This is a genomic window from Bradyrhizobium sp. JR4.1 (assembly GCF_040548605.1).
In the GTDB taxonomy this organism is placed as follows: Bacteria; Pseudomonadota; Alphaproteobacteria; order Rhizobiales; family Xanthobacteraceae; genus Bradyrhizobium; species Bradyrhizobium canariense.
Genome location: NZ_JBEPRY010000001.1, coordinates 350,762 through 407,437, shown reverse-complemented (window position 1 = coordinate 407,437; position 56,676 = coordinate 350,762). Strand labels below are relative to the sequence as shown.

The window sequence follows — 56,676 nt, the reverse complement described above, 5'->3', positions numbered from 1 at the left end:
TGGTATGGACTTCCGGCACGCTTACCGTGGCGTGCAAAACGTCAGACCGCTTGCCTACTCAGTCGCTCATGCTCGGCAATGAGAAAAGTGAGATAGCTGCGGATGAGGTTGCAGTAGAGGCGGGCCTCGTCGATTTGAAGCGCGAGGCCTTCGCGAAGGTCGAGGCCATGGCGAACGCCACCGCCTGTCGGCGAAGACAGGTAGCCGTGCAGGATCATCATCCATTGAAGGATTTGATCCTGATGCCCGCGCCCGCGTTGCCGCAGTTCACCAATGATCTTGTTGAAGTACCGTCCCTGGATGCTGCCATCGTGGATATCGGCGCCGCGGAACGCCGTGGAGATCGTCTCCAAGAGCCACAACACCTCCTGAACGGCTTGCCGGCCGTGCCTTCGCTGAGCGCCCGCTCCGAGCTTTGGAGTGCCTGCTCGATCAAGCCCTGGGCTTGGGCGTCGAGCGAAGGCGCCTGCTCAGGGACGGCAATCGGGATATGAACGCGGGTGGCAATCAGGCTCGGGGGATCGAGCTGATAGCCGGCTCCCGCATCGGCGAGGATGCGATTGATCCGAGCGGCGTCGAGCATCACCATTTCGGGATTCCCGCGTTGCAATTGTTCGCAAGCGGTCCAAAAGGCTTCGATGAACAGTGGTGCGTTCGTTGCCGCTTTGCCCATCGCCGTAGTAAGGTCCTCAACGGCGAAGCGCTCGTTGGAGCTGGGATAGTATTGGACGTTCGCAGCGGCAGCAAACCGCGCTTTGAAATGCTCGAGGATCGCTTTGCGCTGACCCTGGCCGCTGATGCGATTGATGAGATCGAGGAATCCCGCCTCAACATCGCCTTCAATTGGGCCAGGGCTATCAAATCGCCAGCGGTTGTCGAACGTCAACATTGGCGAACCTTGTCGTGCAATTAGCGCTTCGCGGTCAGCGCTCAATTTCCTTTTGAGGCGCCCGCGACGTTCGCCGGGCTTTCGGCCGGATAATCGACCCCGGAGACGTAAAGCGTCACGGCGTCGCCCTCGATGAAGATGCAGTCGGCGTCATTGGAGATGAACCCGGCGAGAGCGTTTCGTCCTCCTCTCATGCGACCATGCGCGGTGTTGAACGCTACGTTTTCGCCAATGACATAGCCGTATCGGACATAGTCCGAGCCGTAGAGCCCGTCTGCACCCTTCGGATAATTGGCGAACTTCACGATGTTGTATTGCGGTTTCAGAAGGCTGACGAACGCCTTCTCGGCGTCGGCGACGATCCGTTTCTGATCGTAGGCGCCGCTGAAATCTTCGCCCTCAAAGTCGTGGTCCAGCTCGAACGTCGTCATGATCAAAGGCTGTACATTGAACATGAACAGGTAGATTTCGTCGGTGACGCGTGCCCCGGGATATCGTTGTGGTTCGTTGGAGAGTATCTCCATGCGAGCTTTGTGGCCGTGGCGGATCAGACGATCGAAGCTGTCGCCCACCTTGGCGATGCCGACATAAAGAAGGTCATACGTCGCCGCTTCGCGATAGCGTTCGAAGCCCTCAATTCCAGCTCTGCCTCTGGAGCGGTCCCAAAGAAGCTTCTCGGTCGTGAACCATTCGAGAAGGTTAGATCCCTCTTCGCCAATCGGACCATCCCAGACCCGTATCATTTTTTCGCCCGCCTCAACCAGATAAGAGTCGATTTGGGCAGCGGACACGCCCGGCAAGTCTTTGAGGCGCAGCTTCACATCATCAGCGAAGCTATCGCCGACGACGAACGTGAACGTGATCTCGTGGGTGTCCGGGTCGATAACAATGTCCTGATACCGCGCCTCAGCACGTGCCGCGATCATGTAGAAGTCGCTCTGCCGCAGAAGCGCCTCGACCGCGGGGTCGCTCTGCATCCAAACCGCCTCCTGATTGGAGATCGGAGGGTACACAGTCTCGATCACCGTCAGCTTGGACTTAATACTGGTTGCCGTGCCGCTCATGTTTCAGGCCTTGCGCCTGGTCCGAGGAGCATCGTCCGGCGAAGCCCCGACATCGCCGAGATGTTGTAGACGGAGTGCGCGGCGGCTCGGCAGCTTGACGACAAGTTCCAATTTTCCGCCGACTGCCTCGACATAGCTGCGCAACGTAGAGAGATACATGTCGGCTTGTTTCTCGATCTTGGACACCGAGGGCTGTTTGATGTTAAGCGCCGTGGCGATGTCGGCCTGGGCCTTCCCTGCAAGCTGGCGGAGCTCACGCAGACCTTCGACCTCCTGCTTTACCTCCTGATAGCGAGCTTCGATCCCCTTCTGCCGTTCGGTGGGCAAGTCGGCGATAATCTGGTTTAGGCTACGGCCCATTCTATCTTCCCTTCCTTCCGGCATTCAGGCTCTCCAGATGTGCGGAAAACCGTGAATCCGCTTTTGCGAGAAGCCGCTTGTAGAAGCGTTTCTGACCGCCTCCAGATTTGTCTCCGGCTACAAGCACGATCGCCTTCCTCTCGGGGTCGAACGCGAAAGCGGCGCGCCACCCGCCATTCGACGCCTCGAAACAAAGCTCCTTCATGTTGGTGTGCTTCGAGCCTTTGAGCGTATCTGCATATGGCCGGCCGAGCTGCGGGCCGTAGTCGGCAAGCAGCTTGGCGAGGCCAGCAAGGAGTCCTGCTTGGACGGCTCAAAGGCAAGAAACTCCGCCTCAAAGGCATCGTGAAATACGACGTCCCAAGTCATCTATATAGCTTCTAAGCTATGTCCGGTCAACGGGAAGGATGCGCCGCGGCTCCGGCGAGGCCGTCGTCACGCTGCGGCAACTTCCGCCAAGGCGTCGACGTCATTGACGGCGTAGCGCACCCATTTCCCGAACTTTAGGAAGACGGGCCACCACCGAGTGGGCGGTAGGACTCCCCCAAAGCAGGAAAGCTCCTGCATTGCGGGCATCATGCCGTGAGGGCATGGAATAGGGATTAGGAGCGGCCTCGCCACCAAACGACTGGCTCGCCGTTCAGTCCCGCTTGGCACGAGGGATCACCATGGTGCACGCTGGAGCACCTCTGGGCTTTGAGGGCGCAAAGCCGCACCACTTAGGTACTTTGTCGGTCATGGGACCTCCAACGTCTACGCTGCGCCGGCCGAGGCGTGCTTGCTCGGCGACCGTGGGCTGCGGCATCAGTTACTTGTCGGTTTCATTTCCGACCCAGACAATCTCTCCGCTGGTGAGGTAGACAACCGCGCCCCGATTGGCATGGGCCGCCGACAGATAGTCGAGCAGCTGTTGCGCGTGTGCCTTGCGAACGGCGAGTGTCGGTTTGACATCCGATTTCCAGTCAATTGCGGCGTCGACACCCTGGTCGCTGATGGCCAAAGCATCGGCGCGCCCCGCGACAAGAACGTGCCCATCAATCGCCCAGACCGGAATCTCAGGTACGAGATGAGGCCGCAGTTTAGAAATTTCGGGCAAAGCAAACGCACGAAGCGCAGCCGCCGCCATTTCGTTAGGATCTGGCCGCGTTCGATCATCCTCTGCGCTAGGCGTTAGCTGATCGAGCAGGAAGCGGGCGCGCGCGACGCTCGCCGCCAGTTCATCCGCGAGCTCGCCCGTCAGGAGTTCCTCCATAAGCTTATGCAGGATCACGCCGCGGCGAGCGCCAGCGCCTGCAATTTCGAAACGCTCCGCCTGGCTCTCTAAGGCGATTACTCCGTCGAGAGAATCGCCAAGACGATCACCGTCATGTTCGCTCGGTCGACGCCAGACTAGAGGCGGCGAACTGTCCTCGACGGAACGCTGTTCCGTTGCAAAAATTTCAGCCGACTGTTCATTCGGTTGAGAGGCGCCCGAACGGTTTGCCAATAGCATGAATGAAGAAAGATCCAGCTCTGGGACTTCAAGCTGACGAAGATTCACGGAGCTGAACCACGAATCCTTTGACGCCTGGGGGATATGAGGAAGGATGAGAAGGTTTCGCGCCCGTGTGCTCGCCACGTACCAGATTCTCTCGCGCTGATTTGCATCCTCGAGGCTTTCTGCCGCGCGCGCCGCAGCCAGCCCCGGGGGCGCGACGCCACCGATCATCCAATGCAGGCTGTTGTCGGATTGCCTATGAACGAACTGTTCCGGCCGATAGAGCTCGGTCGTCGAATTGATCGGAATGACCACTGGCCATTCCAACCCTTTTGCACTGTGGATTGTGACAATCTCGACCGCATGCTCCGCGGCGTCGATGCGTCCCTCCGGTGCTCTGGCCTTGCGCTCCCAGTCAGATTGGAGATCGCGGACGAATGCGCGCAGGCCGGCAACTCCGTAGCTGCGCGCTTTCTCGATCAGCGCATCTAGGTTGGCGAGGGCCCGCGCGTTCCGGTTGCCATGCCGCGCCGCGATGATGACGCGGGCGTTCAGGCGCTCGATGGCCTCAGCGAGGATCAGGCTCGGGGTGACAAGGGTCGCTTTGCGCCGCAGGCTCTGCAGCAGTATGAGAATTTCCTTGGCCAGCGGATGCTGCACCAAGTCGGGATCTGTGCGCACAGTAAAGAAGGTCTGAGCCGTCCCATCTGCGGAGAGGGCTGTAGTAATGTCGAGCAGCTCCTGCTCGCTCAGCCCAACCAGCGGACCGCGCATGAAAGCGCCGAAGGCGAACGTATCCGACGAATCTGCCAGCACCCTCACAAGTGCCAGGACATCCTGCGTTTCCTGCCGTCGCATTAAGGTCTGGCCAGCTTGCGATGAAACCGCGAGGCCCCGCTGTTCGAGGGCTCGTTCATAACGCCAGAGCTCCGTATGACCGGGTGATAGAAGCGCGATGTCACCGGCCTTCAGGGGCGTGTGCGTGTTGTCGGCCCGCAGAATTGGTAGGTTTCCGATCAACGCTGCGCAGATATCCGCGACCCTTTCGGCTTCGGCTTCCCGAAACATCTCCGCGTAAATGCGCTCGGCGGTCGGGATCTCGATCGTGGAACGTGCTACGCAGGGCAGGGGCTGCGACACGTCAGAAAGTGTTGGAGCAAGAGCGACATATCGGGGCTGCGAAGGCTTCGCAAAAACCGGTTCGAAGCATGCATTGACGTGATGGATGATCGGGCTAAGCGATCGGAAGTTGGCAGTGACTTCGATGACTGCTCCGCCATCCTGGCCTTGGATCAGCCTGCTGCAAAGCTCGTAGGCTTCGATATCGGCACCGCGAAAGCGATAGATCGCCTGCTTCGGATCGCCGACGAGGAAAAGCGCTCCAGCGCGTAGCCGCGCGGCCTCCCAATGCGTTGGGCGTTCGGCGATTGCAGCAATCGAGAACAGAATCTCACTTTGAATGCGGTCCGTATCCTGAAATTCGTCGACTAGAATATACCGATAGCGCCGCCCGATTGCCTGCCGAACCTCTTCGTGTGAGCGCACAAGGGACTGAACGTGAACTATCAGATCGTCGAAATCCAAAATTGCCGCCGCGCGTTTGCGGGCGCGATAGCTCTCCAGAAGTTGGTCAAGCGAGCTTGATAGCGAACAGACGAGCGTGCTCGCGATGTGGCCAATGAGCTGGCTCCACGCGTCGTTGACCGCTTCGAACAGCGCCCGCCCTGAATCGTTGCCAACATCATTCTTGTGAGCGCCAAAACCGCGGGCGGCCTCGTCATAAGTCTTGAGCTGCAATCCCTTCCGTCCAAACAACCGGCCCGATCGCGGATCGCAGAGTTGCCACAGCGAGCGAAAATCCGGATCGCCGGTGAAGCAGCCTTGATAGCGCGTCGCCAGCCTCCCGAGTTCCTGTGCGATTTCTCGCGCCCATGCCTCGTCCCCGACGCTTGCTCTCCATCGCTCGAAGTCGTCGACAGCCTGGACGAAGTCGATGTCGGGTCGCAGATCTCTGGGCGGAGCGATCGGCTCAGCATCGGGGTGCTTGTGCCTCAGGAATGCAAGTTCACGGACGAGGTCGACCACCTGCAGCGGAATTTGCTCCGCCAAGACAACGATCGGATCGTCTTCTGAGGCGTCAGTTGCGAGCCGGCGTGAGAACCACGCTGATAATTCTGCCATGAACAGATTGTCGGCGACGATCGCGTCGGCGACGCGAGCGCCAGGATCAAGGCCTGCCTGGACGCCATGGCTGCGAATGATCGCCTGACAAAACCCATGGATGGTTGTCGCAGTCAACTCGTCGAGTTGCGCGGATGCGGCAATGAGCGCGTTTCGCTGCTGGCCGGACAGCCCCTGCGGAATGACCGCCTTTAGGAAGGCCGGAACCACGCCCATCAGCAGGAGGTCGACGGTCTCTCTAATTCGCGCGGCAAGTTGGCTTGCCGCTAACTCGGTAAAGGTGATTGCGGCGATCTCTTCGGGGCGGTGCCCCGCGGCGAGCATCATCGCCACGCGCCCGGCCATGAGCGACGTCTTCCCGGTTCCCGCAGCCGCTTCCACCAGCAGGATCGACGAGAAGTCTGTCATTGCCCGGCAACGGTTATCCTGATCGACGAGCGTCATGTCGCGGCGCTCCAGAGCTTGTTGAGTTGCTGATTGGCTGCGCGGAATTCCGAGGCCTTTCGACGAAGATAGCTTTCGCGATCCGCTGGGAGCGCAAGATGCATGTCGTCGTAAAAGGCGTCTTTTTCCCAGCGTGGCGCAAGCCGTCCGCTGCGCAAGATTGTCGTTCCCGCCGACAGGTAGCCGATGGCGTGCGTGATTGCGTCGTCGAGTTCGTCTCCCTTGAGCTCGAACGTTGCCGGGTCATCCGCCAGATAGACCAGACGTGCGACCACTGTTCTCACGTCAGGCAGTAGGGTCCGCACGGCAATTGCGTAAAGCACGCGTTGCAGCTCGCGCCCTTGTCCAAGGGTGATGCGTTGAGTTTTCGGAGGCGGCTTGATGCTCTTGTAATCTGTGATCCTTGCGGCGTCGCCAGTCGCCCGAATATCTAATCGGTCCATCCGACCACCGAAGATCAAGCCGGTCGGCTCGATCGGAACGGCCGACGTTGCGTCCCAGGGCACTTGTTCCGACACCAAATTGATTTGGCCGAATGGCACCTCGGTCCAGCTTCGCGTGTCGGATCGTACCAGATCGTCGGAGGCAAGGCCTTTCGCCGTCCTGCGCGCCGCTTCCTTCACCGTGTGACGCCAAAGGATCGGCGGCGGGACCGACCGTTGCAATGGCCATGAGGTAAGGACAGCCGCTGAAGCGCCTTCGATTGCTGCCTCGATTTCGTTGGCGCTTGCGCGCGCAAATCCCGGCGCGGGCTCAAGCGCTGAGATCGCACCGCTGATCAACTCGTGTACCAGTTCGCCAAACGACGTCGGATCGAGCTCCAACGGTTCGGGCTCCTGGCGAGCCGAGCGCCAGCCCAACGCATATCGCCAAACGAATCCGAGCGGGTCACGCAGCAAGCGCTGCAATGAGGTCGTCGACTGGACCCGCACAAGGGCGGCCTCGATCGCTGGATGATTGGCGTCCGACAATCCGTCATGCGCGGTCAGATCCGCACGCCACTGCCAGTTTCGCCAGCAGAGCTGAGCCTGCCGCACATGGGCGAGCTGTCCGGCGTCGCGGGCGCGCGCCAACAACCGGTCGGCTTCGCTGAAGGCGTGTTCTGGCACGCGGTCGCGTTTGTGGACGACCGTGTCGCCGGGCCATAAGGTGCTTGGCGATAGCTGGCTGCCTCTGGTGTTTCGCTGAGCGCGCGACAAGACCAGTTGCTCGCGCGTTTGCGCCCTTATGATCTCGAAATGAAGACGGTCTCGCTCAGCGGTGCTGACCGGATGCAGCTTGCGGCGCTCGAGCAGATGATGCGGGATGAGGGGATCGTCATGGTCGGATCGTGGCCAGGATCGGCTGGTGAAGCCAAGCAGACGTGTGAACGGTCGCGGACACGACACCAACTGCGATGCCGGACACCAGACAACGCTGTTGGCAGGTTCGCGTTGATCCGCGACCCGCAATGATTGGAGTGACAGCACAATTGCATGCGGCGGGGCGCTTCGCAGTGCCTCTTCCCACATCGTCAGGCTGGCGCCGCTCAACAGCCGCGTGCCGGCTTCGCTTCCAGCGTCTGGTCCGCGGGCGAGGAGATCGAGGATCGGTAGAAGAGTTTGCTCGGCAAGCTCGGCCGTGGCCCGCCGTGGCCTGGCCGCGGTGAACGCTTCGCTCCATTGATCAAGTGTCCGTAGCGCAGCCCCTCTCGGAATGCCGGCGAACCAATCTTCGGGAAGTGAGCTGGCGAACGGCCGCGACGGAAGGCGCCGGAGCAGCCGCCAGACGCGTTCCTGGCTGAGACCGTTGCCTAGAATATCCGCGAGGGCAGCGCAGGTCTGACCGTCCGCGGTGCTCAACGCCGGCACGCCATGAGAAAAATGGACCGGCAGTGCCGCACTTCTCGGGTAGGCAAGAAAGTGATCGTCCCAATCTTGCGTCGAGGTCGCGGCGATTGCGATGTCCTGTGCCTTGACCTGGCCCGTCGATAGCAGTTGCCTAGCCCATCTCAGCGCTTCCACGACCTCTGATTTCGGATCTGCGCTCGCTTCGGCGGAAATATGTGTAGGTCCAGGGGATGCGCTCTTGCGGATCGCGCCACCGAACCAAGGCTGCTCAACACCGTCCGGCATATCCCAGGATAGGTCGGTCACGCGTGTGATTGCATTGAGAAGGGGACGCCAAACCGGATCAACCTCGACGATGCCGGCAAGTGTGACGGTGCCCACAAGGGTGCGGGTGTAATCAGCGCGTTTGACGGCGGCGTCGCGAAGGTCGCGGGGCAGCAGATGGGTAGCTGGTAGGCTCTCGCGGATTCGCGCCTCAATCAGAGCAAGGTCGTGGAACCGCACGGCTTCGTGGGCGAGTGAGGCTAAATCCAAGTCCGAGCGCCAGACGGAATCGAGCGATTGAAGGACCGCCCGTGGCATGCCTGGCAAGCCCGCAATGCCGGCAATATCTCGAAAACCGCCAGCAGCAAGTGCTGCCTGAATCGCCGGGTAAAGAACATCGGTTCCCGCGGGCGTTGTAAACCCGCCGGCAAGGCGACCGGCGAGAAGGGGGAGCGTCAGGATTTCGCGACCGATGGCACCGCTCATGGCTGCTGTAGCGCGAGCACTGCGTAAAGCGAGCAAACCGTCGACGATGTGGGCGGAGCGAGTGATCATTTGCCTACGTTACGCTATTGTCGGTCGAGTCTTGCTTGTTGCTCAGACTAGCGGTCTACCGAAATGTTGGGCTAATAAAGACATATAATCCTGGGGGGTGTAATGCGTCTAAGCAAGTTGAGCATAAGAAACTTCAGAAACTTTCAATCTATCGATATTCCGCTAGCTGGCAATGTCGTGTTGCTTGGGCAGAATAGAGTCGGAAAAAGCAATCTGCTGTTTGCAATCCAGCTCATACTCGATCCGACCCTCCCTGACTCGGCCAGGCAGCTGAAGCTGACCGACTTCTGGGATGGAGGGCCGGCTGATTTCAGTGCGCCGATCGAGGTACATCTGGAGCTTTCAGATTTCGCGACGGATATGGCTCTAACCGCGATTCTGACTGATTTCCGCGCGTCACATGATCCAACGATCGCGCAACTCAGCTACGTCTTCCGCAAGAAGCCCGAGGTTACCGGTGCTCCACAATCCAGTGCCGATTGTGAGTTCTTCGTTTTCGGAGGCGGCGACGAAACCCGCTCGCTTCCCAGTAGGGTCCGACGCCGCATCGCGATCGAATTGCTGGACGCTTTGCGAGATGCTGAAGGGCAGTTGGGGAACTGGCGTAGTTCGCCATTGCGCCCTCTGCTCGAGGATGCCGTTTCCGGGATCAGCCGCACGGACATCGACGCCGTAGCTGCCGAGCTCGACAAGGCGACCAAGACGCTCGAAACGTTTCCGACGATCAAGACGCTGGAAGACGAGTTGCGGTCGGGCATCCTCCATCTTTCCGGAAAAGCGCATGACATCGATGCTCGCCTGAGATTTGCGCCAACCGACCCGCTGCGCCTGTTTAGGGCGATTGCGATGTTCATCGACAACGGAAAGCGTGGCATTGGGGATGCCAGTCTGGGATCGGCCAACGTGGCGTTGCTCGCTCTGAAGCTCGCGGAATTTTCATGGCGCCGCAAGAAGAACGAACGAAACTTCTCGCTCCTGTGCATCGAGGAGCCCGAGGCGCATCTTCACCCGCAACTCCAGCGATCTGTCTTCAAGAAGCTGCTGGGCAGTGTCGACGCCTCGCAGGCCATGATCGTCACCAGCCATTCGCCGACTTTGGCCGCCGTCACCCCGTTGCGATCAATCGTGCAGTTGAAGAGGCAGGCAGGCTCGACCCAGGCGTTCTCGCTGGCGAACCTGCCGGTAACTTCGGACGAGATCGACGATCTTGAAACCTACCTCAATGCGACACGCGCCGAGTTGCTGTTCGCCCGAGGCGTCATTTTTATCGAAGGCGACGCAGAGGAGGCGCTCTTGCCCATCTTCGCCTCATCACTCGGCCATTCGTTGGACGAGCTCGGGATCTCGGTCTGCAACGTCGGCGGGGTCAACTTCCGCCCCTATGTGAAGCTCGCTGAAGCACTGAAGCTTCCTTACAGTGTGATCACCGACTGGGACCCTCCCGATGGAACGAAGCCTCCTCTGGGAAAGAAGCGGACCCTCGATCTCTGGCAGGACATGCTTGCGGTTCGTGGCCAGCCTCTCCTGACGACCGCGCAACTGGCGCCGTGGGAAGCAATGGACCATGCCGCGTTCAGCGCGGGCGCTGCAAAATCCAGCATTTTTCTCAACGAACAGACCTTCGAGGTCTCTATTGCGAACACGCCCACATTGCTGAACCCGCTGCTCGATATCCTGAGTGAGCAGGACTTCGGCTCCGTGCGCAGTCGGCGCATCGCTGCTTGGCGAGCTGGTACGGCAGTCGATGCCGCACAATTGCTTGCAATGATCGCTGATATTGGCAAGGGCAGGCTCGGCGCGCGCCTTTCGAAGAAAGCCGTTGGTCTCAAGCCACCTACTTATATCGAAGGCGCAATCAACACGGTCGTTGGACTGGTTGCGCATGTCTAGTGATCGCGCGCTTCGTCAGGCCCTGGCTGAGCTCCAGGCGAACCCGGAACAGTCGGCCGCTGTCATTGAAACCGGGCATTGTATCGTGCTGGCCGGGCCCGGAAGTGGGAAGACCAAAACCCTGACGACGGCTATGGCGCGGGTTTTGGCGCAAGACGTGGTCGAACCGCGAGGCGTCGCCTGTATCACCTACAATAACGAGTGTGCGATCGAACTCGAAACTCGTCTTGCCCGCCTCGGCGTCACTCCTGGAGAGCGCGCCTTCATCGGGACGGTGCATGGCTTTGCGCTGAGCCAGGTGATCGGTCCTTATGTCCGCTGCGTGCCCACGGGCCTTCCTCCTAACTTCAGGCTCGCGACGCGATTGGAAGCGAGAGCTGCCGTGGAGGTGGCGTACCGGAACGCCATCAACGGCACCGACGACCCCCACCGGCGGTGGGAGTTCGCGTCCGAGAAGCGCAAGCGCGATGTTGATCGCTCGCGGCCCGAGTGGCGTGGGCGCAATCCCGAACTGGCGGCTTTCATCGAGGCCTATGAGGTGGAACTGCGCCGACAGGGCTTGCTTGATTTCGACGATATGCCGCTTCTCGCCTACCGCATGATCAGGGAACATGTCTGGATCCGTGAGGCTCTCCGCGCACGGTTCCCAGTGCTGTTTGTGGACGAATATCAGGATCTCGGCCACGCATTGCATGAACTCGTTCTGCTCTTGTGTTTTGAGGGGGGAATCCGGCTTTTCGCCGTTGGCGATGCCGACCAGTCAATCTATGCCTTTGCCGGTGCCAATCCTGAACTGCTCGAAAGCCTGACGTGGCGCGCCGGTGTGCGGACCATCAGGCTGCGCTTCAATTATCGGTCGGGCGGAAAGATCATTCGCGCTTCTTTGGGCGCGCTTGGCGAAGAGCGCGATTACCGCGGTGTCGACGGGGCCCCCGAAGGGGATCTGAACTTTTGGCACGTCCCGTATGGTCATGACTCGCAGGCCCAAGCCATTGCCGTCACGATCATCCCAAAGCTCATCGAACAAGGGTTTGAGCTCGGGCAAATCGCGGTTCTCTATCGAGCGGCGTGGCTCGGCGACAAGGTCGCGCATGCGCTGAAAGAAGCCAATATTCCCTTCGTCCGAACAGACACCAACGCCCTCGTCAGAAGAAACTCGCGCCTCGCGCGCTTCATTGAGGATTGTGCTCGTTGGGTGACCGGGGGATGGAGAGACGCTGATCCACCTTATGCGCGGGTTCTGTCGCAGGCTATTGCGCTCGTATTCGGGCGGCATGCCAGCGAACGCGAGCATCAGGATTTGTCCGCGCAGCTTATGACATTCCTCAATGCCTCGATCGGGAGGCAGGAGACAACGCATGCGTGGCTGGAGCGCTTTCATCGAGAAATCGTCACGCCTTGGCGCGACGTTGCCCGAAATTCGGAAGTAGAATGGCACATCTGCGACGAAATGATCACCAACACAGATCCGACGCGAGATCTCGATCTTTCACTCGCTCACTTCGCGGGGCGTGTCGAAGGAGCGGGACGCGTAAATCTCAGCACCCTACATAGCGCCAAGGGCAGGGAGTTCGACGCCGTCATCATGTATGGTGTCAACGCCAGCGACATCCCGAGCGAACGCGACAGCCGCACCCCGGCAGGGCTTCGCGAAGCAAGGCGGCTGTTCTACGTCGGTGTGACGCGGCCGAAGAAGCACCTCAGCCTAGTGTATCAGGAGCACCACCACTCGCCGTGGGTCCTCGAACTCTACCAGAGAAGCCAGCGGGACTAGGAACGCCTCACAGGATGGGCCACGCGCCAAAAAAGAGAGGAAAAGTGAAGAAATATCATATTGATCTCAGCGAGAGCGAAGCTGAGCTTCTTCAAAGGATCGATCTTCGCGTTTCGCACCACGATCATGCTGATGGGCATGTGGCTTACAACGCCAACAAAGAGCCCATTCTGGCGCTCTTGGGTTCGTTGAGCGAGCGCAAGGCGGTGCCGTTACAAAGACTGAACTATTGGAGTGATCCTCGGTACAATTTTGGTCGGGTCAAGGCTTCTCGAAAAGGACTATTCGAGCGCAACGGGTGCACGGGATCCGAGATTTACACGCACCCTCATTTTATTCCGTATCTGAGATATTTCTTGTTCGGTCCTGAACTTCCCGATGACGTAATCGCGAAATTCGAGGCAAAGGTCGGTAATCCAGAATGGGTGACATCGAGCGATGTCGTGCCAATCGGGAAATTTGCTAGGGATCTGACAAGGGAGCATCACCTCGATGTTTCCGACGCGCCGGAGGAGTTCTTCAAGCTATGCCTTGATATGGGCTTGAGCCTTAGCACCGCAGAGAGCGTCATGCGGTCGGTACGACAGGTTCGCTAAAGAGTTACGCACTGCGCGTTGGGGGCTTGCCTCTTACGTTCGGTACCTGATCGCTCAGCGTGTCAGTCACCGGCTCCTATCTCCCTAAGCTCGGCCAAGAAGACTGTGCCGATGTCAACGGCCTGCTTTGCAGCGTCTGCGTTGACGTCGACCCCGTGCGAGGCTTCGTTCATGACCCGCAGGGCCCTGAGCAGTTCCTGGGTGCTGGCCGGTGCGATCCCGTGCCGTTGTAGGTCCCGTAGCATATTCATGATGCCGACCGGCCGGTTCGCCGCGACGCCCTTTGCCACGGCGAGGTCGCGGAGCGCTCGTTCGATCTCAATGCGAAGCTTCACCACTGACATCAGCGGGAACTCGCGTGCAAACTCCTCCACCGTCGGAAGGTCCCCTGCAAGCTGAGGCGGAAGCGCATGGGAGAGCTGATATTGAGCCACGCCCATCGGCTTGGTGGAATCCCGGAGCGCATATTCCACGATGACCTCGTTGCGCCCCTTACACAGGATGATGCCGATGGTTGGCTTGTCATCGGGGTGGCGCAATTGATCGTCCACGGCCGAGAGGTAGAAGTTCATCTTCCCGGCAAATTCCGGTTTGAAGTCCTCGATCTTCAATTCGATCACCACGAAACAACGCAGGCGTAGGTGATAGAAGAGGAGGTCGAGATAGTAGTCTTGGTCGCCGACCTCGAGGTGGTATTGGCTGCCGACGAAGGCGAAGCCCTTGCCGAGTTCGAGGATGAGCGAGCGCAGATGCGCGATGAGACCACGTTCGAGATCGCGCTCCAGCATTTCGGGGCCAAGCGAGAGGAAGTCGAACGTATAGGGGTCCTTGAGGATTTGCTGAGCGAGCTCGGATTGCTCGGCCGGAAGGGTTCGCGAGAAGTTGGTCAGCGCACTGCCTTGACGAGCGAAAAGATTGCTGTCGATCTGGTGGGCGAGGACGTTACGGCTCCAGCCGTGCCCGATCGCTTGCCGGGCGTACCAGGTGCGTTCCTCGGACGCTTTGACGGCGTCAAGAAGGCGGACGTTATGGCCCCAGGGCAATAGTGCAACAACCTGTTGCACAAATTCGCTGTCGGGCCAGGCCTCGGCGAAGGCGCGCATATATTTCAGGTTTCGGGCCGAGAGTCCGGTCATCTCTGGGAAGGCTCGGCCGAGATCCTCCGCCAACCGATCGATGACCTTGGCGCCCCAACCCTCTCGCTCCTGTCGGCCGAGAATGTCCCGACCGATGGTCCAGTACAGGAGGACGAGCTCCCGATTGACCGAAAGGCCGGCCCGGTGCCGTGCCGCTGCGATTTTCTGTTTCAGATCGCCGACAAAGGCAGAGTAGCTCTGCAGGTCGATCTCGACGGTCGCCTTACCAGTCTTAACGCGGCGATGGGGCTTGGATGGTGTAGAACTCATGCGGCCATCTTCTCGTGCTTCTTGGCAAGCATGGCACGGACGAACTTGTCCCATTTCATCATGCCGGCGCGTTTCTCGGCCATGTAGTTCCAGCGGTCGTAGTGCTTCGAGCTGACGTCCTGCAGGGCATGGTTTTGCAGGCGGTCGCGGACTTCCTTCGGGATGCCGGCCTTGCCCGTCAAAGTCTTGAAGGTCCGGCGCAGGTCGCGGTTCGTCACATAGGGGATCACGCCGCGGTCCCGCTGGCGCCACATGAACGAATAAAGCGTGCCGTGGCTGACGGGCTTCGACGGATCCTTGGCCGAAGGGAAGAACCAGCCGTATTCGTTGACGTTGATGGATGAGATCAACTCTGCGGCCAGATTCGGCACCGGAACGGCATGGGGCTGGTCGTTCTTGGTCGTGGACCAGTCGATGATCTTCTCCTGAGCGTCCCATTGGTCGATGTGGAGGCTCGCGATCTCCTCGACTCGCTGGCCGGTCAGCATGAGGATTCGGACCGCACGGGTATACGGCGGATGGACAGGCGTATCGGGGCACTCTAGCCAGCGATAGAGCTGGACGAACTCGTCCTCATCGAGCCAGCGCGTGCCCTTGACCTTCGGTTCGGTCGGAATGCCGGTCGCCGGATTGAAGGGGATGCGGAAGCGCCGAGCGGATTGCTGCCGATAGTCGTTGTCTGACTTCATGCCCCAGCTAAAGGCCGCGTGCATGTACGACCGCACATGGTCGGCCATCGACTTGGCGCCGCGTTCGTAGATCGGTCGGATCAGTTCGATGATTTCCTCTGACTCGATATCGCGGGCGAGGCGGTTGCGCCCGAGCGTGTCCGCAATCTTGTTCAGGCCCTTTTCGGTTTCTTTCCAGGAGGGTTTGTCCGCAGCCTTGAGCGAAGCGACATAGCCCTCGAAAAGATCGGCCACAGTGCCAGGGCGCGTGTCGGTCGCGATTTTGATGCTTCGGCCCTTCTGGATCACGTCAGCGAAGTCGCGCTTGAAGATTTCTCGCGCCTGCGCGAGCGACATTGACGGGTAGGCGCCGAGCTTCTTCTTGGTACGCTTCCCGTCGCGCCACTGCTGCGCCATCCAGTCGGCCGTGACGCGCTTCGGCATGGGCTTGAGGACCAGGACGAGACGACCGGTGCCGCGCCCTTCGCCGTCGGCGAGGTTTTCTTGCTTCTGGCTCATCTCGACGCGCTTTAGCGCATGTCGGATTGCTGTGTCGGTCAGGCTTGGCATGGCGTTCCTCCTGGTCCCGCAACTGGGATCGGTCGAGGAGAAACGGGGATCGTTTGCTGGGATCGGAAAGCCGTTTTCAACCCCTCTAACCGCCCCCAATTTTGCCATAGCCGCCCCCTGTACGCAATGCACAAAAAGCGGCTATTTCATTGATGTTTCGCCGGTATTGAGCGTGATCCAGCGTGATCGAATGGGGGTAGTGGGATGGTTGTGCACCAGGATCAGCGCGGTCGCGGATAATTCCAGCGCGCGCTTGATCACCTCGCGCGGATAGACCGGGGTGTGATCGACGGTGCCGGTCTGCTGCACCTCGTCGGCGATGAGCTGGTTGCGCTTGTCGAGGAACAGCAGGCGAAACTGCTCCTTCTCGGCAAACGCCATGCTGGTGCGGCAATAGTCGATCACCTCGTTCCAGGACGACAGCGCGTTGCGGCTGTTGACCCCGCCCTTGGCGACGCGGTGCGCCGCCGCCGCGAGCAGCTTGAGCTGGTGGATCGCGGATTCGCCGACGCCGTCCACCTCGCGCAGGCGCGACACCGGCGCGTGCACGACCTCGGCAAACGAGCCAAAGGTCTTGATCAGCGACTTCGCCAGCGGCTTGGTGTCACGCCGCGGCAGTGCCGGAAACAGCGCCATCTCCAGCAGCTCGTAGTCGCTGAGCGCGTCCGCACCCGCGCTGTAGAAGCGCTCGCGCAGCCGTTCGCGATGGCCGAGATAGTGCGGCGGCGCGTGCTCCGGCTTGCTCTTGTCATGGTCGGTCTTGGCGGGCATCGGCCGCCAGCATTGCTGCGGGTAATCGTTTTTGCAACCGTCAATTGCGCCTGCGGCGCGCTGGTCCCGACAGCTGGCCCAGAAGATGGTGGCTCAGCCTATCGGCTTCTTGGCGCTGTGCGCCGGCGGGGACACCGTAATCGCCACGACGCCGACGAGAATGAGCGCCATGCCGGCAAGGCTGGACCAGCTGAAGTGCTCGCCGAGCCATACGGTGCCGAGCGCCACGGCAAAGCCCGCACGCAGGTAGCTCCCACTGGTCGTGCCAAGCGGGCCGAGCGTGCGGATCAAGCGGAAGTAGATCACCATCGCAAGGGCCGTACAGACAATCGCGAGCGTGATGACCGCTGCGATCGCGCTCGCGGGCGGTGGCGGGAGGGTCCAGGGCCGTTCGATGGCGGTGGCCGCGGGCAGCATCAGCGCTGCGGCGCAACTCATGGCGCCGGCCGCGGTGACGATTGCGGGCAGGCCCGAGAAGCGTTGTCCCCATATCGGTGCCAGCGCGTAGCAGAGGCTCGCGCACAGCACGGCCGCCTGCGCCAGCGGTGCCGTCGTGCCGATCCCTGAGAGCGCGTCGGCACCCATGGTCACCGCGACGCCCGCAAGGCCGAGGGCGACGCCGATGATCTTCCGGCTACTCATGGTCTGCCGCCCGAGCCGGGTCATCAGCGCGATCGCGAGCACGAACATCGGCGGGGTCGCATTGAGCACGCCGGCAAGACCGCTTGCGATATGCATCTCGCCCCAACTGATCAGGGTGAACGGCAAGGCGCTTTGCAGCAGCCCTTGCACGAAGAAAGCCGCCCATACCGATCCACGGCCGGGAAGGGCGTGTCCCTGCGTGCGAGCGACCGCAATCAGGAGAATGGCCGCGATCGTCACACGCGCGGCAACCATCGTGAAGGGCGGGATCGTCGGGACCGCGACCTTGATCAGCGTGAACGAGCTGCCCCAGATCAGCGAGAGCAGCAGCAGAAGCCCGATATCGAGCGCGAGAGTGGTTTGTTCTGTCGTGTGTTGCGCCTGCGGGCTCATGCGAATCTGCTCCGGGATGGACCGGGACCATGATCCGGCGCGGCGGCGCAGGCTGGCTGGATTCGGACCTCATCGCCCGACCGAGTCCGATTTCGGCTACTCGGCGTGCAGCGCGGGCATTATTGTCGCGCAATGGCGACAGGTTCGGAACATCGGCAGACGCTGCCACCGCATCTCGACTGGGACACTTGCGATCGCGCGCGCCTCGCGCGTGCGCGCGCATTCGACGGCCTGTTCTTTTCGGGTGTCCGCTCGACGCGGATCTACTGCCGGCCGGTCTGCCCGGTTCGCCCCGCGCGCTCCGAAAACGTCACCTTCTATCCGACCGCCGCCGCCGCCGAACGTGCCGGCTTTCGCCCGTGTCTGCGCTGCCGGCCGGAAACCGCGCCGGGGTCGCCGGCCTGGATGGGAACGGCGAGCACCGTTGCGCGCGGCGTGCGCCTGATCAATGAAGGTTTCCTGGATCGTGCATCCATGGCGGAGCTTGCAGAAGCCCTTGGCGTCGGGCCGCGCCATCTGCTCCGCCTGTTCATGCGCCATGCCGGGGCGAGCCCGAGCGAGATCGCGGCGACGCGGCGCGTGCAGGAAGCCAAGCGCCTGATCGACCAGACCAGCATCACATTGGCGGAGATCGCCTTCGCCGCAGGCTTCGGCAGCGTTCGCAGATTCAACGATGCCTTTGCCGCGACCTACAAGCGGCGACCGTCGTCGTTCCGACGGCCGCGATAGGCGCGCGGTGGGATCACCCGATCTGCTTCTCGCCGTGCCGCTCCGACAGCGTGAAAATCTCGACGCCGGTGGCGGTGACGCCGACGGAGTGCTCGAACTGCGCCGACAGCGAGCGGTCGCGGGTCACGGCGGTCCAGCCGTCGGAGAGGATCTTTACGTGCGGCTTGCCGAGATTGATCATCGGCTCGATGGTGAAGAACATGCCGGGCTTGAGCTGCACGCCTTCGCCGGGCCGGCCGATATGAATGATGTTCGGCTCGTCGTGGAACATGCGCCCGAGGCCATGGCCGCAGAAATCGCGCACCACGCTCATGGCCTGCGGTTCGACGAAACTCTGGATGGCGTGGCCGATGTCGCCGGTGGTGGCGCCGGGCTTCACCGCCGCGATGCCGCGCATCATCGCCTCATAGGTCACCTCGATCAGCCGCTCCGCCTTGCGCGCGATCGGGCCGACCGCATACATCCGGCTGGAATCGCCGTACCAGCCGTCGACGATGAAGGTGACGTCGATGTTGACGATGTCGCCCTCTTTCAGCGGACGGTCGCCGGGCATGCCGTGGCAGACCACGTGGTTGAGCGAGGTGCAGGTCGAATAGCGGTAGCCGCGATACATCAGCGTCGCCGGATAGGCATTGTTGCTGAAGGCGAAGTCGCGGACGAACTGGTCGATGCGCTCGGTCGGAACGCCGGGCCCGACGATGTCCGTGAGCTCGTCGAGACACTTCGCCACCAGCGCGCCCGCCTTGCGCATGCCGGCAAAGGCGCTTGGCCCGTGCAGCTTGATCTGTCCGGTCTTGCGCAGGGAGGTATCGGAGGCTTCGACGTAGCTCATGCGGGCGCAATCTTCTGAGGTGGGCTCGATATCGGCGGAAAGGCTTGATTTCGCGCCCCAATTTAATGATTGCGCGCCTTCATGCAAGTCAGGCCTGCCTGCCTTGCGCCCTTAAGCTGGCCTAATTCGGGACTTCCATGATGGTTTCCACCGGCAGGGCACCGCCGCGGACGCGGATTTCGCGGACCGGGTAGGGAACCCGGATACCCTCGCGCTTGAAGGCGTCCCACAGCGCCAGCATCACGTCGCTCTTGACGTTGTCCATGCCGTCGGGGTCGGCGATCCAGAAGGTCAGCGAGAACTTCATCCCGGCTTCGGCGAACTCGGTCAGGATGCAATTCGGCGGCTTGCCCTTCTGTGCGCGCGGATGCGCGGCCGCGGTCTCGGCGGCGAGCTTGCAGACCAGCCGTGGGTCCGCGTCGTAATTGGTGCCGAAGGCGATCTTCACCAGCGTGTTCTTGTCGGTGTAGGTCCAGTTGACGACCTTCTGCGTCACCAGATCCTCGTTCGGCACCAGGAATTCGCGGCCATCGCCGGCGGCGACGGAAATATAGCGCGTCTTCATCGCGCTGATCCGCCCGGTGTTGTCGCCGATGGTGACGAGATCGCCGGGCTTCACCGATTTGTCAGCGAGCAGGATGATCCCCGAGATGAAATTGGCGACGATCTTCTGCAGGCCGATGCCGATGCCGACGCCGACCGCGCCGGAGAACACCGCGAGCGCCGAGAGATCGATGCCGACCGTGCCGAGCGCGATCACGATCGCGACCGCAAGCAGGCCGATGCGGATGATCTTGACCAGCAGCACCTGTACCGACGGGGTCAGATCGGTGGTCGAGTTGATCCGGCTCTCGGCGAAATTGCTGGCGATGTTGGTGAGCCAGAGCGCGATGAGCAGCAGCGCGCCGGCCTTGATCACCAGCAGCGGTGTCAGCCGCAGCCCGCCGAGCACGATGGCGAAGGAATCGAGCAGGTCGACCGTCGCATCGAGCTGGCCGAGGATCGAGAGCGCCGCGACGAACCAGGCCGTGATCGACACCAGCTTGACGATGAAGGCGTTGCGCAGCACCGAGGTCACCAGCCGGACCGCGAGCCAGGCCAGGCCGAGCTTGGCGGCGACCATCAGCAGATAGGAGCGGCTCGGCCAGGTGGCGTGGTACATGACCACGCGCGAGATGATCACGAGCAGGGTGAACACCGCCGTCGAGGCGCTGGAGACCATCACCCGGGCGAAGTGCCGGAGCGGCAGCGGCCAGCGCATCGCCAGCGAGGTCATGTCGACCCGGCTGCGAACGGCGGCTTCGGCGGCATAGGCGATGCCGGCCGCGGCCAGAATGAGCCCGAACTGCAGGTAGAACCAGGGCGAGGAGATTTCGGCCCCGACGCTGCGCGCAGTGGTCTGCACGAACTCCATGAAGTCTTTGAGGTCCATGTCTATCGGTCTCGTCGGGGAGCGGGCGGGAGGCATTGATTCGAGCGCGCCGGAGAATCCCACAAAGGGCCCGGCCGGGCCACCGATACACCGCTAAGTAAAGCGCGTTAAGGCCGCAAAATGCGGGCAGATTGCCGCGAGCGGGAGAAAATGGGTTGGCGTGGGAGTCCGCCGACGATAAGGATGCAATTCCAGCGATTTCGTACCCGGAAGGTGGATGGCTTCCCTCGACACTGTCAGCCTCGCCATATTGCTCGGCGCCGTCCTGGTGTTGGCCGGGATCCTGTCAAGCCTGCTTGCGCTGCGCTTCGGCGCGCCCCTTCTGCTCGTCTTCCTCGCGATCGGCATGCTCGCGGGCGATTCCGGTCCCGGACAGCTGCAGTTCGACGACGTCCGAACCACCTATCTGGTCGGCTCGGTCGCGCTCGCACTGATCCTGTTCGATGGTGGCTTGCGGACCCGATTTGCCAGCATTCGCACCGTGCTCGCGCCTTCCATGGTGCTCGCGACCGTCGGCGTGCTGCTGACCGCGCTGATCACGGCGCCGTTCGCTAAATACGCGCTCGACCTCAACTGGACGGAGTCGCTGCTGGTCGGCGCGGTGGTGGCCTCGACTGACGCGGCCGCAGTGTTCCTGCTGGTGCATACCCAGGGCCTGCGCCTGCGCCCGCGCGTCGGGGCGACGCTGGAGGTGGAATCCGGCACCAATGATCCCTTCGCGATCTTCCTGACCCTGATGCTGGTCGAATACATCTCGCTCGGAACGGGCACGGCCGTGCATGTGCTGATGGAGTTCGCCCAGGAGGCCGTGCTGGGCGCCGTCGTCGGGGTGATCGGCGGGCGTCTGGTGGTCATCGCGCTCAACAAGGTCGCGCTGCCGCAGGGCCTCCATGCGCCGTTTGTCACCACCGCCGCGCTCGTCATCTTCGGCGGCTCGCAGATCATGCACGCCTCGGGCTTCCTCGCGGTCTATCTCGCCGGTATTATCATCGGCAACCGGCCGACGCGTGCGCATAATTCGGTGGTGGCCTTCCTGGACGCCGCGACCTGGCTCGCGCAGATCGTGATGTTCGTGCTGCTCGGCCTGCTGGTCTCGCCGAGCCGGCTTGGCGGCAGCGTGCTGCCGGCGGTCGGGATCGCATTCGTCCTGATGCTGGTGGCGCGGCCGATCGCGGTGTTCGTGTGCCTGGCGCCGTTCCGCTTCAACTGGCGCGAAAAGATCTTCATCGCCTGGACCGGTCTGCGCGGCGCGGTCGCGATCTTCCTGGCCTCGATCCCGATGCTGGTCGGGCTGTCGAAGGCCTATCTCTATTTCGACGTCGCCTTCGTCGTCGTCATCATCTCGCTCCTGCTGCAAGGCTGGACGCTGGCACCGGCCGCGCGCAAGCTGCACGTGGCGCTGCCGCGCGCCGAGCGTGGCCCGCGCCGTGTCGAATTGGATCTGCCCGGCCAGCTCGAGCAGCAGCTCGTCGGCTATCCGGTGCGGTCCAAGAGCCTGTATTTTCGCCGCGGCCTGATCCCGTCCTGGTCGAAGCCGACGCTGGTGATCCGCAACGAGAACATCTTGACGCCGATTGAAGCCGAGCCGATCGCGCCCGGCGATTACATCTATCTGCTGGCGCCCCCGGAAAAGGCCGAATCGCTCGACCGCTTCTTCGTCGACATGCAGCCGAGCTCGGCGCCGGACCCGCATCTGCTGGGCGACTTCATGGTCTCCGGCGAGCACACGCTCGCCGAGCTCGCGGAGATCTACGGCGTGAAGGTCGGCGAGGACGAGAGCGGGCACACGCTCGCTGATTATTTCGACGTCCATCTCGACCGCGCGCCGAAAGAGGGGGCGGAGCTCGTGCTGGATCCGATCGTGCTTGTGGCGCGCTCGATCTCCGGTGGCCGAGTCAACGTCGTCGGCCTGCGCCTGCCGGAAGATGAGGAAACCCCCGCGCCGCTGACGCGCATGCAGGTCCTGCGGCGCAAGCTCGCGGATTTGTGGAGCTCGGTGGCGGGGGTCTAGCGGCGTTTCGCGCCTCATGGCCGTGAGAGTCGTTGAAACGATATGCCTCCCCGATGTCATCCTGGCGAAAGCCAGGACGACGGCGGAGACCGGTGGCGACAGCACGGGAACCGCCACCAAATCGCCGCAACCGCCAAAGATTTGCGCGTCTTCGTGACCGCCGCTCCCGGAACGCTCCGCGATGCCGCTCGTTCTTAGCGGCGTAAACGCAGCTGACAGGAGTAATCCATGCGAAAGCTCATCTTGCCGGCGATCGTTGCGATCGGCCTCGGATCGGCCGCGCCCGCGATGGCCTATGACACCGGCGATCAGATCTCGATGCAGGTCGCGCTCGATGTCGCCACCGATATCGGCGTCACAACCGTCTCGCACACGGAGTTCCTCGGCGATGAATGGCAGATCGAAGGCCGTGATCGCGCCGGCCGCTGGATGGAGGTCGACGTGGACGCCCGAACGGGCGAGGTGCGCAACGTCGATCGCGGCTGGTAATGGCGGTTCTCGGTAGCAGAGCGCGCCGCCGCAACACGCGGCGACCGCGCCGCCTCGGTGCGGCTGTCGGGCGCCTTCCACGTTCATCTGGTGGAAGCGCTCGGCAATGCGGAGCTGTCGCACTTCCTCGCCGATCTGCTCAGCCGGTCCTCGGTGATGGTCTCGGTCTACGAGCCCGCCCTAACGTCGTCCTGGCGAAAGCCAGGGCCCATTACCTCGGGGAGTAGTTTTGCGAACACCGGCAGTTACGTTTTCTTCGCTGGTACGCACACCACCTGCCGCTGATAGATCACGCGGTATGGGTCCTGGCTTTCGCCAGGACGACGGCGGAGGGTGGGCCGGCGGCTTGCCTCATCCGTTGCCTGCTCAACCGCCCCTCACGCCAGCACCTTCACCCCGCCGAACGACGTCACGCGGCCCTGCTTCAGCATCACGATCTGCGTCGCAAGCTGGCGCAGCTCGGCGACGTCGTGGCTGACATAGACCATGGGGACGTTGGCCTCGTCGCGCAGCCGCACCAGATAGGGCAGGATCTCCAGCTTGCGGCCCTCGTCGAGCGCGCCGAGCGGTTCGTCGAGCAGCAGCAGGCGCGGCCGCGACAGCAGCGCGCGGCCGAGCGCGACCCGCTGCCGCTCGCCGCCGGAGAGCTTTCCGGGACGGCGACCCTGCAGTGCGCCGATGTCGAGCAGCTCGATGACGCGCTTGTGCTGCGCCGGATCGGGCGCGAGGCCGTTCATCCGCCTGCCATAGTCGAGATTTTGCGCGACGTTGAGATGCGGAAACAACCGCGCATCCTGGAACACATAGCCGATGCGGCGGCGCCAGGCCGGGACATGAATGCCGGCCGTGCTGTCGTCGACGGTCTCGCCGTCGATCACGATGGTGCCGCGGTCGGGCCGCAGCAGCCCCGCGATCATGTTGACCAGCGAGGTCTTGCCGGCGCCCGACGCTCCGAACAGGCCGATGACGCGACCTTCGCTTGCGAAGGCGGCGGACAGCGAGAATTCGCCGAGCTGCTTTTCGATGTCGACACGCAGCATGGTCAATTCCCGTGCAGGCGCGCGGTGGCGCGGCGGGCGAACCATTCGGCGGCAATCAGCGCACCGAGCGCCAGCACGATCGAGACGATCACGAGCCGTCCCGCGGCGGCGTCGCCATCGGGGGTCTGGATCAGCGAATAGATCGCGGACGAAATCGTCTGGGTCTCTCCGGGAATGTTGGAGACGAAGGTGATGGTGGCGCCGAATTCGCCGATCGCCTTGGCAAAGCCAAGCACCATGCCGGCGAGCACGCCAGGCAGCGCCAAGGGCAGCGTCACCGTGAAGAACACTTTGAAAGGAGTGGCGCCGAGCGTCTCGGCGGCCTGCTCGAGCCGGCGGTCGATCGCCTCGATCGACAATCGCATCGGACGCACCAGCAGCGGAAACGCCATCAGGCCGCAGGCAAGCGCGGCACCGGTCCAGCGGAAGGCGAAGACGATGCCGAGATGGTCCGCCAGGAAGCCGCCGACGAGTCCGCGGCGGCCGAAGGTCAGCAGCAGCAGATATCCGGTGACGACGGGCGGCAGCACCAGCGGCAGATGCACCAGCGCATCGAGCACCGACTTGCCCCAGAACTCACGCCGCGCGAGCAGCCACGCCAGCGCAATGCCGAACGGCGTTGCCACCAGCGTTGCGATCACGGCGACCCTGAGCGAGAGCAGGATCGCCGTCCATTCGGCGGGAGAGATGTCGAGCATCAAATCGCAAATTAAGTGGAGGGGCTGATCAGGAACTTGAAACCGTATTTTTCCAGAATGGTCTTGGCGGCGGTCGAGCGCAGGAAGGCGAGATAGTCGCTGGTCTCGCCCTTTGCCGTCGCGGTCGCAGCGACGGAATAGATGATCGCGGGATGCGAATCCGCCGGGAAGGTGCCGACGATCTTCACGCCGGGCTCGACCTTGGCATCGGTGGAATAGACGATGCCGAGATTGGCCTCGCCACGCGCGACCAGCGTCAGCGCGGCACGCACGCTCTCGGCCATGGCGAATTTCGGCTCCGCCGCCTGCCAGGCGCCGAGCTTTTCCAGCGCCGCCTTGGCATATTTCCCGACCGGCACCGACTTGACGTCGCCGGTCGCGATCCTGCCATCGCCGGCGAGTTTTGCGAGGTCGAAGCCCTGCGCGATGGCGACGTTGTCGAGTCTGGAATCCTTCGGCGCAATCAGCACGATGCTGTTGCCGAGCAGATTGACCCGGGTCGGCTCGTTGATGGTCTTCTTGGAGATCGCGTAGTCCATCCAGTCGGTGTCGGCGGAGACGAACACATCGGCCGGCGCGCCCTGCTCGATCTGCCTGGCGAGCACGGAGCTTGCGGCATAGCTGACGCTGAACTTGACGCCGGTCCTCGCGGTGTAGGCCGCGTCGACCTCGTCGAGCGCGTTCTTCATCGAGGCTGCCGCGAACACGGTGATGGTCTTGTCCTCGGCGGCGGCAGGCGAAAGGCCCGCGCCCGCGAGGATCACGAAAGCGGTGAAAAGTCCGGCAATACGAATCATGGATGCGCTCCGTGCGAGATCGCGCGCGCAAGAAGCACGCGCAGATCCGGCGTTGGTGGGTCTGAGCGACGAGCGGAAGCGCTGTTCCACGGGTCCCGGCGGCGGCTTACGGCCGGCAGGGATATCGCTACTCTCGAAGATAGCAGGCCAGGGCCTCAGGTCAAAGGCGACCGCTTGGCTCATTGCGCCGGTAGGATGGCGATCGACAGCGAATTGTCCTTGGCGCCGCTGACCTGGAGCACGACGGGCTGGCCCGACAGCTCGTATTTCATGGTCTTGCGGATGCCGTCGCAATCGGTCGCGCCACTGAACGCCACGGGCTTGAGGGCATGCCCGTCCTGGACCAAATCGACCCACGCGCCCGAGGACAGGCTGACCGTGTAGAGCCCGGCCTTCGGGGCCTTGATGCCAGTGAAGCCGGCGAATGTGCCGTCCTTTGGCGCGCGCTCCGGAGGCGTCGGCAGTTTTGCCTCCGCGGACGCGACCAGCCCCAGCGCGATGGCCGACGACGGCAACGCGGCCTGCTCGCTTCCCGATGCCATCTTGACACCGTCGGGCGCGGTCAGCGCGGCGCGCTCGCGCTCGATCGACCATTTGAATTTGTCGCAGCCGCTGGGTTCTTCCGCCGCAAAGGCGGGCGCGATACCGAGCAACAGCAATCCAAGCAGCAGAGGGATGCGCATCTCAGTCCACCGCGATCATCACATCGGAGGCCTTGATCACCACCGTGACCTGCCCCTTCGCCTTGATGCCGAGGTCGTCGACCGCCTCGTTGGTGATCGAGGAGGTCACGATCGTACCGTTGCCGATGTCGACACGGACGTGGGACGTCGTGGCGCCCTTCGTGACTTCGATGACCGTTCCCTTGATCTGGTTGCGTGCACTGATGCGCATGGGCTCTCACAATGGCTGGCGCGCGCGACGAAGCCGCACGCGTGAGGAGGGATTTGGTTGATGAGGGCGGGATTGCATCCCGGCAGGGCCGACCCGCTTACGGCAGGGCAGCGCCGCACTCTAACGCATTTGGAGATCCGAGGACTAGCCGCTGACGAAGTTGTTACAGCCTGACCGGCTACGGCTTCGCATTGCCCGCGTGCAGCACGGCCTTGCACGCCGCCGGCATCTGCGCCAGCGTCATCGGCGGTTTCGGCTTCGGTGGCTCCGGCGGGGGTTTGGGGTGCAGCACGCCGTCGCTGAACCAGTAGGAGAGATCGGACGGCTTGCAGCCTTCGTCCTCGGATTGCGACGGCTGGCCCTCGCAGTCGCTCGCGCCCGCCGGGCAGTGCATGCGGATGTGGAAGTGGTAGTCGTGGCCCCACCACGGCCGGATCTTCGACAGCCAGGAACGGTCGCCCTTGGCCTCGCGGCACAGCGCCTTCTTGATCGCGGCATTGACGAAGATGCGCTGCACCGCCGGCTCCTGCGCCGCGTCGCGCAGCACCAGCACATGCCCCGGCGTGAACACCTTCGGATCGATGTCGAGCCGGTCCGGCCGCACCATCATCACCGCCGACATGTCCTCGCGCTCTTCGCGCGAGAGCCGATGGTCGGGCATCGGCGTCAGCCAGATGTCGGCATCGAGGCCGATCTGGTGGCTGGCATGGCCGGACAGCGCCGGCCCGCCGCGCGGCTGGGCGATGTCGCCGACCAGGATGCCCGGCCATCCCGCGTCCTTGTGCGCCCTCGCCGCAAGCCGCTTGATCAGCGCGATCATCGCGGGGTGACCATAGCTGCGATTGCGCGATAACCGCATCACCTGCCAATTGTCGCCATTGAGCGGCATCTGCTCGGCGCCGCCGATGCAGCCCTTCACATAGGAGCCGATGACGTGCGCCGGTCCCTTCGACGGCAGCAGCTTTCGCGCGAACAGCTCCTTGGCACCAATACTCGGATCGTTCGGATTAGCGAGCGGCGGCAGCGGTTTTGGGTTGATGCTGCCCTTGTCCTGGGCCAGCGCGTCGCCGGCGGCCAGGAGCGTCATGACGAGCAGGAGAGGGGCGAGGCGGCGGGGACTCATGTTGACATTCTTATAGCCCAACACCGCGTCAGGGTTAAGGAACAGTCCAGCAGATGAAATCTCGTTCAAAAGTCGCAGTTCCGCAGAGTCGGACGGCCGATTCTTAACGAGGCGATAACCCTCTCATGCATTGACCAAAATTCGTGCGCGGGACGCGTGCTCACTCCCTTCTGCATGCAATCGCGCGCGATCGCGGAAATGATTCAAGGCAGCGCGCAATTTTGCGCCATCTCGTTCTCCGATGACGACAATGCGATGTGCTTGGAGCGCCCATCGCCACTGCCGCGCCTTGCAAACGGGCAATGAGGGCTGTTTTTTCGAGACTGCCAGACCGTGCGTCCCACCGCCATGCCACCCAAGATTACCTTTTTTTCAGACACTTGCCCCAAGAGTTGCGGTGGCTGGGCGCGACTGGGGCGAGTGAAGTTGAGTTTGGGGTTTCGAAAGCCAAAAAAGCGAAAGGGAAGCGTGCTTGGCAGGTCCGGCCTGCACCCGCGCAAGCCGCGCTTTGCGCGCGCCCATCATCCTCCGTCCGAACGCGACGAAGTTCTGCGCCGCCGTGCCGAGGCTGCGATCGCGGAAGCGCGCAAATCCCATGAGCGCCTGCGCCAGGCCATCGACATCCTGCCGCAGGGCATCGTGTTTCTCGATGCCGAGGGCCGCTATGTCCTCTGGAACAAGCAATACGCGGAGATCTACAGCAAGACCGCCGATCTGTTCGAGGAGGGCGCCCGCCTGGAGGACACGCTGCGCATCGGCGTCGCCCGCGGCGATTATCCCGAAGCTGCCGGCCATGAGGAAGAATGGATCGCGGAGCGGCTGCAAAAGCTCTATCAGCCCGGCTCGCGCCACGAGCAGAAGCTGGCGGACGGCCGCGTCATCCTGATTGACGAGCGGCTGACCGAGGACGGCGGCGTCGTCGGCCTGCGCGTCGACATCACCGAGTTGAAGCAGCGCGAGGCCTCGTTCCGGCTGCTGTTCGACGGCAATCCGGTCCCCATGATCGTCTGCGCGCTGGACGACGAGCGCATCCTCGGCGTCAACGATGCCGCGGTCGCCCATTACGGCTATAGCCGCGCCGAGTTCGAGCGGCTGACGATCCGTTCCCTTCAAGCTTTCGACAGTGAGCCGCCCTGGACCGCCGCTTCGGCCGGTGAGGAGCAGGCCGGACGCACCTGGAAGCACGTCAAGGCCGATGGCGCCCTGATCGACCTTGCGATCTATTCCCGCGAACTGACCTATGCCGAGCGGCCCGCGGTGCTGCTCGCGCTGATGGACATCACCGAGCGCAAGCGCGCCGAGGCGCGGCTCGCCTTCATGGCTCAGCATGACGGGCTGACCGGTCTGCCGAACCGCAATCTGCTGCGCCAGCAGGTCGACGAGATGCTGCTGCATACGAGGCGCAGCACCGACAAGGTTGCCCTGCTGATGCTGGGGCTCGACAATTTCAAGGCGGTCAACGACACGCTGGGGCACGCGGTCGGCGACAAGCTGCTGCGCGGCGTCGCCAAGCGGCTGCGTTCGACCTTGCGCGAGGACGACGCGCTGGCGCGGCTGAACTCGGACGAGTTCGCAATCGTGCAGAGCGGCCTGACGCGTCCCGAGGATGCGGTGCTGCTGGCCAAGCGCCTGCTCGAAGCCATCGCCGATCCCTATCTGCTCGACGGCCATTCCGTGGTGATAAGCGCCTCCATCGGCATCGCGATGGCGCCGGGCGACGGCGACGATTCCGAAAAGCTGCTCAAGAGCGCCGACATGGCGCTGTCGCGCGCGAAGCTGGATGCGCGCGGCTCGTTCGCGTTCTTCGAGGCGGCGCTCGATGCGAAAGCGCAGACCCGCCGCAAGATCGAGGTCGAGCTGCGCGACGCCATCCAGAACGACGTGCTGCGGCCGTATTACCAGCCGCTGATCGACCTCCAGAGCGGCCGCATCACCGGCTTCGAGGCGCTGGTGCGCTGGCCGCATGCCGAGCGCGGCATGGTTTCGCCGGCCGAGTTCATTCCGGTCGCGGAAGAAACCGGGCTGATCAATCCGCTCGGCGGCCTGATGCTGCGCCGGGCCTGTCACGACGCAGCGACCTGGCCGGACGACGTCCGCGTCGCCGTCAACCTGTCGCCGCTCCAGTTCCGCAGCGGCAATCTGCTTTCGGTGGTGACGGATGCGCTGAAGCATTCCGGCCTGCCGCCGCGGCGGCTCGAGCTCGAGATCACGGAAACGCTGCTGCTGGAAAAGAGCGCCCAGGTGCTGGCGACGCTGCACGCGCTGCGCGCGCTCGGCGTGCGCATCTCGATGGACGATTTCGGCACCGGCTATTCCAGCCTGAGCTATCTGCGCAGCTTCCCGTTCGACAAGATCAAGATCGACCAGTCCTTCGTGCGCGATCTCGGCGCCAATCGCGAGGCCCAGGCGATCATCCGCTCCATCGTCAGCCTCGGCAAAGGCCTCGGCGTCACCATCACCGCCGAAGGCGTCGAGACCGAAGCCGAGCTGAGCTGCCTGCGTGCCGAAGGCTGCGACGAAGGCCAGGGGTTTCTGTTCAGCAAGGCCCGGCCGAATGCCGAGATCATCAGCCTGCTCGCCGCGCAGCGCGGCATCGACGGTGCCGAGGAAGACGCCGCGCTGGTGGCCTAGAGTTAGGATGCTGACCTGTTGTCTCGCGTCTCCAGATGCCCAAACCTGGAAGCTCACCGACCGACAAGTGTTACGGCCTCTTGCTCCTCGGCAGGAGCGGTTTCATGGGACCGCACGAATACGAAGCGGGATGCTGCGGGGATCTGTGCGTCGGCGCTGCCATCCTGGCCGATGAGGATCAGTCCCGCGCCGCCATTGGCGACATTCAAGATGACGGGCGCGCCCTGCCAGGTCCTGATTGGCTCCATTCCGATGATGAGAAACTCACCGATCGGCTGGTCGAAATATTGAAGCCTCAATTGTGGTCCGACTTCTGCAGCCGCCAGGCCGAAACCCAATTGTTTGGCGCGCGCATAGATCTCCGCCAGCAACGCCGTGTCGGTCCGAAAGCCCAGTTCGGCTGCCGACACCGTGAAAAGCTCTACACTCGTTTTCGTGGCGCTAACGGTAAACGTTGGCCGCGCGAGAATTTCGCCAGCCGAGTTTCCGATGCCACAACCTGCCGCATCCAAAGCGTTACTGAGGGCGAAGAAGTTTGCAAACGTCCCGATCCTGATCGTCTTCCACGCGGGGAGATCGACGGCGGATTTGATTGGGACTTGCGGCCGATCAGACGGCGCCTGCTTGAGCTTCAGCTGATTCCGCAGGACGTCTCGCGCCGAGCATTGAGCCACGGCTTCGCTCGCAAACAGGAGCGTGCATGCGGTGCAGAGGGTGGCAACAATGAGCATGCCACCATGGTGCCATCCCGGCGAATGACCCTGAATGGCATGGCAACTGACTTTCCTGCCAGCTGTTCGGCCCATAACGGACCTCTCTTGCGCAAATGCAGCGCGCTAAAAACAATTCGGAATTATCACTTCCACATGGTCGGCGCGGTCACAGCGGAAAAGCCGTCGTCCTGTAGCTATGGAAATTAGTCGGGGAAAATTCACCAAGGTTCAGCGACGAAGACGCCGGATGGCGAACTCAATATAGGTCAGCGTGCGTGCACTTTCGCAACTGGTCGACGTCAGCGCTCCCCTGAAAGGATCATCTTACCGACATCCTCGTAATGCGTGTCGCGCGCCTGGATCTGCTGGGCGATGGCGTGCATGTCGCGAAAGCGGCGCTCGAACGGATTGCTGCGGAATACGGCGGTCGCGCCGGCCATGTGATAGGCGGTGTCGACCACCTTGGCCGACTGGTGAATGGTCCAGGTCGCGGCGAGGCGAACCGAGCTCCGATGCGCCGCGCTGAACGCGCCGGTCGCGCAGAGGTCGCGCCACATCGCGCTTGCGGTCGCATAGAGATAGGCGCGCGCGGCCCGCAGGTCGCCCTCGGTGCGACCGATCAGGCCCTGGACCGCCGGGTTGTCGTGCATGGCGCTGGCCGCCAGCGACTGATGCTTGCCGCGCGCCAGCGCGATCGCGGCATCCAGCGTGGCGCGCGCCACGCCGAGCGACACCGCGGCAAAGCCGAGGCTGAAGGTCGAGCCGGTGCCGATCCTGTAAAGTGGACCCTGCTCGCGTAGCGCGGACGGCACGTCACGAAACGCGGTGAAGCGCTCGGGGACGAACAGGTCGGCGACCTCGTAGGAATCGGTGCCGGTGCCGGCGAGCCCGATCGCCTGCCAGACGTCGTGCAGCACGGCGCTCGCGACCGGAAACAGGATGGTGCGCACCTCTGCCGAGCCGTCGGCATTTTTCCGTGGCGTGCCGTCGGCGCCGACGATGCGGACATGCGCCCCGAGCCAGCTCGCCTGCCGCGAGCCCGAGGCAAAATCCCAGCGCGCCGTGACGCGATAACCGCCCTCGACCGCCCGCGCCTCATGCGCGATTGCGCCCCAGGCGAGGATGCCCGGCGCCGTGTTGAAGATCTCCTGCGCGGTGTCGTGGTCGAGCGAGGCCGCGATCATCGCACAGACGCTGCATTGGCCGAGACACCAGGCGGTGGAGGCATCCGCTTTCGCGATCTCCTCCAGCATCTGCATGAAGGCTTCCGGCGGCGCTTCGACGCCGCGAAGACTCTGCGGCAGCAGCGCGCGATAGAGCCCGTTCTCGATCAGCGCGTCGACGACGGCCGGCGTCAGCCGCCGCGTCCGCTCGATATCGTCAGCCTCGCCCGCGATGAGCGGCGCGATGGCGCGGGCGCGTTCGCCCAGATCGACGCCGGAAATAGTGTTCATTCGCGTTTCCTCGCCCCTTCTGCCGTGAGCGGTAAGTGGTGCGATGGTGGTCTATCTGGCAGGGAGGATCAAGCTGTCGCGCAATTTCGCGCGCACGCGGATGACATCACAGCGCGGGCAAGCCCGGCGGCGGCTTGCGAGCGTTGCTTGCTTGCTCGAAGGCATACGCCAGACGCAGCAGCTTGTGCTCGCTCCAGGCGCGCCCTGCGAAGGTGACGCCGAGCGGATAATCAGGCGTGTCTTTGCCGTCGAACGTTCCCGAGATGAAGCCGCCGGGCACCATGACGCTGGGATAGCCCGCCTTGGCGGCGATCGCCGCGCCAGTTGCGCCTGGGAATAGCACGGCGTCGAGCTCGTGCCGGTTCATGTAGGCGTCCATACCGTGCGTCTTGGCGGAGAGCAGATCCATGGCACGTGCAGATTTGTACACACGTTCGCTCAAGTCGCCTCTGGTCAGGTCGGCGGCGAGGAAGAAGTCCTGGCCGAAGCGCAGCGCCTTTCCCGCGTTCGCGTTGTTGAAGGCCACGACGTCGGCAATGGTCTTGATGTCAGTATTGGTGGCCCAGTCCCTCAGATAGAGATTAAGATCACTCTTCAACTCGTAAAGGAAGACGACCGGCGGCCGCACGACCGTGCCTTTTTGGCTGCTTAGGGGATTGCAATTGAGCACCGCCATAGTTGTGCCCGGCCCACCGATCCAGCCGAGCGTCGGCATGTTGGCGCGCACGATGACGGCGCCGAGATCTTCCAGCGTCTTGATCGTTTCGGTCATCAGCTTGAACCTGTCGGGCAGCAGCTTGCCGTAATAGCAATCGTTCAGCGGGTCAGCGGGGTCGCTCGGCACGCCGATGCGCGCGCCCTTAACGGCGTCCGACGCGAGGCCGGCGGTGTAGTCGGCCGGGCGCCGCTGCGCTTGCGTCACTGGGTCGAGCGGGTCCTTGGCAGCCAGCACATTCAGCAGCATCGCCGCATCGCGCACCGTGCGCGTCATAGGCCCGGCGGTGTCCTGGCTGTGCGCGAGCGGCAGGATGCCGGCACGGCTGATCAGCCCGACCGTCGGCTTCACGGTGACCAGTCCGTTCAGGCTGGCAGGAAACAGCAGCGAGCCCGAGGTTTCGGTACCGATCGAGGCCGCGCACAGTCCGGCTGCCACCGCGACGGCCGAACCCGAGCTTGAGCCCCCTGGGGTCAGAACCGGGATGCCGTGCTCGTCCATCAGGCCTGGTGCGTAGGGGTTCTTCACCTGCCCGCCCAGCGATGAATAGCCCGAGGGCATGTCGATCGCGAGCATGTTGGCGAACTCCGTCAGGTTCGCCTTGCCCAGGAGCACCGCGCCGGCGCTCCGCAGCAGCTTGACGATGGTGGCATCATCCCTGGCGTGCGCGCCCTCGAGCGCCAGCGAGCCCGCCGTGGTCGGCTGTTCGTCGCCGGTCGCGATATTGTCCTTCAGCAGGATCGGTACGCCCGCCAGCGGCCGCTGGACCGACGGCCTCGTGCCGTCGAGCGTGCCCGCGAGCGCATCGGGATTGAGCGCGCGGACCGAGTTGAGTTTAGGCCCATCGCGGTCATAGACCGCGATGCGGGCAAGATAGAATTCGGCCAGTGCCCTCGCGGTGATCCGCCCGCCGGCCAGGGCATCGACGATGTCGCTCATCGGCGCGTGCGCGAGCATCTGCATGGTCGGTGCCGACGGCGTCCGTTCAGTCAGGCCAGCTCCAGGAAGCTCGGACATGCGCGTTTCCTCGCCCATTCTGCCGTGAGCGGTCAATCGCGCGATGGTGATCTATTTGCAGAGGAGGATCAAGGTGGTGTGGCGTCAATCCGGCAATCACTACGTGAAGTGCGGAATCGGAGATGATGGCGCAAGCTCGAAGAGCTCACGCCGGCCCCAAGAAACTATTGGTGCTGCTCGGACATTATCGTTGTCCAGAAGAGCATGATACTGTTCCGAAACAGGCAGCGATTTTGACCTCCAACCGGCAGCGGCAAATGTCCTCGTCTGATGCTCCGATGAAACGCGGTGACGCAGCCCGCCGAGGGCGGAGACAGACGAAGACCCTACTGCTGATTTTAGCCATCGGATTTCTCGTTTTCGGTGCCGCTGCGGGTACATTGTATTACGCGCTGCGGCCGATAACTCTTCGGATTGCCGTCGGACCGCCGGGAAGCAACGATCACAAAGTGATCGAGGCGATGACCGAGGCCTTTGTAAACGAGAGCAGGACCGTGAGGCTGTCTCCGATCACGACCGCCGGAGCGGCCGAAGCTCTCGCTCTGCTCGGTGCCGGCAAGGCCGACCTTGCGGTCGGTCGCGGTGATCTGGAAATGCCGGCCGACGCGCAAACAGTCGTCATCTTGCGCAAGAACTTCGTCGTGCTGTGGTCTTCTTCGGGACCGGCGGGCAAGGGCTCCAAGCGAAAGCCGGCGCCGAAAATCAAGGAGGTCGCCGATCTCGCGGGACACAGGGTGGGGGTGATCGGCGCGACCCCGGCGAACGCCGCGTTGCTGAGGGTGATCCTGAGCGCCGCCGGTGTAGAGCCGGACAAGGTCACGGTCACTCAATTCGGCACGGGCCAACTCGAGGAGCTGGCGCGCGACCCGAGCCTCGACGCCTTCATGGCGGTCGGTCCGCTCGACAGCAAGATAACCGCCGACGCGATTGCCGCGACCGCCCGGATGCGGGGCGAGCCGAAATTTCTCGCGATCGACGCATCGGAAGCCATCGCCCTGAAGCATCCTCGTTATGAATCGGAGGAAATTCCGCCAAGCATTTTCAATGCGAATCCAGCCCGGCCGGATGACAAGGTGGAGACCGTCAGTGTCAGCCATTTGATCGTCGCACGGAAAGCCTTGTCCGAAACGACAGTGTCAGCGTTCTACCGCCAGCAATTCGCCCTCCGCCAGGCGATCGCCAGGCAGGTGCCTGGCGCTGCGCAAATCACCAAGCCGGACACAGAGAAGGAAGCCGAGCTGCCGGTTCACCGGGGAGCGGCGGCGGTGATCGACGGGACCGAGCGCACCTTCCTCGACAGGTACGGCGACTATTTCTGGTTTGCGCTCCTGCTTCTCTCCGGCATCGGCTCGGCCGGCGCCTGGCTGCGTCAATATCTGAATCGGGATGAAAGGGACGAGAACACCAGCCATCGCAACAGAATCCTGGCCCTGGTTTCCAAGGTGCGCACCGCGGAGTTCGACCACGAACTGCTGGCCATGCAGCAGGAGGTTGACAGCATCATCGAGGAAACGCTTGGCTGCTACGATGACGGCGCCATCGAGGAGGAGGAGCTGGCAGCCTTCGGCCTTGTGCTCGAACTGTTCGACCATGCCCTCAGCGAGAGGCGCGCAGCGTTGCAAACCCCTCCTTCGAACGTGCTCGCTGCGCGGCGCTAGGCGATACTGGCTTTGGTATCTTGAGCTTCGCTCAATCGATAGCGCGCCGCCCTCAATCCAATGCCGCGTAGAAGGTCTCAGCGGTGACTGAGAAAGCTCGTAGGATGGGTTGAGCGGAAGCGAAACCCATCAAACTTCTAGACTGCGCTCGTCGAGCGATGGGTTTCGCAAGAGCTCAACCCATCCCGCTCCAGTCGGCGCGCCGGGTTCGCTCCGTGAAAAGCGCAATGACCCCTCGCTATTGCAGTCCCAGACCGCTGCAGTACCACGCCATGTCTTCGTGTCTCCAGCCGCGCTTGACGCCTGATTCCTTGCATTCATTGTAGGACTTGAAGTTTGCTCCGTTTCGGCAGCCTGACGGGTAGCCCCCGAAGCCGCCACCCGAGGTGGAACATGCGACCGGGCTGGCTGCCGTGGTCGGGGCGGCCGTGGCTTTGGGAGCTGCGTTCGCTGATGTGATCGACAAAATGATCAAGCCCCCTAACGCTAAAACCGAAGCTTTCATTGCCTTCTCCTGATCGCAGGGATGCGTCATGCTATCCCAGGATGTGTTGTAGCAGAAGATGCAACCGAGATGAAGGAACACTGGGCTGCGCGCCCTTTCTGGTTGTGCCATTCAACAGCAAACCCCCACTGCGTCGGTTCCTTCGGAGGAACGGTCATCAGCTCCAGGCGTTTGAGGTCATGAAAGGACACTTGCATGACCGAGAAATTCGATCCGGCGCCGCCGGACAAGAACGCGGAAGATCTCAAGCGTGGCATCCGACGCGACAAGGCCAAGGACGACGAATTGGACAAGGGCTTGAAGGACAGTTTCCCGGCGTCGGACCCGGTGAGCAGCACCCAAGCCTCCAAGGCAACACCGGACGCATGAAGGAGGGCGAGACTATGGGCCGCGCAGCCTATGATATTGTTGGCAGGGACGGTGCCTGGCACGTCGACCACGATGGTGAAATCAGGAACACTTACCAGACCAAGGAAGCCGCTTTCGAGGCGGCTGTTGCGGCGGCATCGCTTGCCATGCGGCAGGGTCACTCCGTCCGGCTGACGGTGCCGGAGAGCGAGAACGCCGTCGGCGCGGAAAATTCGGGCGGATGACCTTCGAGGAAATCCCCGTTCTACACGGCCGCCAGCAAATGAGCTGGCGCAAACGGCTTGCGCAAAAAAATCGTGTTGGGCGGCAGCGGCGCCATCACCGTCCCGGACATCAGCACGATGTTCAGCCCCGGATGGGCACTGCGAGCGTACTCTGCGAGCTCGAGCCCGGTCATTCTCCCTGCGAGGTTGTGATCGGTGATGAGCGCCCGCAGCTCCGTGCCCGTCGACGCCACGATAAGCTCCGCCGCTTCTGCGGTGGCACATTCGACGACTTCGAACCCTTCGTCCTTGAGGAGGTCGGATAGAACTTCGCGCTGGAGCGAGTCATCCTCGACCAGCAGCATGACGAAATTCGACATGCGGTCATTCCCAACTTATCGGATGTTAATGCGCATCCCGGAAGATTGTTCGGTTGTGATGTCTTCGTTCGCAGCGACCTGCGCACGGCATGATCAGTCGAACATGTTGCATTCTCCTTGAGGCTTCGACGGAGGCGCCGAAGCGGGGATCGGACAGGAGTGGCAATGGCAATCGTCTTCATCACGGGCAGCACGGACGGTCTTGGCCGCGCAGCAGCCCAGTCTCTCCTCGAACAGGGCCACCAAATCGTCCTGCACGCACGATCGGCGGAACGTGCGGCGGCAATCGCCGGGCTTGAATCGCATTCCGCGCGGGTCGTGATCGGCGATCTCAAGAGCGCCGCCCAGACGAGGCATGTGGCAGATCAGGTCAATGCGATCGGACGAATGGACGCGGTCATCCACAACGCCGGCGTCTATACCGAGCGCAGCCGCGGCCCGACGCCCGAAGGCCACGCCTCCACCCTGGCGGTCAACACGCTCGCGCCCTATGTGCTCACCGCCCTGATGAAGCGCCCCGATCGGCTGGTGTATCTCAGCAGCGGGCTTCATCGCGGCGGAGAGGGATCGCTAGGCGATCTCGACTGGACGAGGCGAGCCTGGGATTCGGCCAAGGCGTATGCGGAGAGCAAGTTGCACATGGTCGCACTGGCCTTTGCCTTGGCGCGGCGTTGGCCGCAGGTGCTGAGCAACGCCGTCGATCCCGGCTGGGCGCGCACCAAAATGGGCGGTGCCGGCGCGCCGGTCGGCGTGGCCACCGGACAAAGGACGCAGACCTGGCTGGCCGTGAGCGACGATCCCGCCGCCCTGGTCAGCGGTCGCTACTGGCATGACCTCCGGCAACAAGAGCCGGCGCACGAAGCGACCGATCCCGATTTTCAGGAGCGGCTTCTCGACAAGCTGGGCGAGTTGACAGGGGTGACGTTGCCTCCGGCGTAGAAGCAATTCGCCTGATGCTCGTAGGATGGGTAGAGCGCAAGCGAAACCCATCAAACTTCCAGACAGCGCTCGTCGGGCATGGGTTTCGCAAGAGCTCGACCAATCCTGCGAACTCCAGCCTGTTCAAACATAAGCAGTTGGAGCCAGGTGTCCACGAGGCTGGCCGCCTCAATTAGCGGTTTCACTTCAGTCCTACGGATCGCGATCTTATCGCCGGGACGGCCATAGTTCTCACCGCCAAGGTTCGTTAGCGCTGAAAACCGCGGGTGTTGCTGAGCAGCTTGGTCAAATGGTGGGTTAGCGCTGCGCCTCTGTGGCCGCTGGGCTGCCCGCTTCCCAGTCGGGGCCGTAAGTTTACGGCAATTGTGTGCAAGAGGATTTAGCCCATAGTCTGGCTACGGCTCATGGTGAGTCGCAACCATGCACGAAAGGCATCATCCATGGGTAAGAACGAAAAGACAGGAAAAGATGTCGGATCGCTCGCCTCCAAGGCGCTCCGTGATCCCGGCTCCGTTACTAAATCTCAGATCAAGACGATTGCCGCTTCCGCGCTCACGCAGCGGCCCGACCATCGTTCGTCAAAGCCGTCCCCGAAGCGCAAGTAAGTCGTTCGAGCTTCGTCACGGCAGCGCTCGGGATTGTAAACAATCCCGACGCCTGATCCCAATCTTCATCGCCGTTACTTGCACCCAAGTTCGGCGCGAGGACTTTTGTTTTCTCGTCATCCTGAACGAGAAATCCCACCGACACGCATTTGTGAGCGCGACGCGGTTCAAGGTCAGATAGCCATTGCCAGCCCGGTATTGGCTGACCGCTATCCACCCATTCAATCAAAACCAAATCAGGCGCCATGGTCGCAATCTCGCCGAGTTATGGTTAACGGTTGGTGAAAAAGGCGCTTAGGCCTAAGCCTTCGGTTCAACTATCCAGGTTCAGCGCGGCAATAAACCCTTCAGGTTGTGACCTTTGTCCGACTTTTACATCTTCCGGCTCTGCCAAACGGATCAGCCACGGCGAAGCTTACTCTGATAGTGAGGCTGCACTAACCGAGCCGCTTTTTTTCTGCAGCATCCGGCGTGGCGGCAGTGAAAGCGCTATTGGCAGTGCTCTCCGTCTAACTAAGGTTTGGTTGCGAGCCAGGGCCATTGCAGCGAGCCCAAACCCTGTCAAATTCCATATGGAATAGATGGTACAAACCGTCGCCACCTTCTGTCGCCGATACGAGCCAGACCGGCGTTTGATCAACGTGCGGACCGCCCGGCTGGTAGTATTGAATCCAAAGCATGCTGTTCGTGATGATCAACTTCCAGTTTGGTTGACCATCGTAAAAACGAGCATCCACAGCATGTTGCTTTTTCTTAAGGTCCTTCAGTCGACGGACGGATGCTTTGATAGCTTTGGCATAGTCTGCAACGGAGACGCCAACCGCAGCAGCGCGGCCCTTCATCGGAGATCCGTCTGGCTTGCACAAGACGACACGGATCGTTCCTCGAAAGCTCTCCATTGCGTCATAAAGCGGCGATTTGGGGCTGCCGAAAGTGTCGATCCCGTTCGCTCCTAATATGTAAATAAACTTATTCTCTGGATGTAGAATTTCCTCGCAAAGTGTCTTCCAAGGCGCGCCGCCGTCCATTTGCCGTGCGTGAGGGTATCTAGCTTTTATGCCCGCCTGAGAAACCAAAGCGTGGTTCGCGTCAGCGCCTTTCAGAATATCGCTTTGCTTGTTTAGGCTTCTGTTGGCGCGCATCAACAGCGTCACCAGAATAATGTAGCCGACTATCAATATTAGTAGCGCTGCGGATTGAAGCGGATTCTCGATGACAAGGTCGTACGGTACCGAAATGAACCAGTCGCGCAAAAACGAAGGAAAGTTCCTGGCTGAAGCCCAGATCAATCGTCCGACCTCGGCCCAATTCGGCGCATGGTCGAGCCCGTAAAAAGTTTGAAACAGAGATAGGGCGTACAAGCTGATTGCGGCATACAGCAAGCCGCGAACCTTCTTCCAACCCTCCCTCAGAGAGTCAGACAGCGTGCCTTTTGCCGTGCTCTTGATCCGATCAAAAAGCCCCACAGAAAGAGACCGCTAGGCGGAGCTCTTTTCTCTAAATCGATGTTCAGTGTTGGTAGGCGGGGCGATGATCGGTTCATCCAAACTGAAGTCCCGATGCTCATATTTGAGCTTTTGGTCGACGTACCTAGAGCCATAGCTTATGCCGCCAGCGACGGCTGTGCCAACGGCGCTGACTACGCCGGCTACAACTAAAAATTCAATCATTTGAAATGCCCCCGATAGACGAATCGTACCATCGTGAGTTGTGAAAAAAACCATGCATCGAATCGATGAACACGGGGTTTATTCCTGGTGTGATAGATATGCAACAGTTATTTCAATGGGGTAACGCCAAGGCCCGATTAAAGTGCCGCCGAATCCCGATCCTGGCCAAGATGCGTGGAGCTTGCGATCCATCCTTCAACGTATGCTCTGCCCAAGCCCTTGGGCCGTTCTCGCCAAGCAATTCTCTAAGTTCAACGATTACCGCGAAGTCCGCTCGTGATCCAAAGCAGCGGGCTAGGCTGGCACTTGGAACCCCCGATTCTGACAGCCGGCATGATGACATCATGCCCCTGTTTTGCCCGACGAGTCAAATCCACTTCGTGAAAATCGAAAATCGCAACGTCGACGAGGGTCGGCTACCGTGCACGGGGGTGTTTTCGCGTTTTTATTCTCGGCCCTAAACGTCCGTATCGGACCTGCGTTTTACGCTTGAGCTTGCCCAAGCCATCGCCTCAGCTATCCACCTTCAGCGCGGCAATAAAAGCTTCCTGCGGGATGTCGACCTTGCCGAACTGCCGCATCTTCTTCTTGCCTTCCTTCTGCTTCTCCAGAAGTTTTCGTTTGCGCGTGATATCGCGGCCGTAGCACTTTGCGGTGACGTCCTTGCGCAGCGCGCGCACGGTTTCGCGCGCGATCACCTTGCCGCCGATCGCCGCCTGGATCGGGATATGGAACATGTGCGGCGGGATCAAATCCTTCATCTTCTCGACCATGGCGCGGCTGCGATAAACCAGCATCGAGAGCGCGTCGACCCGCTCGTTGTTGACGAGGATCTGCATCTTCCCCAGATCGGCCGGCTTGTAGTCGGTGAGATGATAGTCGAACGAGGCGTAGCCCTTGGAAACCGGCTTCAAGCGGTCGTAGAAGTCGAACACGACCTCGTTGAGCGGCAGATCGAATTTCACCATGGCGCGAGAGCCGACGTAGGTCAGCTCCTTCTGCAGGGCGCAGCTTGATCTACCTTTGAGCTTCGCCTGCGTATTGCCGGATGAATGCAACGTTCTCCTGTTCTGCCCAACACATCATATCAAAGACCGATATGTGACGCGGGAAAGTCCGATCGCGAGGGTTCGGCGAATCGCTATGGACCCCGAGCGTACCGTCAGCGTTCCTGTGAACGTTCTCCAGATGCTCGAAGCCATCACGATAGAAACCAGCCGAAGGCAATCTTGGTCACTAGTAGCCCCTTCGAATCGAGAGCAGCTTCGCCACGAAGGGTACGCCCGCCATCGCGACATTCAACACGGGTGAAGAAGATTGTTGTCATTCAGTTTGACCGAGTTTGGGGCTGCCGAGCCCGCAGCTCCCGCTTGACACCGTCCCGGCCTATTCTACGCTGGCGAGTGTGGAGGAGGCAGATAAAGCGGTACGCGAGCACAGCATTCAGCAAATTGCGATCGAGATCGTGCGCTAAAGCGGGGACAGTGACGCCTTCGCCGCGGAGTACTTTCATGCCATGATCGCCCCAGGGTGAGCGCACCATGCGCGCGCTTGCCGATGAGGTTGGGGTGTCGCGCCGAGCCCGCCGCACCGCGTGGCGGCTCATTTAAAGTTGGGCAACAGTCGAGCGCGCGGAGCGAGCGGGACAAGTTTTCGTTGGGAATGTTATTTCATCGAGGGGGTTGAGAGATGTTTGGGCTGTTCAAAAAGTCGATTCCACCCAGTGATTTTGGCCTTGCTGTTTTGAGATACGCAGACGACTTCCTCACCAATGACGGATGTAGATCGCTCGGCGCGCGCTTCCCGGACTACAATGCATCCAAGGGATGGCTGCCGGTGTTCGAAGCCAACGGGCTGCCGCTCGCGCAAGCAAAGCTTTATCTGCGCTACTTTAGTCATGCAGCTCTGCAATCCGTCTTCAAGGCGTATCAACTCTCTGAGCGGCGCTCGATGGTGTCAGGGGCGATACACGGGATAAAGGAAACCCCAGAAGGCTACGAATTCGGTCGAGTATTTGAGGAACTGGAAGCCGTGCTCAATGACCAGCGACAATTCAACCCGCGCGTGGCAAACCTGAATGCTTCCGGGCGGCTCGATTATCTGGCGGTCCCCACCGCGCACGTTTTGGTCTCGAAGTACCTGATTGATCGCGTGATACTACCGAACATGACGCACGGTGAGGCGTTCATAGCTGACTTCGAAGGGTTCTCCGGAGCCGTCGCCTCAGGCCTGGGGGTTACGTATCGAGCCATGAATTCGGTGCTCTCACAGGTCAAGCTCAGTTGACCGCGGCCAGCTTCTTAGCCTCTTCCATGTCGTCTGCGTAATATCGCTTGACGCAAGCAGCGTTGTAACCGTCCACGCCGACATTATGCGCATCAACGGACGCATTGAAATCTGCCTGCCTCGCCTTCCCGGCGGTGACGAGCGCGTTATAGCTCTCGATCAGGGCATTGAAGTCGTCGACCGATTTCTTACTGTAGCGGTTCATTGCGATCCTCTTGAACTCAACGTCTGTGGCCTTAGCATCGATAGCGAGTTTCATCGTCTGAAGTGAGGAGCGAGCGCCCTCTATTCTGTCGTTCTCGCCGTCGAGCGCGTTCGCCCTCTTCATGCAAACGGCCAACTGATCGACGGTCAGAACATCGGGGCCGTAGGTTTTCGGCACGTAGACAGTCATTGTATTGTTCGATCTTACAGCCGCTCCTATGGCTTCACGAGCAACACCGCGGGCAAGCAGCGACGCCAGAAATTTCCCGGTGCCTCCGGCTTCCGCGCCGGCTGTCGCTGCGATCAAACAAGCCGCGCCTAGTGTCAACAAGGAAATAGGCTTCACAGGTGTCTCCTTGCCTAACGATGGGACCATTGCTCGGCAGCCTTCAACACGTCGCTGATCGGGCTGGGATGCTGCTTTATCTGCTCCGGCTTTAGAAACATCTGGATCGATGCCTGCCTTTTGTCCGATGCCTCTAGGCCAGCATTAAGTGCGTCGGACATGATGAAGTCGATACGCCCACCGGCCGGCTGGGTTTTCTCCTCCTGAAACACTGTCAGGCCGCCGAAGCCAAGGAAGGTCGGATCGGCGGCGATTTGCTGTTGAAGCCATGCTTCGCTGAGCCCAGGCGATCGAAGGCGCTGCGGGTTCGCTTTCTTCAGTTTCAATGGGCCGCTCATTCTTCCCTCCCTCTGGTCATCAATTCGCGCTTACGTCGACGCCGAGGACCTGTTTGCGATCGAGATCATATCTGCGCATGACCGTGCTGTGCACCATAGCCCCGAAGCCGTTCTGATATTGCGCGTCTTTCTCAATCAGAAACGCGACCCCAGTCTTTCGATAGTTGTCGCCTCTATAGAAACTACTGAATGGCAAAAATGGAAACTTCGGCTCGCCATATTTAGCGAGCTTCTGTGCCTCAATCTTGCATGAGACTTGGCCATAGGACGTGCCTTCGAAATTGTTGATGATGTCCGCATTGTCGACGCAAAGATGCCAATCTGATTTGCACGTTGGACTTGCCTGTTCTTTTTGCCGGACGCGGTCTCCAAGGATGACAGCTACGACAACGAAGACGAGAGCTATTACGAGCAGGCTTGCGCAACCGCGGTTTGCCCCTTTAGGAGGGGGAGTGTTCTGCGGCTCTTCATCCCGTGCTGCTTCGCGCTGGAGCCAACGTTGGGCTCGCACCGAAGCGTCAAGATTGGACGGATCGTAGCGCGCAATGGGATGGCCGCATAGGCAGGCGGCTGCTCTATCGCTCACACGACCGCGGCACTCAGGACATTCGACAAGAGCCATAGGCGCCGCTCAGCGCATTGGCGCCGCTGCGGCGAAAGCTTCGCGGTGTCGCATCAACCCCTCCCAGAGCACTCAACTTAGACGCGCTCTGGCGCTCCGGCAAGCCATCCGGACTTGTATCGGGTTGCAACTTCATTCGGGCCTAGATATCGAGATCAGAGGCTGTCAATCGGCCGCCGTCGGTATTGCGCCTGGTAATGGGCGCCTGCGCCACACCCGCTGCTACGATGACATCATGCCAGTGTTTTGCCCGACGCTTCAACTGCGATTTCGCAAAATCGAAAAACCCAATGCCGACAAGGGGCCGGCTACTGTGCATGGGGTTGTTTTCGCGTTTTTTGTTATCCGGCCCCAAACATCCCTACCGGACCTGTGTTGTTTCGCTCGAGCCGGGCTAGGCCTTCGCCTCAGCTATCCACCTTCAGCGCGGCGATGAAGGCTTCCTGCGGGATGTCGACCTTGCCGAACTGCCGCATCTTCTTCTTGCCTTCCTTCTGCTTCTCCAGAAGTTTTCGTTTGCGCGTGATGTCGCCGCCGTAGCACTTTGCGGTGACGTCCTTGCGCAGCGCACGCACCGTCTCGCGGGCGATCACCTTGCCGCCGATCGCCGCCTGGATCGGGATCTGGAACATGTGCGGCGGGATCAAATCCTTCATCTTCTCGACCATGGCGCGGCCGCGCCCCTCCGCGCGGGTGCGGTGGACCAGCATCGAGAGCGCGTCGACCGGCTCGTTGTTGACGAGGATCTGCATCTTCACCAGATCGGCCGGCTTGTAGTCGGTGAGATGATAGTCGAACGAGGCGTAGCCTTTGGAGACCGACTTCAGGCGGTCGTAGAAGTCGAACACGACCTCGTTGAGCGGCAGATCGTATTTCACCATGGCGCGGGAGCCGACATACGTCAGCTCCTTCTGCACGCCGCGGCGATCCTGGCACAGCTTCAGCACGCTGCCGAGATATTCGTCGGGCGTGAGGATCGTGGCCTCGATCCAGGGCTCCTGGATCTCCGCGATCTTGACCACATCAGGCATGTCGACAGGATTGTGAATCGAGATTTCCTGCCCGTCGGTCAGGCTCATCTTGTAGATCACGCTCGGGGCGGTCGCGATCAGGTTGAGGTCGAATTCGCGCGACAGACGCTCCTGGATGATCTCCAGATGCAACAGCCCGAGGAAGCCGCAGCGGAAGCCGAAGCCGAGTGCGGCCGAGGTCTCCATCTCGTAGGAGAAGCTGGCATCGTTGAGGCGCAGCTTGCCCATCGCCGCGCGCAAGGTCTCGAAGTCGTCGGCGTCGGCGGGGAACAAGCCGCAGAACACCACGGGAATGGCCGGCTTGAAGCCCGCCAGCATCTCGGTGACAGGCTTCTTGTCGTCGGTGATGGTGTCGCCGACGCGGGTGTCGGCCACTTCTTTGATCGCGGCGGTGATGAAGCCGATCTCGCCGGGGCCGAGCTCGTCGACCTGCGTCATCTTCGGGGTGAAGAAGCCGACGCGCTCGATGTCATAGGCCGCGCCCGTGCCCATCATGCGAACCCGGCTGCCCTTCTTCATGACACCGTCGACGACGCGGATCAGCACGACGACGCCGAGATAGACGTCGTACCAGCTGTCGACCAGCAGCGCCTTCAGCGTCGCCTCGCGGTCGCCCTTCGGCGGCGGCAGGCGGGTGACGATCGCTTCCAGCACATCGGGCACGCCGAGACCGGTCTTGGCCGAGATCATCACGGATTCGGAGGCGTCGATGCCGATGACGTCCTCGATCTGTTGCTTGACCTTCTCGGGCTCTGCGGCGGGGAGGTCGACCTTGTTCAGGACCGGAACGATCTCATGCCCCGCATCGAGCGCGTGGTAGACGTTGGCGAGCGTCTGCGCCTCGACGCCCTGGCTGGCGTCGACCACCAGCAGGGAACCCTCGCAGGCCGCCAGCGACCGCGAGACTTCGTAGGCGAAGTCGACATGGCCGGGCGTGTCCATCAGGTTGAAGATGTAATCCTTGCCGTCCTTGGCGCGGTAGGCGAGGCGCACCGTCTGCGCCTTGATGGTGATGCCGCGCTCGCGCTCGATGTCCATGGAATCGAGCACCTGCTCCTTGCCCGCCATTTCCCGGTCGGTGAGGCCGCCGGTCATCTGAATCAGGCGGTCGGCCAGCGTCGATTTGCCATGGTCGATATGGGCGACGATGGAGAAATTGCGGATGTTGGAAATGGGGACGGTCGTCATGGGCGCGGGATACCACTCACATCCCCGTGCGGCAACCATATTGCTGTATTTTCAGGGCCTTTGTTCACGCCAAGCTGATTCCACGACAGCCCGAAACGCGCTACGCAACGCCTGATGTCCAGGCCCATGTCGACGACCTCGATCCCGTCTGCCCGAGCGCGCGCAAAGACCCGGGTGAGCTATGCCCGCTTTCGGGCCTGGCTGGTTGCCAGCGCGACCCGCCCCGAGGCGCGCCTCTGGCTGGTGATCCAGCTCGCCATCCTGCATGCGGTGCTCTGGACCTTCATCCTGATCAATCTCAAGGCAGCGCAGGACGTTCACATGGACGTCGCGGAAGCCTGGGGCTGGGGACAGAAATTCCTCTGGGGCTATGGCAAGCACCCGCCGTTGTCGGGCTGGGTCGCCGGCCTCTGGTTCACATTGTTCCCGCCGACGGACTGGGCGACCTATGCGCTGGCGATGACGACCGTCAGCACCGGTATGGTGATCTGCTGGCTCATCGCGCTACGCGTCGTGGATGCGCGGCGCGCGTTCCTGGTCGTGGTGATGGTCGCGCTCTACCCGATCTTCAATTTCAAGGGTTTCAAGTACAATCCCGACCTGCTCCAGCTCGTCACCTTGCCGCTCGTCGTGCTCGCTTATCTCAATGCGTTCGAGAAGCGGGGCTGGCAATCCGGAGTCTTGCTCGGCCTTGCCGGCGCACTGGCGCTGATGACCAAATACTGGGTGCTGACCATGATCGGCGCCATCGGGCTTGCCGCGCTGATCCATCCGGAGCGGATGAGATTCCTGTCGTCGCCGGCGCCATGGGTTGCGATCGCGACGATGGTGGTGGCGATGATCCCGCACATCGTCTGGCTGGCGGACGCGCATTTCGTGCCGCTGACCTATGCGGGCGACACCTACAGCCTCGAGGACAGCGGCCAGGTGCATCAGCTCGTGGCCGGCTATGCCCTGCATAATGTCGCGCTGCTGGCATTGCCGGTGGCGCTGGCTGCACTGGCGATGGCGCTGGTGCCGCCTTGGTTCAGGCTGCTCCTGCGTGCGCCCTTGCGCATCGTCACGCGGGCCTGGGCGCGCGGCGCGAATGTGAGCGTGAACCTTTCGCAGGCGCGCAACGTCTGGATTATCCAGATCATCGTCGCGGTCGGCCCGGCGCTCGGCGCGCTCGCCTTCAGCATCTACATGAAGACCGATTGGGGCATCTCGCTGTTCTTTCTGGTGCCGCTCTCGCTGGTCGCGATCCCGGCGTTGCGGGTGCAGAGTGCGGCGCTGTTCAACATTGTCGCGATCTGGCTCGTGCTCAGCGTTGCCACGCTCGCTGCCTCGCCGTGGATCGCCGCGCGCGAGATGGCGGCCAATGCCGGCAACACGGCGACTTATGGCGCGCGCTCGGATCTCGCACGCGAGCTGACGCAGGCCTGGCACGCGCGCTTCGCCTCGCGCTGGGCGGTCGTCGCCGGCACCATGGAGTCGATCCAGCCGATGGTGTTCTACAGCCCGGATCATCCGGCCGCGTTCACGCCGCTCGAAGCCTGGGGGTCCGGGTTGATTTCGCCCGATGACGTCAAGCGATACGGCTTCATCGGCGTGTTCGACCCGGCCGACGGCCGCCTGCCGGCGTTCGAGAAATGGGTGTCCGAAGTTGCGCCAAACGCCGAGCGCATCGTCATGACGACGCGCCGTTTCACCCACGGCAAGGCCGGTCCGTCGATGAGCTGGAACATCTACATCGCGCCGCCGGGGAAATGATCGAGGCGAAGCCGCCTAAATCCCTTCCTCGTTGAATTTGCTTTCAACGAGTTCGGTGATCGCCGCGAGCGCGGCTTCGGCATCGTCGCCGGAAGCGGCGACCGTGATGGTGGTGCCGGGACCGGCGGCGAGCATCATCAGGCCCATGATCGAGGTGCCGCCGACGGTTTCGCCGCCGCGCGTCACCCAGACCTGCGCGTTGAAGCGCTCGACGGCCTGGACGAACTTGGCGGAGGCCCGCGCGTGCAGGCCGCGCTTGTTGATGATCAGGAGGTCCTTGGAGATCGCGCCCGCGGGCACGCCCGTCCCGGCTTGCGGCGCCTCGTCGCTCATTTGCCGGCGAGGACGCGGCTGGCGATGGTGACGTATTTGCGGCCGGCTTCCTGGGCCATCGCGATCGCGTCGGGGAGCGGACGCTCCTCGCGCACCTTGGCGAGCTTCACCAGCATGGGAAGGTTGATGCCCGCGAGCACTTCGACCTTCGGCCGGCTCATGCAGGATATTGCCAAATTGGACGGCGTGCCGCCGAACATGTCGGTGAGGATCGCGACGCCGTCGCCGGAATCGACGCGGTTAACCGCCTCGATAATGTCGCTTCGACAGAGATCGGAATCATCTTCGGCGCCGATCGTGATCGCTTCGATTTGCTTTTGTGGGCCCATGACATGTTCAAGCGCTGCCTTGAATTCGTCGGCAAGGCGCCCGTGGGTCACAAGTACTAGACCAATCATCGGAAAACTCCTCGCGGGCGCTTTTGGTGCACCGCACGAACGCGCCACTTTGACCATCCAGAGCCCCCGCGCAAGAGGGGATGTTGCGTATCTCCCTGAATCTAGACGGATGGATAAGGGGAGCTGCGCCGGTCTATTCGGTCGCGAGTGTGGGGTTCATATGGTTACCATTTCCCTTCAAACAATCGGCTGAAGGGTTAACGGAAGATGAACTCTTGGTAGTGGTCAAGGCCGCGACAACCAGAGGGAGGGGCAAATAGTCGCGGCCCACAGGTATTCGCGGTATTTCGACACCGAAAATGACTGTTTTCAAAGATTCTGCCGGCGGCAGTCGCTCCGCATCCGCGGCGTCCAGATCGACCACGAGGCCGACGGTCGCATGCTCCACAAAGTCGCAGCGGCGGATTCCCAGCCCCCGGATCTCGATCAGGCCGGCCAGGACCGGGGCGGGGCGGACCTCAATTTCGCGGCCGAGTGTCGCCAGATGGACACGGTCATCACCGACCAGAACGGCCCTTTCGAGCACGCCGCTACGTCCCGCCATGATCAAATCGAAGGCAAGGCGCGACTTGCCGGAGCCCGAGGGCCCGCGGATCAGCACCGCCAGATCTCCAACCTTGACCGCCGAGGCGTGAATGCTGGGGCCGCCGTCGCTCATAGCGCCGGCAGCCTCACCACGAAGCGCGCGCCGACAACACTCGGCGCTCCGTCCTCGTCCGCCGGGCCGGGGCGGTTCTCGGCCCAGATACGTCCGCCATGCGCGTCGACGATCTGCTTGGAGATCGACAGGCCGAGGCCGGAGTTCTGGCCAAAGCCCTGATGAGGTCGGTCGGTGTAGAAGCGCTCGAAGATGCGCTCCAACGCGTCGTCGCGGATTCCGGGGCCGTCGTCGTCGACCACGATCTCGATCTCTCCGCGCACGCGGCGGCAGGTGAGGCGCACCTTGTTGCCGGGCTCGGAGAAGGACTGTGCGTTCGAGAGCAGGTTGGAGACCACCTGTCCGAGCCGCGAATCGTGGCCGGTCACGGCGAAATTGTCGGTCGGGCTGCGGCCCTCGAAACGCATTTCGACCGCGACGTCATGGCCGAGCTTGGTTTCATTGGCGACGGAGACGAGCGTCGTCAGCAGGCGGCGCAGGTCGACCGGGATCGCATCCTGGCGCTGCAGTTCGGCATCGAGACGGCTGGCGTCGGAGATGTCCGAGATCAGCCGGTCGAGCCGCTTGACGTCATGCTCGATCACCTCGAGCAGCCGCGCGCGGCTGTTCTCGTTGCGCGCCAGCGGCAACGTCTCGACCGCGGAGCGCAACGAGGTCAACGGGTTCTTCAATTCGTGGGCGACGTCGGCGGCGAACATCTCGATCGCTTCGATGCGGCTGTAGAGTGCACTGGTCATGTCGCGCAGCGCACCGGAGAGATGGCCGATCTCGTCGCGACGACGTGTGAAGTCGGGAATTTCGACCCGGGTCCTGATGCGGCGGCGGATCAGCTCGGCGCTGTCTGCGAGCCGGCGGACCGGACCTGCGATCGTGCTGGCGAGCAGCAGCGACAGCATGATCATGACCGCGGCGGCGACACCGCCCACCTTGAGGATCGCGAGGCGCTCCGCGGTGACCATCTGGTCGATGTCGTCGCCCTGCGTCGACAGCATCAGCGCGCCGTGGATGGCGCGCGAGCGCAGTACGGGGACCGCGACCGAGACGATCACCTCGCCGCGCGCATTGACCCGCACCATCGAGCGCTTCTGGCCCTGAAGCGCGTCGCCCACCTCCGCATAGCCATTGCCGTTCTCGGGGCCGAGCTCGCGATAGAGCGGCAGGTCGCCGCGATTGAGCCAAGTACGAACCGCGACCATGCCGCGTTCGACCATGCCCGGCTTCTCGGCGGAGACTGACGGCAGGGGGAAGCGCACCACGGTATCGAGGCTGCGGCTGTCGACCAACAGGCTGCCGTTCGGGTCGTAGATGCGGGCGCGCGTCTTGGTCGGCGAGATCAGCGTGCGCAGCACCGGCGCCACGCGCTCCGGATTGATCGGAAAATCCAGCGGGGAATACTCGTCCGACCCGCCATAGGTCTCGCCCGGCTTGAGGTCGAGCAACCGGTCGGGGTCGATGGTGATGGCGTTGGTCTGCACCGTCGCGGAGGCCGCGATCGCGCCGGCGATGATCTCCGCCTGCACCAGCAGGCTCTGCGCGCGCGCGTCGATCAGGCCGGCGCGGAATTGCGACAGATAGAGGATGCTCGCCACCAGCGCGACGAGGCCGGCGAGGTTGAGCGAAACGATGCGGCGGGTCAGGCTCGAGAAGGACAGCGCGAAGAAGAACTGCCCGGCGCGTTTCAGCCAGTTCAGCGGACGCCAGCCCCGCACGGCCGGCTTGTCATCGGCCAATTGATCCGGAGCGCCGCGGGCGGTGACGTCCTCGGCGTTCTGGTTCTCGTCAGGCTGCGTTCGGTCAAGCAATGCTCACGCCCGCGTTAGGACAGCTCGTGCGAAGGTCCCCGCATCCTAGAGCCATCCCGGTCCCGATGGAATCAGAACCGGCGATGCTCTCGGTCTTTCGTGGAGGCGCGCGCGCCTCAGGCTTCCTTGAAGCGGTAGCCGACGCCGTAGAGCGTCTCGATCATCTCGAACTCGTTGTCGACGACCTTGAACTTCTTGCGCAGCCGCTTGATGTGGCTGTCGATGGTGCGGTCGTCGACATAGACCTGGTCGTCATAGGCGGCGTCCATCAGCGCGTTGCGGCTCTTCACCACGCCGGGCCGGGTCGCGAGCGCCTGCAGGATCAGGAATTCGGTGACGGTCAGCGTCACCGGCTCATTTTTCCAGGTGCAGGTGTGCCGTTCAGGATCCATGCGCAGCAGGCCGCGGTCGAGCGCCTTGGCGTCGTTCTCCTTCGGCGTGACGGTCGGATCCTTCGGCGCCGAGCGGCGCAGCACCGCCTTGACGCGCTCGACCAGCAGGCGCTGCGAGAACGGTTTGCGGATGAAGTCGTCGGCGCCCATCTTGAGGCCGAACAGCTCGTCGATCTCTTCGTCCTTGGAGGTCAGGAAGATCACCGGGAGATCGGATTTCTGCCGCAGCCGGCGCAACGTCTCCATGCCGTCCATGCGCGGCATCTTGATGTCGAGGATGGCAAGATCGGGCTGGGTGGTGCGGAAACCGTCGAGCGCGGAGGCGCCGTCGGTATAGGTCATGATGCGGTAGCCTTCGGCCTCCAGCGCGATCGAGACGGATGTGAGAATGTTGCGGTCGTCGTCGACCAAAGCGATTGTGGGCATGAGCCTCTGCTTTCTGCTTTCCGTTTGGGTCGTGGCTTGAAAACGGCGAGCAATCCACTGATGCGCCGCATACATGGGTGCCGATGTTGGCATTCGAACCTTGTCACCGAGCAATGCAAGCTAGGCTGAAGTGTGACCAAGTTCCACGAAACACGGCAGATTCGCCGCATCTCGACCCATATCCGGGCCCCGGTTTACCCGAAAAAAGGCCCTCCATGCAACCACCTGACCCGAGAAAGCCGATGCAACCGACCTCCGATTTCGACCCCGGAAAGCTCGCCAAATCGCTGCTGCGGCGGTCACGGCAGGGGGCCCTGGCGACATTGATGGCCGGCAGCGGCGATCCCTATTGTTCCCTGGTCAATCTGGCGAGCCATCCGGATGGCTCCCCGATCCTGCTGATCTCGGGATTGGCCGTGCACACCAGGAACATCCTGGCCGACAGCCGGGTGTCCCTGATGCTCGATGAGCGGGCGGCGGGCGATCCGCTGGAAGGTGCCCGAATCATGCTGTCCGGCCATGCCGAGCCGGCCGATGCGGACAAGGATCTGCTCCGGCGACGGTATCTCAATGCTCATCCCTCAGCGGAAGCCTTTGTTTCGTTTAAGGATTTTTCTTTCTTTCGGATCCGACCTACGGGAACCCATCTGGTCGCCGGCTTCGGCCGGATCGTCGATCTCAAGCCGGAGCAATTCCTGACGGACCTCACGGGGGCCGAGGACTTGCTGGCGGCGGAGCAGGGCGCGGTCGAGCACATGAATGCCGACCACCGCGAGGCCATGGGCCTCTATGCAACAAAACTGCTGGGCGCTGCCGCGGGCGACTGGCGCTGCACCGGCTGCGATCCGGAGGGCCTCGACATGCAGGACGGCCAGACCGCCTTGCGGCTGGACTTCCCGGAGCGGGTTACTGATGGCACCTTGCTGCGCAAGATGCTGGTTCGCCTCGCCGGCGAAGCGCGCACCAGGATGGACCAGAGCGCAAAAGATTGAACGCTGCTGCCCATCGCCGCGACCCAAGACCATAATTGGTCAGAAGGCGGCGGCGAGAGCGTCATGGCAGAATGGAATAGACTGACGCTGGTTGCGGGTTTGACGCTCGCGATCACCGCATCGTTTGTCACGCCCAGCCTTGCCCAGACAAGCCTTGCTCAGAAAGGTCTCGCCGCGGAGGGCGAGCGGATCAACGCACTCATGAGCGCCGGCAGATATTCGGAAGCACTGCCGCTGGCGCAAGGCATGGTCGCGAGCCTGGAGAAGAGCGACACCGGTCGCGACCTCGCCGCCGCGCTGAACAACCTCGGCCAGGTTCATGCCGGTCAGGGCCACGACGATCTGGCGGAGCCGCTCTACAAGCGCGCCATCATGCTGATGGAAAAGTCGCTCGGTCTCGAAACCCCGTTGATTGGAGCCGAACTGAGCAATCTCGCCGCGCTTTACCAGCGGCAGAGCCGCTACGCCGAGGCCGAGCCGCTGTTCAGGCGAGCGCTCGCCGTTCGCGAGAAGGGGCTGTCGCGCGAGCATCCCGATGTCGGGCAGTCGCTCAATAATCTCGCCACGCTCTATGTGAAGCAGCAGCACTATGCAGACGCCGAACCGTTGTTTCAGCGGGCGCTCGCGATCTATCAGAAGGCCGGCGGCCCCGAGCATCCGGCGGTGGCGACGGTCCTGAACAATCTCGGCCAGGTCTATCGCGATCTCAACCGCGATGCCGACGCGGAAGCGCCGATCAAGCGCTCGCTCGCGATCCGCGAGAAGGTGCTGGGACCGGATCATCCCGACGTCGCCCGCTCGCTGAACAATCTCGCAGGCCTCTACGAGCACCAGCAGCGCTACGGCGACGCCGAGCCGCTCTATCGCCGCGCGCTGCTCATCCGCGAACGCGCGCTTGGGCCTGATCATCCCGAGGTCATGACCTCGACCAGCAATCTCGCTTATTTCCTCTACGTGGCCGGGCGCACCGCGGACGCATTGCCGTTCGCGGAAAGGACGCTTCGGGGCGATCGCGCCCAGTTGCGCGTCGTGTTGCCGGTCCTGTTTGCCGCACGCCAACAAGATCTGCTGCCCGGCGACAAGGCGCTGGACGAGGCCCTCGCCGCGATCCAGCGCGGCACACAATCCTCCGCCGCATCCGCCGTGAACAAGCTCGCGGTTCGGCTTGCCGCCGGCAGCGACCGGCTCGCCGAGCTGGTTCGCCGGGACCAGGATCTTGCGGCTGAATCCGAGGCACTCGACAAGGCGATCGTCACCGCAGTGTCGAAGCAATCCGCGCAGCGCGATCTCGCAACCGAGCAGCGCAGCCGCGCGCGGATTGCAACGATTGCCAACGAGCGTGCGGGCTTGCAGAAGACGCTCGCGGTCGAGTTTCCCGACTACGCGTCGCTCTCCAATCCCCAGCCGTTGACGGCAAAGGACATCCAGCTGCTGCTATCAGCCGACGAAGCGATGGTGCTCTACTCCGTCGTCGACAAGCAGAGCTATGTCATCGCGATCACGCGCGAGGGCGTCGACTGGATGGCCATCCCACTCGGCGCGGATGCGCTGACGCAGAAGGTGACGGCATTCCGCAAGGGACTCGACGTCGGCAAGGCGCGCGATGCCTCCGGCAAATCCGGATTGTTCGATCTCGCGCTCGCCAACGAACTCCATGTCGCGCTGCTCGGTCCGGTCGAGGCGTTGACAAAGGACAAGCGCAGCCTGCTGGTGGTGCCGTCGGCTGCGCTGACCGCATTACCGTTTCATCTGCTCGTCACCGAGAAGCCGCAGGCTGCGATCCCCGACACGCTCGAAGGCTATCGCAGCGCTGCCTGGCTGCTGCGGCGTCAGGCCGTCTCGGTGCTGCCGTCGGTGGTCAGTCTGAAATCGTTGCGGGCCTTTGCGCGTCGGGACCAAAGCGTGAAGCCGATGACCGGCTTCGGCGATCCCGTGTTCAATCCTGCACTGGAAGCGCCCGCCGAGCGGCGCGCCGCGAACGGCAAGGTCGCCGCGCGCAGCATCGCGACCATTGCCTATAGCGATTTCTGGCGCGGTGCCGGCGTCGATCGCGCGCGGCTTGCGCAGGCGTTGCCGCAACTGCCCGACACCGCCGACGAGTTGAACGCGGTGGCCAGGGATGTCGGCGCTGCCGAGGCCGATATTCATCTCGGCCGCGACGCCAGCGAGACGACGCTCAAGCGTGCAGCGCTTGCTCAATACGGCATCATCTACTTTGCCACCCACGGCCTCGTTGCCGGCGACATCAAGGGACTGGGTGAGCCCTCGCTCGCGCTCTCCATTCCCGATCAGCCGACAGAGCTCGACGACGGTCTCCTCACTGCAAGTGAAGTCGCTCAGCTCAAGCTCAATGCGGATTGGGTTGTGCTGTCGGCCTGCAATACCATTGCAGGCGACAAGCCGGGCGCCGAGGCTCTGTCGGGACTGGCGCGCTCGTTCTTCTACGCCGGTGCGCGCGCACTCCTGGTCTCGCATTGGGCCGTGGATTCGGAAGCTGCCACCCGCCTGACCACGATGACTTTCGAGCTGCTCAAAAACGAACCAAAAATGGGGCGTGCCGAAGCCTTGCGCCGCGCGATGTTAACCTACGTTGACGACACCTCGTCACCGCGCAACGCCTATCCTGCGATGTGGGGGCCCTTCGCGCTCATCGGCGAAGGCGCGGTAAGATAGGGTGGGCTTGGAATTTTCGCTGCGACTGTCTTCGGAATTGTGCGTCGCAACAACCTTGGGAAACGCCGAAGCGCGCATTTGGTTGCGCGATCATTGTCGATTTTTTGACGCACCTGCTCAGAGCTGACATGCGCGACGTTTGGCGCGGTCCTTGAATAAACCAAATCCTAAGGGATCAGCTTGGCAACGCCTGCGTTCATCAGTATTAGGTCGTTCCAACCGAGGCCGAACGGCCTGTAATCACGGTGACCGCGGCGGCGCCAAGCATGATCGCGCTGAGTGGGTTCTAGGAGGATTTTTCGTGCAAGAGACGGGCGTGCGCAACGGTGCCTTCGGCGCCGACAAATTCGGCTTAAAGAATCTCAAGCAGGTTCACTGGAACCTCGGTGCGCCGCAACTCTATCAATACTCGCTCTCCGCGGGCGAGGCGGTGCTGTCGGCCGATGGCGCTCTCTGCGCCGACACAGGCGAGTTCACCGGCCGCAGCCCCAAGGACAAATTCACGGTGCGTGATGCCACCACCGACAAGAAGATGTGGTGGGCCGGCAACCAGTCGAT

The 56,676-nt window shown here is 62.3% G+C and carries 50 protein-coding genes and 2 pseudogenes (1 of these 52 running past the window's edge); 18 read left to right on the top strand and 34 right to left on the bottom strand.

What is annotated here, in order from left to right; translation table 11 throughout:
* Positions 1-41: 41 nt before the first annotated feature.
* On the bottom strand, positions 42-353 hold the full coding sequence (locus ABIB90_RS02045; RefSeq protein WP_354200052.1) for a hypothetical protein: 312 nt from the start codon (positions 351-353) through the stop codon (positions 42-44).
* 137 nt (positions 354-490) lie between these two features.
* Here ABIB90_RS02045 and ABIB90_RS02040 point away from each other — a divergent pair, with 137 nt between their 5' ends.
* The gene (locus tag ABIB90_RS02040; RefSeq protein ID WP_354200051.1) at positions 491-913 is read left to right on the top strand and encodes a hypothetical protein; all 423 of its coding nucleotides are present in this window, start codon (positions 491-493) and stop codon (positions 911-913) included.
* A 17-nt stretch (positions 914-930) separates the two neighbouring features.
* Here ABIB90_RS02040 and ABIB90_RS02035 read toward each other — a convergent pair whose 3' ends face one another.
* From ABIB90_RS02035 to ABIB90_RS02015, 5 genes are all read right to left on the bottom strand, one after another.
* On the bottom strand, positions 931-1,953 hold the full coding sequence (locus tag ABIB90_RS02035; RefSeq protein ID WP_247800707.1) for a hypothetical protein: 1,023 nt from the start codon (positions 1,951-1,953) through the stop codon (positions 931-933).
* Between the two features lie 3 nt (positions 1,954-1,956).
* Positions 1,957-2,337: an XRE family transcriptional regulator gene (locus ABIB90_RS02030; protein WP_502918226.1), complete on the bottom strand. Its 381-nt coding sequence runs from the start codon at positions 2,335-2,337 to the stop codon at positions 1,957-1,959.
* Positions 2,315-2,590 (bottom strand): type II toxin-antitoxin system RelE/ParE family toxin, encoded by a 276-nt coding sequence (locus tag ABIB90_RS02025; RefSeq protein ID WP_354200380.1) that lies wholly within the window; start codon positions 2,588-2,590, stop codon positions 2,315-2,317. The genes ABIB90_RS02030 and ABIB90_RS02025 overlap by 23 nt, the downstream gene beginning before the upstream one ends.
* Positions 2,591-3,121: 531 nt before the next feature.
* The gene (locus tag ABIB90_RS02020; protein ID WP_354200050.1) at positions 3,122-6,415 is read right to left on the bottom strand and encodes a UvrD-helicase domain-containing protein; all 3,294 of its coding nucleotides are present in this window, start codon (positions 6,413-6,415) and stop codon (positions 3,122-3,124) included.
* A complete protein-coding gene (locus ABIB90_RS02015; protein WP_354200049.1) occupies positions 6,412-8,994 on the bottom strand; it encodes a PD-(D/E)XK nuclease family protein in 2,583 nt (860 codons plus the stop codon). The genes ABIB90_RS02020 and ABIB90_RS02015 overlap by 4 nt, the downstream gene beginning before the upstream one ends.
* A gap of 171 nt (positions 8,995-9,165) precedes the next feature.
* On the opposite strand from ABIB90_RS02015, the gene ABIB90_RS02010 reads away from it, so the two are divergent.
* From ABIB90_RS02010 to ABIB90_RS02000, 3 genes are read left to right on the top strand one after another with little or no spacing between them, the layout of a single operon-like run.
* Entirely contained in the window at positions 9,166-10,953 is a 1,788-nt protein-coding gene (locus ABIB90_RS02010; RefSeq protein ID WP_354200048.1) for an ATP-dependent nuclease, read from the top strand.
* Complete coding sequence (locus ABIB90_RS02005) at positions 10,946-12,727, top strand: ATP-dependent helicase (RefSeq protein WP_354200047.1); 1,782 nt, start codon at positions 10,946-10,948, stop codon at positions 12,725-12,727. The genes ABIB90_RS02010 and ABIB90_RS02005 overlap by 8 nt, the downstream gene beginning before the upstream one ends.
* Before the next feature lie 44 nt (positions 12,728-12,771).
* Entirely contained in the window at positions 12,772-13,323 is a 552-nt protein-coding gene (locus tag ABIB90_RS02000; protein WP_354200046.1) for a hypothetical protein, read from the top strand.
* A gap of 62 nt (positions 13,324-13,385) precedes the next feature.
* Here the strand turns inward: ABIB90_RS02000 and ABIB90_RS01995 are convergent, their stop codons facing one another.
* From ABIB90_RS01995 to ABIB90_RS01980, 4 genes are all read right to left on the bottom strand, one after another.
* The gene (locus ABIB90_RS01995) at positions 13,386-14,729 is read right to left on the bottom strand and encodes a PDDEXK nuclease domain-containing protein (RefSeq protein ID WP_354200045.1); all 1,344 of its coding nucleotides are present in this window, start codon (positions 14,727-14,729) and stop codon (positions 13,386-13,388) included.
* The gene (locus ABIB90_RS01990; RefSeq protein WP_354200044.1) at positions 14,726-15,967 is read right to left on the bottom strand and encodes a tyrosine-type recombinase/integrase; all 1,242 of its coding nucleotides are present in this window, start codon (positions 15,965-15,967) and stop codon (positions 14,726-14,728) included. Before ABIB90_RS01990 ends, ABIB90_RS01995 begins: the two co-directional genes overlap by 4 nt.
* A 141-nt stretch (positions 15,968-16,108) precedes the next feature.
* Positions 16,109-16,738: a JAB domain-containing protein gene (locus ABIB90_RS01985; RefSeq protein WP_354200043.1), complete on the bottom strand. Its 630-nt coding sequence runs from the start codon at positions 16,736-16,738 to the stop codon at positions 16,109-16,111.
* A gap of 93 nt (positions 16,739-16,831) precedes the next feature.
* A complete protein-coding gene (locus ABIB90_RS01980) occupies positions 16,832-17,773 on the bottom strand; it encodes a DMT family transporter (protein WP_354200042.1) in 942 nt (313 codons plus the stop codon).
* A 132-nt stretch (positions 17,774-17,905) separates the two neighbouring features.
* Between ABIB90_RS01980 and ABIB90_RS01975 the strand changes: the two genes are divergently transcribed.
* Entirely contained in the window at positions 17,906-18,502 is a 597-nt protein-coding gene (locus ABIB90_RS01975; protein ID WP_354200041.1) for a bifunctional transcriptional activator/DNA repair enzyme AdaA, read from the top strand.
* A 13-nt stretch (positions 18,503-18,515) separates the two neighbouring features.
* Here the strand turns inward: ABIB90_RS01975 and map are convergent, their stop codons facing one another.
* Together map and ABIB90_RS01965 are read right to left on the bottom strand one after the other, a co-directional pair.
* Positions 18,516-19,334: a type I methionyl aminopeptidase gene (map, locus tag ABIB90_RS01970; RefSeq protein ID WP_007597786.1), complete on the bottom strand. Its 819-nt coding sequence runs from the start codon at positions 19,332-19,334 to the stop codon at positions 18,516-18,518.
* Between the two features lie 121 nt (positions 19,335-19,455).
* A complete protein-coding gene (locus ABIB90_RS01965; protein ID WP_354200379.1) occupies positions 19,456-20,772 on the bottom strand; it encodes a mechanosensitive ion channel family protein in 1,317 nt (438 codons plus the stop codon).
* 211 nt (positions 20,773-20,983) lie between these two features.
* Between ABIB90_RS01965 and ABIB90_RS01960 the strand changes: the two genes are divergently transcribed.
* The 3 genes and pseudogenes from ABIB90_RS01960 to ABIB90_RS01950 form a co-directional block, all read left to right on the top strand.
* Positions 20,984-22,777, top strand: a complete 1,794-nt coding sequence (locus tag ABIB90_RS01960) for a potassium/proton antiporter (RefSeq protein ID WP_007597784.1) — start codon at positions 20,984-20,986, stop codon at positions 22,775-22,777.
* Between the two features lie 228 nt (positions 22,778-23,005).
* Positions 23,006-23,266 (top strand): hypothetical protein, encoded by a 261-nt coding sequence (locus ABIB90_RS01955; protein ID WP_354200040.1) that lies wholly within the window; start codon positions 23,006-23,008, stop codon positions 23,264-23,266.
* A gap of 18 nt (positions 23,267-23,284) precedes the next feature.
* A pseudogene (locus tag ABIB90_RS01950) lies at positions 23,285-23,455 on the top strand (GntR family transcriptional regulator); the annotation flags it as partial.
* 188 nt (positions 23,456-23,643) lie between these two features.
* Here ABIB90_RS01950 and modC read toward each other — a convergent pair.
* The 6 genes from modC to mepA form a co-directional block, all read right to left on the bottom strand.
* Positions 23,644-24,306, bottom strand: a complete 663-nt coding sequence (gene modC, locus ABIB90_RS01945; RefSeq protein WP_354200039.1) for a molybdenum ABC transporter ATP-binding protein — start codon at positions 24,304-24,306, stop codon at positions 23,644-23,646.
* A gap of 2 nt (positions 24,307-24,308) precedes the next feature.
* The gene (gene modB / locus ABIB90_RS01940) at positions 24,309-25,004 is read right to left on the bottom strand and encodes a molybdate ABC transporter permease subunit (protein WP_007597781.1); all 696 of its coding nucleotides are present in this window, start codon (positions 25,002-25,004) and stop codon (positions 24,309-24,311) included.
* An 11-nt stretch (positions 25,005-25,015) separates the two neighbouring features.
* The gene (modA, locus tag ABIB90_RS01935) at positions 25,016-25,801 is read right to left on the bottom strand and encodes a molybdate ABC transporter substrate-binding protein (protein ID WP_354200038.1); all 786 of its coding nucleotides are present in this window, start codon (positions 25,799-25,801) and stop codon (positions 25,016-25,018) included.
* Positions 25,802-25,980: 179 nt separating this feature from the next.
* A complete protein-coding gene (locus ABIB90_RS01930; RefSeq protein ID WP_354200037.1) occupies positions 25,981-26,484 on the bottom strand; it encodes a hypothetical protein in 504 nt (167 codons plus the stop codon).
* 1 nt (position 26,485) lies between these two features.
* Positions 26,486-26,695, bottom strand: a complete 210-nt coding sequence (locus tag ABIB90_RS01925) for a TOBE domain-containing protein (protein WP_007597777.1) — start codon at positions 26,693-26,695, stop codon at positions 26,486-26,488.
* Positions 26,696-26,873: 178 nt separating this feature from the next.
* Positions 26,874-27,818, bottom strand: coding sequence for a penicillin-insensitive murein endopeptidase (mepA, locus tag ABIB90_RS01920; RefSeq protein ID WP_035995328.1), 945 nt, complete (start codon positions 27,816-27,818; stop codon positions 26,874-26,876).
* Between the two features lie 468 nt (positions 27,819-28,286).
* Here mepA and ABIB90_RS01915 point away from each other — a divergent pair, with 468 nt between their 5' ends.
* A complete protein-coding gene (locus ABIB90_RS01915) occupies positions 28,287-30,449 on the top strand; it encodes a putative bifunctional diguanylate cyclase/phosphodiesterase (RefSeq protein WP_354200036.1) in 2,163 nt (720 codons plus the stop codon).
* A gap of 53 nt (positions 30,450-30,502) precedes the next feature.
* On the opposite strand, the gene ABIB90_RS01910 is transcribed toward ABIB90_RS01915, so the two are convergent.
* From ABIB90_RS01910 to ABIB90_RS01900, 3 genes are all read right to left on the bottom strand, one after another.
* Entirely contained in the window at positions 30,503-31,255 is a 753-nt protein-coding gene (locus ABIB90_RS01910; protein ID WP_354200035.1) for a hypothetical protein, read from the bottom strand.
* Positions 31,256-31,461: 206 nt separating this feature from the next.
* Entirely contained in the window at positions 31,462-32,616 is a 1,155-nt protein-coding gene (locus ABIB90_RS01905; protein ID WP_354200034.1) for an acyl-CoA dehydrogenase family protein, read from the bottom strand.
* 106 nt (positions 32,617-32,722) lie between these two features.
* On the bottom strand, positions 32,723-34,348 hold the full coding sequence (locus ABIB90_RS01900) for an amidase family protein (protein WP_354200033.1): 1,626 nt from the start codon (positions 34,346-34,348) through the stop codon (positions 32,723-32,725).
* Positions 34,349-34,605: 257 nt separating this feature from the next.
* Between ABIB90_RS01900 and ABIB90_RS01895 the strand changes: the two genes are divergently transcribed.
* From ABIB90_RS01895 to ABIB90_RS01885, 3 genes are all read left to right on the top strand, one after another.
* Positions 34,606-36,006, top strand: a complete 1,401-nt coding sequence (locus ABIB90_RS01895) for a TAXI family TRAP transporter solute-binding subunit (protein ID WP_502918230.1) — start codon at positions 34,606-34,608, stop codon at positions 36,004-36,006.
* 700 nt (positions 36,007-36,706) lie between these two features.
* Positions 36,707-36,880, top strand: coding sequence for a hypothetical protein (locus tag ABIB90_RS01890; RefSeq protein ID WP_167552273.1), 174 nt, complete (start codon positions 36,707-36,709; stop codon positions 36,878-36,880).
* A 14-nt stretch (positions 36,881-36,894) separates the two neighbouring features.
* Positions 36,895-37,104 carry a hypothetical protein gene (locus ABIB90_RS01885; protein WP_354200032.1) on the top strand — a complete coding sequence of 70 codons (210 nt, stop codon included), beginning with the start codon at positions 36,895-36,897 and terminating at the stop codon, positions 37,102-37,104.
* Positions 37,105-37,124: 20 nt separating this feature from the next.
* Here the strand turns inward: ABIB90_RS01885 and ABIB90_RS01880 are convergent, their stop codons facing one another.
* Complete coding sequence (locus ABIB90_RS01880) at positions 37,125-37,463, bottom strand: response regulator (RefSeq protein ID WP_007597763.1); 339 nt, start codon at positions 37,461-37,463, stop codon at positions 37,125-37,127.
* A 165-nt stretch (positions 37,464-37,628) separates the two neighbouring features.
* Between ABIB90_RS01880 and ABIB90_RS01875 the strand changes: the two genes are divergently transcribed.
* Entirely contained in the window at positions 37,629-38,402 is a 774-nt protein-coding gene (locus ABIB90_RS01875; RefSeq protein WP_354200031.1) for an SDR family NAD(P)-dependent oxidoreductase, read from the top strand.
* A gap of 552 nt (positions 38,403-38,954) precedes the next feature.
* On the opposite strand, the gene ABIB90_RS01870 is transcribed toward ABIB90_RS01875, so the two are convergent.
* The 3 genes and pseudogenes from ABIB90_RS01870 to ABIB90_RS01860 form a co-directional block, all read right to left on the bottom strand.
* Positions 38,955-39,254, bottom strand: coding sequence for a hypothetical protein (locus tag ABIB90_RS01870; RefSeq protein WP_354200030.1), 300 nt, complete (start codon positions 39,252-39,254; stop codon positions 38,955-38,957).
* Between the two features lie 262 nt (positions 39,255-39,516).
* The gene (locus ABIB90_RS01865) at positions 39,517-40,473 is read right to left on the bottom strand and encodes a hypothetical protein (RefSeq protein ID WP_354200029.1); all 957 of its coding nucleotides are present in this window, start codon (positions 40,471-40,473) and stop codon (positions 39,517-39,519) included.
* 716 nt (positions 40,474-41,189) lie between these two features.
* Positions 41,190-41,678: pseudogene (locus ABIB90_RS01860) on the bottom strand (elongation factor 4); the annotation flags it as partial.
* Positions 41,679-42,366: 688 nt separating this feature from the next.
* On the opposite strand from ABIB90_RS01860, the gene ABIB90_RS01855 reads away from it, so the two are divergent.
* Complete coding sequence (locus tag ABIB90_RS01855; protein WP_354200028.1) at positions 42,367-42,963, top strand: hypothetical protein; 597 nt, start codon at positions 42,367-42,369, stop codon at positions 42,961-42,963.
* Here the strand turns inward: ABIB90_RS01855 and ABIB90_RS01850 are convergent.
* From ABIB90_RS01850 to lepA, 4 genes are all read right to left on the bottom strand, one after another.
* Positions 42,956-43,513 (bottom strand): hypothetical protein, encoded by a 558-nt coding sequence (locus ABIB90_RS01850; RefSeq protein WP_354200027.1) that lies wholly within the window; start codon positions 43,511-43,513, stop codon positions 42,956-42,958. The genes ABIB90_RS01855 and ABIB90_RS01850 overlap by 8 nt on opposite strands.
* A gap of 14 nt (positions 43,514-43,527) precedes the next feature.
* Positions 43,528-43,851, bottom strand: a complete 324-nt coding sequence (locus ABIB90_RS01845; protein WP_354200026.1) for a hypothetical protein — start codon at positions 43,849-43,851, stop codon at positions 43,528-43,530.
* Positions 43,852-43,870: 19 nt separating this feature from the next.
* On the bottom strand, positions 43,871-44,473 hold the full coding sequence (locus ABIB90_RS01840) for a hypothetical protein (RefSeq protein WP_354200025.1): 603 nt from the start codon (positions 44,471-44,473) through the stop codon (positions 43,871-43,873).
* Positions 44,474-44,880: 407 nt separating this feature from the next.
* On the bottom strand, positions 44,881-46,692 hold the full coding sequence (gene lepA / locus ABIB90_RS01835) for a translation elongation factor 4 (protein ID WP_007597755.1): 1,812 nt from the start codon (positions 46,690-46,692) through the stop codon (positions 44,881-44,883).
* Positions 46,693-46,818: 126 nt separating this feature from the next.
* On the opposite strand from lepA, the gene ABIB90_RS01830 reads away from it, so the two are divergent.
* Complete coding sequence (locus ABIB90_RS01830) at positions 46,819-48,444, top strand: glycosyltransferase family 39 protein (protein WP_354200377.1); 1,626 nt, start codon at positions 46,819-46,821, stop codon at positions 48,442-48,444.
* Positions 48,445-48,459: 15 nt separating this feature from the next.
* On the opposite strand, the gene ABIB90_RS01825 is transcribed toward ABIB90_RS01830, so the two are convergent.
* The 5 genes from ABIB90_RS01825 to ABIB90_RS01805 all read right to left on the bottom strand — a co-directional run bounded on the left by ABIB90_RS01825 (position 48,460) and on the right by ABIB90_RS01805 (position 52,453).
* A complete protein-coding gene (locus ABIB90_RS01825) occupies positions 48,460-48,777 on the bottom strand; it encodes an HPr family phosphocarrier protein (RefSeq protein WP_007597753.1) in 318 nt (105 codons plus the stop codon).
* A complete protein-coding gene (locus ABIB90_RS01820) occupies positions 48,774-49,175 on the bottom strand; it encodes a PTS sugar transporter subunit IIA (protein WP_007597752.1) in 402 nt (133 codons plus the stop codon). The genes ABIB90_RS01825 and ABIB90_RS01820 overlap by 4 nt, the downstream gene beginning before the upstream one ends.
* A gap of 133 nt (positions 49,176-49,308) precedes the next feature.
* Entirely contained in the window at positions 49,309-49,833 is a 525-nt protein-coding gene (locus ABIB90_RS01815; protein ID WP_354200024.1) for an HPr kinase/phosphorylase, read from the bottom strand.
* Positions 49,830-51,635: a sensor histidine kinase gene (locus tag ABIB90_RS01810; RefSeq protein ID WP_219679159.1), complete on the bottom strand. Its 1,806-nt coding sequence runs from the start codon at positions 51,633-51,635 to the stop codon at positions 49,830-49,832. The genes ABIB90_RS01815 and ABIB90_RS01810 overlap by 4 nt, the downstream gene beginning before the upstream one ends.
* 116 nt (positions 51,636-51,751) lie before the next feature.
* A complete protein-coding gene (locus ABIB90_RS01805) occupies positions 51,752-52,453 on the bottom strand; it encodes a response regulator transcription factor (protein ID WP_007597749.1) in 702 nt (233 codons plus the stop codon).
* A 242-nt stretch (positions 52,454-52,695) separates the two neighbouring features.
* Between ABIB90_RS01805 and ABIB90_RS01800 the strand changes: the two genes are divergently transcribed.
* From ABIB90_RS01800 to ABIB90_RS01790, 3 genes are all read left to right on the top strand, one after another.
* Entirely contained in the window at positions 52,696-53,445 is a 750-nt protein-coding gene (locus ABIB90_RS01800; RefSeq protein WP_354200023.1) for a HugZ family pyridoxamine 5'-phosphate oxidase, read from the top strand.
* A gap of 63 nt (positions 53,446-53,508) precedes the next feature.
* A complete protein-coding gene (locus tag ABIB90_RS01795) occupies positions 53,509-56,118 on the top strand; it encodes a CHAT domain-containing protein (protein ID WP_354200022.1) in 2,610 nt (869 codons plus the stop codon).
* 301 nt (positions 56,119-56,419) lie between these two features.
* A protein-coding gene (locus ABIB90_RS01790) for a phosphoenolpyruvate carboxykinase (protein ID WP_354200021.1) crosses the window boundary here: on the top strand, positions 56,420-56,676 show its start. It continues 1,360 nt past the right edge of the window; only the first 257 of its 1,617 coding nucleotides appear in the window; its start codon is at positions 56,420-56,422; its stop codon lies off the right edge, out of view.

Excerpts from the sequence above, each read along its gene's own strand:
- ABIB90_RS01955 (WP_354200040.1), top strand. The coding sequence starts at position 23,006 with ATGCGAAAGCTCATCTTGCCGGCGATCGTTGCGATCGGCCTCGGATCG.
- ABIB90_RS01805 (WP_007597749.1), bottom strand. The coding sequence starts at position 52,453 with ATGCCCACAATCGCTTTGGTCGACGACGACCGCAACATTCTCACATCC.
- ABIB90_RS01875 (WP_354200031.1), top strand. The coding sequence starts at position 37,629 with ATGGCAATCGTCTTCATCACGGGCAGCACGGACGGTCTTGGCCGCGCA.
- ABIB90_RS01885 (WP_354200032.1), top strand. The coding sequence starts at position 36,895 with ATGGGCCGCGCAGCCTATGATATTGTTGGCAGGGACGGTGCCTGGCAC.
- modB (WP_007597781.1), bottom strand. The coding sequence starts at position 25,004 with ATGCTCGACATCTCTCCCGCCGAATGGACGGCGATCCTGCTCTCGCTC.
- ABIB90_RS02030 (WP_502918226.1), bottom strand. The coding sequence starts at position 2,337 with ATGCCGGAAGGAAGGGAAGATAGAATGGGCCGTAGCCTAAACCAGATT.
- ABIB90_RS02010 (WP_354200048.1), top strand. The coding sequence starts at position 9,166 with ATGCGTCTAAGCAAGTTGAGCATAAGAAACTTCAGAAACTTTCAATCT.
- modC (WP_354200039.1), bottom strand. The coding sequence starts at position 24,306 with ATGCTGCGTGTCGACATCGAAAAGCAGCTCGGCGAATTCTCGCTGTCC.
- ABIB90_RS01845 (WP_354200026.1), bottom strand. The coding sequence starts at position 43,851 with ATGAGCGGCCCATTGAAACTGAAGAAAGCGAACCCGCAGCGCCTTCGA.
- ABIB90_RS01985 (WP_354200043.1), bottom strand. The coding sequence starts at position 16,738 with ATGCCCGCCAAGACCGACCATGACAAGAGCAAGCCGGAGCACGCGCCG.
- map (WP_007597786.1), bottom strand. The coding sequence starts at position 19,334 with ATGAGCTACGTCGAAGCCTCCGATACCTCCCTGCGCAAGACCGGACAG.
- ABIB90_RS01990 (WP_354200044.1), bottom strand. The coding sequence starts at position 15,967 with ATGCCAAGCCTGACCGACACAGCAATCCGACATGCGCTAAAGCGCGTC.
- ABIB90_RS01890 (WP_167552273.1), top strand. The coding sequence starts at position 36,707 with ATGACCGAGAAATTCGATCCGGCGCCGCCGGACAAGAACGCGGAAGAT.
- ABIB90_RS01800 (WP_354200023.1), top strand. The coding sequence starts at position 52,696 with ATGCAACCGACCTCCGATTTCGACCCCGGAAAGCTCGCCAAATCGCTG.
- ABIB90_RS01905 (WP_354200034.1), bottom strand. The coding sequence starts at position 32,616 with ATGAACACTATTTCCGGCGTCGATCTGGGCGAACGCGCCCGCGCCATC.
- modA (WP_354200038.1), bottom strand. The coding sequence starts at position 25,801 with ATGATTCGTATTGCCGGACTTTTCACCGCTTTCGTGATCCTCGCGGGC.
- ABIB90_RS01995 (WP_354200045.1), bottom strand. The coding sequence starts at position 14,729 with ATGAGTTCTACACCATCCAAGCCCCATCGCCGCGTTAAGACTGGTAAG.
- ABIB90_RS01795 (WP_354200022.1), top strand. The coding sequence starts at position 53,509 with ATGGCAGAATGGAATAGACTGACGCTGGTTGCGGGTTTGACGCTCGCG.
- ABIB90_RS01895 (WP_502918230.1), top strand. The coding sequence starts at position 34,606 with ATGTCCTCGTCTGATGCTCCGATGAAACGCGGTGACGCAGCCCGCCGA.
- ABIB90_RS01900 (WP_354200033.1), bottom strand. The coding sequence starts at position 34,348 with ATGTCCGAGCTTCCTGGAGCTGGCCTGACTGAACGGACGCCGTCGGCA.
- ABIB90_RS01840 (WP_354200025.1), bottom strand. The coding sequence starts at position 44,473 with ATGGCTCTTGTCGAATGTCCTGAGTGCCGCGGTCGTGTGAGCGATAGA.
- ABIB90_RS02040 (WP_354200051.1), top strand. The coding sequence starts at position 491 with ATGAACGCGGGTGGCAATCAGGCTCGGGGGATCGAGCTGATAGCCGGC.
- ABIB90_RS01830 (WP_354200377.1), top strand. The coding sequence starts at position 46,819 with ATGTCGACGACCTCGATCCCGTCTGCCCGAGCGCGCGCAAAGACCCGG.
- ABIB90_RS01880 (WP_007597763.1), bottom strand. The coding sequence starts at position 37,463 with ATGTCGAATTTCGTCATGCTGCTGGTCGAGGATGACTCGCTCCAGCGC.
- ABIB90_RS01925 (WP_007597777.1), bottom strand. The coding sequence starts at position 26,695 with ATGCGCATCAGTGCACGCAACCAGATCAAGGGAACGGTCATCGAAGTC.
- ABIB90_RS01930 (WP_354200037.1), bottom strand. The coding sequence starts at position 26,484 with ATGCGCATCCCTCTGCTGCTTGGATTGCTGTTGCTCGGTATCGCGCCC.
- ABIB90_RS02015 (WP_354200049.1), bottom strand. The coding sequence starts at position 8,994 with ATGAGCGGTGCCATCGGTCGCGAAATCCTGACGCTCCCCCTTCTCGCC.
- ABIB90_RS01870 (WP_354200030.1), bottom strand. The coding sequence starts at position 39,254 with ATGGCGCCTGATTTGGTTTTGATTGAATGGGTGGATAGCGGTCAGCCA.
- ABIB90_RS01910 (WP_354200035.1), bottom strand. The coding sequence starts at position 31,255 with ATGGGCCGAACAGCTGGCAGGAAAGTCAGTTGCCATGCCATTCAGGGT.
- ABIB90_RS01980 (WP_354200042.1), bottom strand. The coding sequence starts at position 17,773 with ATGAGCCCGCAGGCGCAACACACGACAGAACAAACCACTCTCGCGCTC.
- ABIB90_RS01855 (WP_354200028.1), top strand. The coding sequence starts at position 42,367 with ATGTTTGGGCTGTTCAAAAAGTCGATTCCACCCAGTGATTTTGGCCTT.
- ABIB90_RS01825 (WP_007597753.1), bottom strand. The coding sequence starts at position 48,777 with ATGAGCGACGAGGCGCCGCAAGCCGGGACGGGCGTGCCCGCGGGCGCG.
- ABIB90_RS02020 (WP_354200050.1), bottom strand. The coding sequence starts at position 6,415 with ATGACGCTCGTCGATCAGGATAACCGTTGCCGGGCAATGACAGACTTC.
- lepA (WP_007597755.1), bottom strand. The coding sequence starts at position 46,692 with ATGACGACCGTCCCCATTTCCAACATCCGCAATTTCTCCATCGTCGCC.
- ABIB90_RS01960 (WP_007597784.1), top strand. The coding sequence starts at position 20,984 with ATGGCTTCCCTCGACACTGTCAGCCTCGCCATATTGCTCGGCGCCGTC.
- ABIB90_RS01820 (WP_007597752.1), bottom strand. The coding sequence starts at position 49,175 with ATGATTGGTCTAGTACTTGTGACCCACGGGCGCCTTGCCGACGAATTC.
- ABIB90_RS01975 (WP_354200041.1), top strand. The coding sequence starts at position 17,906 with ATGGCGACAGGTTCGGAACATCGGCAGACGCTGCCACCGCATCTCGAC.
- ABIB90_RS02005 (WP_354200047.1), top strand. The coding sequence starts at position 10,946 with ATGTCTAGTGATCGCGCGCTTCGTCAGGCCCTGGCTGAGCTCCAGGCG.
- ABIB90_RS02035 (WP_247800707.1), bottom strand. The coding sequence starts at position 1,953 with ATGAGCGGCACGGCAACCAGTATTAAGTCCAAGCTGACGGTGATCGAG.
- mepA (WP_035995328.1), bottom strand. The coding sequence starts at position 27,818 with ATGAGTCCCCGCCGCCTCGCCCCTCTCCTGCTCGTCATGACGCTCCTG.
- ABIB90_RS01815 (WP_354200024.1), bottom strand. The coding sequence starts at position 49,833 with ATGAGCGACGGCGGCCCCAGCATTCACGCCTCGGCGGTCAAGGTTGGA.